We start from the raw sequence: 56,196 nt of genomic DNA on the forward strand, positions 1-56,196 counted from the left end.
GCTGTTCCGTGCTTTTCCTGTAGCTCCGCGATCAGGGACAGAATCTGCTTCTGTGTCGTCACGTCGAGCGCTGTGGTCGGCTCATCTGCAATCAGAACCACGGGCTCCAGGATAAGCGCCATGGCAATCATGATGCGCTGGCGCTGCCCGCCCGACAACTGATGCGGATAGCTTTGATAGATGCGTTCCACGTCCGGCAGATGGACCTGCTCCATGATATTGATGACTTTGGCACGCTTGGCGGCAGCCGTCAGCCCGGTATGGATATCCAGAACTTCCGTGATCTGCTCTCCGACCCGCATCACAGGATTGAGTGCGGTCATCGGCTCCTGAAAGATCATTGAGATGCGCGTGGCGCGCATCTTCTTCATATCGGCTGGCGAAAGTTGCAGCAGGTCCCGCCCGTCAAGGCGGATTGCACCACCCGTCACGCGCAATGCGTTTTGCGGCAAAAGCCCCATGGCTGTGAGGGATGTGACGGATTTTCCCGAACCCGATTCACCTACGAGACAGACGGTTTCGCCTTTTCGAATATCGAAGCTCACGCCGCGAAGTACAGGCGTGCCGGCGGGAAGTGCCACGGCAAGATTATCCACTTCCAACACGACAGGCTCTGCCGAAAAGTCACGATTTCGCAGTTCCATGTCAGCCCTCCCGCTTTTTCAGGCGCGGATCGAGTGTATCGCGAGCCGCATCGCCCAGAAGGTTGATAGAAAGGACGCATAGCGTCAGCAAAAGTCCCGGCCAGAGCACGATCGACGGCTTGATGCGAAAGAACTGGCGCCCTTCCGCCATGATGTTCCCCCAGGTCGGTATCTCGGTGCTGATGCCAGCTCCGAGAAAGGAAAGAATTGCTTCGGTAAGGATCGCCGATGCAACGATATACGTGCCCTGCACGATCAGCGGTGCCATTGTGTTCGGCAGAAGATGACGAAACAGGATTTTCGGTGTGCTGGAACCGAGCGCCAAGGCGGCCTCGACATAAGGCTCCTCTCTGGCACTGAGAATGACTGAACGGACCAGACGCACCACCCGGGGAATTTCCGGAATGGTGATCGCCACGATCACCGAGCCAATGGAGGGCCCATTGAGCGCGACCAGCGCAATGGCGATCAGGATTGAGGGCATCGCCATCAGAGCATCCATCATGCGCATGATGATTGCATCGGCAGTACGGAAGAAGCCGGCGATAAGACCGATGAATACACCAACCATTATCGAGGAAACCGCCGCGAAAAGCCCGATGAGGAGGGAAATGCGTCCCCCGAGGATCATACGTGAGAAAAGGTCCCGACCGTAATTGTCCGTGCCAAGCAGATATTCGTCCGAGGGTGGCTTGAGGCGCATCATCGGGTTCATGGCCAGTGGATCGTGGGGTGCGATCCACGGAGAGACAAGGGTGAGAAGAATGATTGCGGCGAGAAGCAAGGCAGCAATCAGCGGTCCGATGCCAACGCGGGCGACGCGCGGCAGCGAAAACAGGCGAAGCATCCAGTGCATGCCAGCCGATGTCGAATCTGTGCGCATCAATAACGAATCCTCGGGTCGAACAATGTGTATGAAAGATCGATCAGCAGATTAACGAACACATAGAGTGCACTCGTCAGCAGGATCATGGCCTGAATTACCGGATAATCACGGGCAAGCACCGCATCGACCGTCAGGCGGCCGATACCGGGTATGTTGAAGATGCTTTCGGTAACCACGACGCCGGAGATCAGCAGCGCAAACCCCGTCCCCACAATGGTAACGACAGGCACGGCCGCATTTTTCAAAGCGTGCACGAACAGAAGACGGCGATCACTCACACCCTTGGCGCGCGCGGTGCGGATATAATCCTCGCCCAGAACGTCCAGCATCGCTGCCCGGGTCATGCGGGCGATCAGTGCGATATAGATGGAAGCCAGTGTCAGCGCAGGCAGGATTGCCCGTTCCATGAAGGCGCCCAAACCCGCCGAGATCGGCTTGAACCCCTGTACCGGCAGCCAGCCCAGATTGACCGAAAAGACCAGCAACAGCACATAGCCGACAAGAAAAACCGGGACGGAAAAGCCAAGGACGGAAAAGCTCATTACCAGATAGTCGATCCACGAGCGGTGGCGCCATGCGGCAAGTACACCCATAGGGATAGCAACAAGGACAGCGATGATGATGGTCAGGACAGCGATCGAAATCGTCGGTCCGATGCGCTGCGAAACCATATCAAGAACAGGCACGCCCGAAATCAGTGAAACACCAAGATCGCCCTGAAAGATCCTTCCCATCCATGTGAAATATTGCGTCAGGATCGGTTCATTAAGGCCCATGGCCTCACGAATACGCTCTAATTGCTCCGTCGTCGCAGCATCCCCCGCGAGAATTGCAGCCGGATCGCCCGGCGTCAGTCTCAGGAGGAGGAATACGAAAATCGATACCAGCAACAACACCGGCACCAGTGCAAAAATGCGTTTTAGGAGATAGACAGCCATATGCACGCCCCGCGTGATGCGGAACCGGCAGGAAAAACCGGCTCCGCGGTGGACTGGGAGTTATCGCGCCCGGAACAGATGAGCACGATAACCGCGGGCAAAATTACTCTTCGGTCTTCTTCACGTTCCAGAAGACCGGCACTGGCGAACCCAGCATATCGATGACATTGGCACGACGCCCCTGAGGCGGGTTGTATTCGCCGAGGGGGATGTAGAGTACATTCTCAAGCGTGTGCGCCTGGATCTTCTCGATCACAGCTTTCTGATCTTCAGGCGTCTGAGCTGAAATATACTCTTTCTTCAACGCTTCGATCTTGTCATCCTGCGGCCAGCCGAACCAGCCTTGATCGCCACGGCCATTCAACATGACCGAGTTCAGCGGCGTCCAGATTTCCGGTATCTGCCAATTCGTGAAGAAGATATTCCATCCACCCTTGGACGGTTCGTCCTTGGACGCACGGCGGCCAACCAGCGTTTGCCAATCCATCGGCTGCATATCGACATTAAACCCGGCGGCTCGTAACTGTTGTGCGGCAACAACAGGCTGCGGCGACAGGCTGGTAACATCCGTCGGCTGCATCAGCACAACCGGCTTGCCGTCATAGCCCGCCTTCTGCAACAGCGCCTTCGCTTCTTCGATATTGCCCTGCCCTGTGATGCTCTCGGAACCGACATTGGTGGCATTGGGCGTTCCGCAACCAAAGATCGCCCCACAAACCTTGTAATAGTTCGGATCAGCCATCAGAGCGGCAAGCACCGGCTCCTGCGACATGGCGAGAAAAGCTGCGCGGCGGATATCGGGATTGTCGAAAGGCGGTTGCTTGAAGTTGAGACGGCCCATCGTCTGGTATCCCAGAGGATCTCGCTGCTCCAGCACAACACTGTCGTCACCTTCGAGCAATGGAACAAGATCAACGGGAACCTGCTCGATATAGTCGATCTCGCCGCTGGTCAGGGCGTTTACCGCTGTCTGCGCATCGGTCATCGTGACCCAGCGCACCTTGTCGACATTGACGACCTTGCCGCCAGCCATCCAGTTTGCCGGTTCCTTGCGCGGAACATAATCCTCATTCTTGACGTAGCTCACGCCGACGCCGGGCTGGAACTCACCCGGCACGAATTTGAACGGGCCGGAACCTATGTGTTCGGTGATGGCCGTGTCCGCCGGCGTCGCCGCGATACGCGCGGGCATGATGAAAGGAGGCAGAGCCGCCTGCTTGGCCAGTGTATCGAGGAAGGGCGCAAACGGCTCCTTCAGGGTCCAGACAAGGGTTTTGTCATCGGTCGCCTTGAGTGAATCCGTGATGTCCATGATAAGCTGGCCGCCAGCATCGCGCTTGGACCAGCGCTCCAGTGAAGCCACGGCATCAGCCGCCGTGACAGGCGCTCCATCGTGGAATTTCAGACCGTCGCGCAGCGTGAAAGTATAGACCTTCTTGTCGTCTGAAACGGTCCAGTCGGCCATCTGCGGCTGCGGCTTGAAGTTCTCGTCTACGGCGATCAACACGTCATAGATCATATAGGCATGATCGCGCGTGATATGCGCAGTCGTGATTATCGGATCGAGAATGCGCAAATCCGAATGCATCACGGCCGTGAGCGTGGTTTCCGCCCATGCGTTGCCAGCGCCCAGAGCAAACAAGGAAGCGGCAACGCCATATTTCAGCCTGCGAAGAACGGGGCCAGGTTCAGGAGATTTGAAAAACTGCATCTGCTTGGGTTCCTCTGAAGGTTGTTTTTGTTTTTATTTAAATTCCGGTCCGAGCGGCTCCAGCCGTATGCCCGAACGCAAATTTTTCCATGACAGTCTGGCCGGGCTGAGCGGCATCGCGCCCGGTGCGGTGCAGACCAGAAGTTGTTCGGCTATGGGTGCAAAGTCTGCACGAAAATGTACCGAGCTCTTGTTGACGAGAATGGCTTCCTTCTCCGGCTCGATACCCACCATGCGATAAAGCGCACGATCGGCCATCTGGGCGAGATTGGTGGTGACGACGATCCGTGTGCCGCCCAGACGCAGGCAGGCTGACGGCCCCATGTTCAGCCAGGTTCCACCATAATAGGGTCCTGTCGCATGAGCCTTGCCGTCGGAAAGCTTTTCCACGGTAAACAGGGCCTTGAACGGCGCGTCGCCCTCTATCCCCGACTTGCCGCCGAGCGCGATTTCCACCGCCGCTCCCTCTCCGGCCTGATGTGCAATCCTTGCCGCTTCCGGGTCGTGAATGCAGCCGATGGAAGCCCGCTCCGCGCCACAGGCAACGAGTGCGCGAAGCATCCCGGTTGTATCGGAACTACCACCTGCTCCCGGATTATCCTGGGTATCCGCGATGATGATCGGTCGGCGCGCATCCCGCGCCAGCTCAATCGCCTTCGCCACTCCCTCCTCCGGCTGATAGGCCGTACCGGCAAAGGAAGGTTCGGCCGCGGCCAATGCGGCAGTGATCGCGTCTGCATGGGCCTCAACTGCCGCTCGATCCCAACCATAGGCGAAAACCGACGGCCCGCATTCGGCAAAGTCTGCCGCCGGAAAGCCCATGAACAAGGATGCCGTCAGCACATTCTCAGGCAGCTCCGCCGTCATGGCATAAAGGCCTTTGGCTGGCTCCTCATCCGTACATTGCCAGGCAATCGGGATCAGGTAATCCCCCTGCCGCATTGCCTTGTGCAAGCCCTTCGGCTTGTCCATCAAAGCCTGCAACGCCTGTGCCGCTCGATAGCCGGTTTCGGCCATATCAACATGCGGATAGGTGCGAAAACCCACCATCACATCGCAATGTTCGAACATCCTTCGCGTGATATTGCCGTGGAGATCAAGGGCGACAGCTATCGGTTCGGTCGGGCGAACCGCACGGACTCGCTGAAGAAGCTCCCCTTCGCCATCGTCGACATGGGCGGCGACCATAGCACCATGCAAGTCGATGAAGATTCCGTCGAGCCGGCCGCAATCCTTAAGCCCTTCGACAATTTCCGAAACGATGGCTTCATAGGCATCCCGGGTGACCGGGGCGGATGGAATGGCGCCGGCCCACAAGATGGGAACGACTTCCCACCCCGCTTCGCGAGCGAAATCCAGCGCACCGGCAATCCCGAGATTTACATTACGCGCATTTTGAAGAACCGCCTCGCCGCGAGACAGCGGAATATATCCGCCTCCCTGGACAAACGCCGCCATATCTGCTGGCGCCGAGGCGAAGGTGTTCGTTTCATGCAAGAAGCCAGCCACAGCCACGCGCTTGAGCACGAGCATACTCCCATCTACCGATTTATCCCCAGAGCGAAACCGTGTATCTGTCAGCGATACATCTATATTGTTTTTAATGATAGGAATCAATTTTGCTCCTTGTCAATCTATGAATGGCGACTAAAGCTTGTTCCCATGAACCAATTTCGCGACCTGACCGGACTGTCCACTTTCGACCCTGACGAAGCGGATGAATTCAAAAACGACCCCTTGTTTCTACGTTCGGTTGCGCGCACGGTCGCTGTGCTGTCCGCCTTCCAGAGCGCTCGGCACCCGCTATCCCTTACGCAGATAGCGACCGCGTCGGGACTTGATCGCAGCGCGACGCAGCGCATCGTCAATTCGCTTATGAAGCTCGGCATGGTTGCGCGGGACCCGGAGGATCGCGGCTATCTTCCCGGCTTGCGAATTCTCGATATGACACATGATTTTCTGCGGCTGAACCCGATGCTGCAGCGAGCCAATCCGGTTATGCTGGAACTGCGCCGAAGGGTGCGCGAACGCGTGGATCTATCGCTTTTCGATGATATACGGCTGGTCTATGCCCTGCGTATGCCGTCAAAACACGAAGTCTTTAGCGCTACCATCGTTGGCAATGCGGTTCCCACTTACTGCACGGCGGGCGGCATCGCAGTCCTGTCGCGCCTGCCGGACGACCGGATTGCGGATATCGTAAACCGTTCCGACCTCACCCCGTTCACGCCCTATACGATCACCGATCTTGCTGGCGTAATGGAACAGGTCGATGCGACGCGCAGACGGGGACACTCCGTTCTCTGCCGTCAGTTGCTGGCCCACGAAATAGCAATCGGCGCGCCCGTTACTGATGCAAAGGGCGTGCCCATCGGAGCAATCCATATCGCCGGCAATTTACAGGAATGGTCGGTAGAAAGCTTCAGCGACAATTTTGGGCCCTTGATTGAAAATGCCGCCCGCACGGTTTCCGAGCGTCCCAGGCCTTTCGACGCCAGAAACGCACCCGTCGCCTAATCCGGCCCCGACGATCTCCTGGTTTCGGCCAGAGCCCTTCGGCGTAACCGATTGAACGGATTTTCCCCTCGCTTCATCTTCCCTCCTGAAGCGGCCAGGAGACGAAATAGCGAGTACCGAGATTTTCGACCATCAGCGGTGATGGTTGCGGGATATCTCGGCACAGCACCCCAGCCTTTCCGCGCTATTTTGAAAGAAGCAGTCTGACCTCAATGGTTCAAGGCGCGCTTGAACAGAGGGCCGTGAGCTGCAATGGCTATCTCGCTATAAGTGAGTTCGGCCCAGGGCCTATGTGTCCGGCTAGCTCGCCGAAGTCGCCAATCACAGTTTTCCGCAGTATGACGCGATCGAAATCAGCCTCGGTTCGCACCTTTTTCTGTACTTACGAGATGGCCAGGCTGGAACGCCACCCTGGCGGTTGTGATGGGGCCCAGGGCATTCCAGGTCGTGCGATGCATGATCAGCAATGCCTGCCCTGGTTCAGTCTGTAGCAATCTGGCATCGCGGCGATTGGCATTTTCGGCTGAAAATGTCAGGTCAGCTCTCAAATAAGGCGCGTTGCGCACCAGCCATTCATTGGCATTCAGTTGCCAGAAATCCGCCTTTTCAAGTTCAGGTGATGCGCGCAGATTGACCCAGCGGTCCTCCAGTTGGAAGGGCTGGCCGTTGCCGTAATGCACTGCCCGCATATGAACGAGAATCTCCCCTTCCGGAAGGCCGAGCCGCGCCGCAATCTCTGCCGGGATCGGACTTTTTCGCTGTGCTACGACGCGATAACTGTAGACCATGCCGGCCTGTTCGACCTGTTCACGCACAATCGAGATTGAGACTGTCGCCTTGCGCACCGGATCAATCGCTATACGGGTACCGGCTCGGCGGCGGCGATCCAACAATCCTTCGTCGGCCAGAAGCTGCAATGCCTTGTTGACGGTTGCTCGCGCGACGTCAAACTCGATCGCAAGATCGGCCTCGTCCGGAATTCGGTCGCCCTGACGCCATTCAAGTTCAACGATGCGGCGCCGCACTTCGCTGGCAATTTTCTGTGCTTTTGGAGACGTAGAGCCCAGATGGCCGCCAGATCGCTTGTCGATCACATGCACTCCTGCAATCCGCCGATAGAAATCAGGTAATCAGCAATCATACGATAATGGTCAAGTTGCCTGCCATTTCGCATCTTATGACGCCTCGCAGCCCGGACGTCACTGGCTAGCCTATTTGGCATCGAATTTACGTCCTGCAGCCGCGCTCCTGCATTCAACCCTAAGGGCACGCAGCGACAATTCAACACGCTAAGCGCCGAACGATACATGTCCATTCCGACTTTCGCAACAAGAACGCCCACACCGTGCTCGCCAGTTTAGCCCATCGATAAGTTTAAATATATAAAGAAATAAGTTTAGACATATATAAATTTTTATGATTAGCTCAAAGAATAACGAGGCTTTCGGGAGCAAGCCCAGATGCAGATTTTGAAGCATGCCACCGCGCGTAAGGAGGGAAAGCAGAGGAGCTCTCTCCCTGCAGAACGTACTTCCATCATTCTCGAAGACGACCGAGCCGAACGGACCGAAATCCCGGGCCGGGAGTTGAAAATATGAGCGGCCCGCTGACCGGAATCCGAGTGCTCGATCTGTCCCGCGTTCTCGCGGGGCCGTATTGCACGGCACTACTCGCCGATCTGGGCGCGGAAATCATCAAGCTGGAACCACTTTCCGGCGACGACTATCGACATGTCGGGCCGTTCAAGGAGGGTGAAAGTGCCTTGTTCACGCTCAACAATCGCGGCAAAAAAAGCATAGCACTCGATCTTAAAAACCAAGCTGACCTGGAATTGGCGCAGACGCTCGCGGCGCGCGTGGACGTAGTTGTCGAAAATTTCCGTCCGGGCGTTGCCGCCCGGCTGGGACTTGGCGCAGCCGCCTTACGCGAAGCCAATCCCCGGCTCATCTATTGTTCCATTTCCGGTTTCGGACAGGAGGGACCGTTCAGGGACCTTCCAGCCTATGACCTGGTGGTGCAGGCCATGTCCGGCTTGATGACAGCGACCGGCGAGGAAGGCGGCGCGCCACTGAAAACCGGCGAAAGCATCGCCGATCTGATCGCGGGCCTGTTTGCTAGCTGGTCGATTATGGCCGCACTGGTTCAGCGCAATGCAACGGGGCATGGCGCGACGCTCGATGTTGCCATGTATGACGCGCTGTTTTCGATGTTGACCACCAGCCACGCCCAGCATTTCTACAGCGGCGTTCTGCCAAGCCGTGTTGGCAACCGACATCCGATATCCACGCCTTTCGGCTGCTTCAAGACAAGTGACGGCGAGGTGGTAATCGCAGTGCTGAACGGAGGGCAGTTCGGAAAACTGGCAAAACTGATGGGCAAACCCGAGATCGCTGAAGATCCGCGTTTTGCCAGCGACAGCAGCCGTACCGAGCATGAACCGGCACTCAAGGCACTCATCGAGGAATGGTCGGGCAGCCTGACCACTGAAGACGCGGTGTCTGCGCTGGCAGCGGAAGGTCTGCCAGCGGCGCCAATCTGGAACATCGCGCAGGCCGCCGACAATGAACATGCCACCGCACGCAGCCTTGTCACCCAGCTTGCCCATTCGGTTCTGGGTCAGGTGCCAGTGGTTGGACAGCCCGTTCGTTTCAATGGACACAAGCCCGTCGCTGCGACCGCCGCACCACGACTTGGCGGCGACATCGCAACGGTGTTGAAGGAATTCGGACTGAAGGAGCGCGCATGACGCAGTTCAATGATCCTTGGCATATGCTGGCCGAAGAAGAGAGCCTGTTCTGCGATGTGCTGGAGCGGATATGTGCTGACAAAATTGCGCCGCTGGCGGCAGAGACCGACGAGACATCGCGCTTTGTCGACCGGCAGATCGCCACGCTCGGCGAAGCAGGCATGATGGGAGCCAACTTGCCGGAAGCCTATGGCGGCAGCGGCATTTCCGCGCCCGCTCTGTTGCGAGCCGTGTCGATCGTGGCTGCCGCCTGCGGGTCCACCGCCTCGGCACTGACAGCGCATTATCTGGCAACCGATTCCATTCTGATCGGCGGCACCAAGGCTCAGAAACAGGAGTGGTTGCCCAAAGCTGCCAGCGGGGAAGCGCTCGCCGCCTTCGCGCTCACCGAGCCGACAGCAGGCTCCGATCCTGCAGACATGAAGACACGTGCCAAGCGAATAGAAGGCGGCTGGCATCTCAAAGGCACAAAGTGCTTTATTTCGAACGGCGGTTTGGCCGACTTCATTGTGGTGTATGCAGTGACTGATCCTGCAATGGCGCATCGAGGTATTTCTGCTTTTATTCTGCCGAAGGATACCCCCGGTTTCGAGGCGGGTCCGGCCGAGAAGACAATGGGCCTCAAAGGCGGCCATGTCTTCACGCTCAATCTGGACTGCACGCTTCCCGAACATGCTTTGCTCGGTGAAGAGGGCAAGGGCTTTCGCACTGCCATGCAGGTGCTCGACAATGGCCGCATTGAAGTGGCCGCCCAATGTCTCGGCCTTGCTGGCGCGGCGATGAATGCTGCCATCGCCTATGCGAAAGAACGCATCATCGGCGGCATGCCGCTGTCGGAACGGCAGGGCATTCGATGGATGATTGCCGATATGGCCCTTGCATATCATTCTGCACTTTTGCTGTCGCAGGAGGCCTCGCGCCAGCGCGATCTAGCACATCACCATGGTGGACGCTTTTCGCTGGCAGCATCCATGGCCAAGCTCGGCGCTTCTGAAGCAGCCGGGAAAATAGCTGATATAGCGCTGCAAATACATGGCGGTTACGGTTATACGCGTGATTTCCCCATAGAGCGGATCAATCGAGACCTGCGCATTATGCGTATCTATGAAGGGTCCAGCGAAATCCAGCGCATGATCATCTCCGGCAATATGCTGGCCTGACGGGGGTCGGTTATCATCTCGCCCGACTTTTCTGTGAGCGGCCATATCCGGCACCACGTGAAATGTGCTTAATAACGTTCTGTAGGGCGAACATCGCCACGCAGTTTATCTGGGAGAAAATAAAATGACGTTTTCGGGAACATTGAAATCCGCCCTCCTCGGTATCGCCGTGCTGGGCTTGACCATGCCTGCGATGGCCGATCAGCTGTCGGATATCAAGGCGAAGGGCAAGATTGAAACAGCCACCGATATGCACTATGCGCCCTTCGACATGCTGACCAACGGCACGTATGAAGGCATGACGAAGGATCTCTTCGACGGCGTCGCCAAGGAACTCGGCGCGGAGCCGGTTTACCAGGATATTCCGTGGACTGCGGAACTTCCCGGTCTCGAGGTGAAGAAATTCGATATCGTGATCGCGCCCGTCACCATCACCCCCGAGCGTCTCGAACGCTACGCCTTCAGCCTGCCGATCGCCGACGCCACGGTGGCGCTGGTGCATGCCGCCAGCAACACCGAAATGAAGAAGCCAGAGGACATCAAGGGCAAGACCGTCGGCGTCCAGCAGGGCACGGCGCAGTTCAAGCAGTTGCAGGCTTTTGGTGAGAAGCTCGGCGGCGTGACCGTTAAGGAATACGGGACCACCGACGAGGCTTATGCCGACCTGGCGGCCGGGCGTCTGGATGCCGTCGCCGGCTCCTTGCCCAACCTCACCTATCTGGTGAAGACACGGCCGGAAACCTTCGCGATGTTTGACAAGCCGACCTTCGGCAATCCGACCTACTTCGCCTGGGTGGCTCGCAAGGACGCCGACAGTGCAAGCTTCATCAAGGCAGTGAATGACGCGATTCTCAAGATGACGGATGACGGCCGCATCAAGACCATTCAGGAGAAATGGCTGGGCACCTATACCGAACTGCCTCGCGAAGTTCCGACCAAGTGATACGAGATGCGGGCAGGAGCAATCCTGCCCGCCACCAAACGGAGCAGCGATGTTTTCCACCTCGACCTTTCTGGCCAGCTTCGGGCCGCTCTTCTGGGCGGCGCGTTTCACGCTGCTGATATCCTTGCTGGGCATCGGACTGGGACTGGTGATCGGTGCGCTGATCTGCGCGGCGGCACTTTCCCGCAGAGTCTGGCTGCGCAGGTTTGCTGCACTCTGGGTGAGTTTTCTGCGCGGGGTTCCGCTGCTGGTGCAGCTTCTGCTTTGCTATTATCTTCTGCCCGTCATCGGCATCAATGTTCCCGCGCTGGTCGCCGCCGTGGTTACGGTCGGCATCTGTTCCAGCGCCTATGTTTCGGAAATCTGGCGCGGTGCGATCATCGCCTTGCCACCCGGACAGGCCGAAGCCGCAACCGCCATCGGCATGGGTCCGCGCGACATCTGGACCCGGATCATTCTGCCCCAGGCGGCCAGGCTTTCACTGCCTGCCCTTGTCAATGAGATGATCCTGCTGGTCAAGGCTTCATCGCTGGTTTCCGTGGTCGGCATACTGGAAGTCACACGCGCCAGCCAGGCACAGGCGGCCACCACTTTCCGTCCTCTGGAAGTGTATGTTGCAGCCGCGTGCATCTATCTGCTCATCAATCTTTGCCTATCCGCACTGGGGCGCTATCTCGAACACAGGATGAGCGCCACATGAGCCTGACGATCCTGCAACAATATTGGCCTATCCTGTCGAACGGCTTTGCGCTGACGATCCTGTGCTGGGCGCTGGGTACTCTCTTTGGAATGGCGCTGGGTCTTGTCATCGCGCTCGTGCAGCGCTACGGGCCGCGCCCGGTGTCCTGGCTGATCCAGGCCTATATCGAGATCATTCGCGGCACGCCCTTTCTCGTGCAGCTCTTCGTTCTCTATTATGGCGGCCCGCTGATCGGATTGCGGCTCGAGGCGCTGACTGCGGGGCTTGTGGGCCTGACGGTCTACGGCAGCCCCTATTTCGCCGAAATCTTCCGCGCCGGCTTCCTCGCCGTGCCGGTGGGGCAGCTTGAGGCCGCCCGAGCCATCGGCATGTCGGAACCAACCATCGTGCGTCGGATTCTCCTGCCGCTCGGCCTCGTCTCGGCCCTACCTGCACTGGTCAATTTCTCGATCATTCTGACCAAGGAAACAGTGATCCTGTCGATCATCACGGTGCCTGAACTCATGTATTCTGTGCAGCGCATGTCCACGGAAACCTTCCGCTATCTCGAAGCAAATCTCGTGTTGGCGCTGTTTTTCTGGGCACTGGTCGAGACAATCTCACGCGCCGGCCGCTGGCTGGAAGCGCGCATAACGAAACATCTGGTTGAAAGGACGTAAGATGCTTGCCGCGTCATCCGTCGAGATCCGCAAGGTCAACAAATTCTACGGCCCCTTTCATGCGCTGAAAGATGTGAACTTGTCTATCCTGCCCGGCAAGGTCACCTGTCTGATTGGGCCGTCAGGCTCGGGTAAGTCCACGCTGCTGCGCTGCATCAATTTTCTGGAGGAATATGATTCCGGCGAAATCAGCATCGATGGGCAGATGATCGGTTATGTCAGCCCGGGCGGTCGCAAGATGCCGGGCAGCAAGCTGCGGGAGATGCGCCGCTCCATCGGCATGGTGTTCCAGCAGTTCAATCTGTGGCCGCACATGACCGCGCTTCAGAATGTCGCCGAGGGATTGCTGCGAGTACGTGGCCTGCCGAGGGCGGAAGCAGAGGCCCGGGCTGCCGAGGCATTGAGAAAAGTGGGACTGTCTGACAAGACAGCCAGCTTTCCTTCCCGCCTGTCCGGCGGCCAGCAGCAGCGGGTGGCCATCGCCCGCGCCATCGCCATGGAGCCGCGGCTGATGTTATTCGACGAGCCTACATCGGCGCTCGATCCTGAACTGGTTGGTGAAGTGCTGAGCGTAATGAAGACGCTTGCTGCTGAAGGAATGACCATGGTCGTGGTAACCCATGAAATGGGGTTTGCGGCCCATGTCGCCGATCAGGTGGCCTTCATGGAAAAGGGCGAACTGGTGGGCGTGGACGCTCCTGCCCGGATTCTACATCAACCCGAAGACGCCCGTATTCAGAGCTTCCTGCGCACCTATCACGAACGCAACAGTTTCTGATGGTTCTGTTGCATATGTGGAACGGCCCGTTTAGCAAGGTCTTTTCTGTGTGAACCACCATCGGACGGTTCGGTTTGGAGGTCCGATCCGAATTTCTCCCACGGAGAAAATCATGACCGTTCCGATGACTCCCTTCCTGAAGACCATTCTTCGGCTCGATGCCGTGATTTCCGGCGCAGCCGCCCTGTTGATGGTAGCAGGCGCGCAAATGCTTGGGCCATTCCTCGACTTGCCGGTCCCGCGGCTGTTTTGGGCGGGAGTGGTGCTGTTCCCTTTGTGGCGTTGCTTGCTGTGCTGGCAGGACGCGAGAACGCTTCGCGCGTCGTGCTTTTCGATATCGTGTTGTTAAATGTAGCGTGAGTGCTTGCCAGTTTCGCCATTCTCCTCGCCAGCGTGGAGCCGAACATGTTTGGCGTCGCCTTTGTCGTCGCACAGGCCCTGGCTGTCGCACTGTTCGCGGTACTCCAGATTTCGGCTCTACGCCAAGCCAGAGAGGCACCAAGCTGATCGACAGACGTTTCCACGGCCGCGCCTGATCGTGACGAACGCAAAAGCCTATGCAAAACCTACAGTTCCGATTCCTTGAAATGCGCGCCTGCGCAAGATCCGAGCCTCGTTCAGGATTTGATGCATTGACGGCACTAGCGAGATATCGGAACGATTTACGATGCCGGACGCGAAAGCAACTAGTTGTAGCGCGCTGATGAAGAACGCCGCGATGGGAGGGTCTGCGTCGTATTGATACGGTGCTCCCGTTCAGCCCTTGTGGCGTCTCCAGTAAATTTTTCTCACGGTGTTAGCCGAATTGGATTCAAACTCACGTCTAAGTGTTACCGAAAGCTTGCGTGAGGTGTGAGCAGACCGTTGTATAACTCGGGCCGCCGATTGCGCTCGAAGTTAAACTCCTCCATTTTGCCATTAACACAATCGTCCAAGTCGCAATCCGCGAACGCTATCTCATCATCCAGCCCGGTTGTCTCGGCGATAACGCGACCATCCGGATGTATAATGCATGATCCCCCCATTAGGTCGACGCCATCTTCCTTGCCGGCTTTGGCCACACCCACGACGAACGTGGAGTTTTGATACGCACCTGCCTGCATACACAGCCTACTTTGAAACATGCGCAGTTCGGGGGTTTGCTTTGCTCGTGGATTATAAACTGGTGTCGTATATCCCAGCGCGATTAGCTCGACGCCTTGCAAGCCCATCATGCGATAGGTTTCTGGCCACCTTCGGTCATTGCAAATGCACATGCCTATCCGACCGCCGAAGGCGTCTACCACTGGGAAGCCTAGATTGCCGACCTCGAAGTAATATTTTTCGAGATTCTGGAACGGATCCTCGGGTCGATGATCGGTATGCCCCGGCAGATGCACTTTCCGATACTTGGATACAATGCGGCCATCTTTGTCGACAAGGATCTGGGTGTTGTACCGATGCGTATTCTCACCATCATTCGCAATCTCTGCATAACCAAGGCTGAAGCCAATGCGGCGGCGTTTGGCATGATCAAACAAGGGCTGCACATCACAGTTCGGCATAATGTGCTCGTAAAAAGCGTCAGCATCGGAAATATCGAAACGATACAATCTGGGAAAAAAGGTCGACAGTGCCAGTTCTGGAAAGACCGCGACATCGCATCCTTCATCCGCAGCCAGATCAAGGAGAGCCAATAACCGACCAACTGTTTCAGTGCGTGGCTCACCGGAATTGACCGGACCCATTTGTGCTGCTGCAATTCTAAGGACACGAGTCATTCTGTTTGCTCCGTTTTGGGCCAGTGGGCGTAACGTGGGTTATTTGCTATTGGAATGTAATGTGTTCGTGTACAGCCGAAGAAAATCTGCTCTGCAGGTCAACTATTCGCGCTGCAAACCTCGCATTCATTCTTCTGCACAAGAGAAACATAGTCTTTCAAACATGATCGCCCTAGAACGCAACGAAGTGCTGCGGCGATACCTCTCGATATTCACGCAAAGGCACCACGAAATTCGCAGGACGGATTGGGCTCTTGAGCTCTCCCCCTTCGTTTGAAAGCACGGACTTGCGCCGATCAGGATCAGGAACCGGAACTGCCGCCATCAACCTGCGTGTATAGTCATGTTGGGGATTATCGAATACTGCCGACCTCGGACCAATTTCAACAATTTCGCCCAGATACATAACTGCCACACGGTGGCTTACACGTTCTACGACGGCCATATCATGGGAAATGAACAAGAATGCTAGATCAAGGTCCTGCTGCAGATCGAGCATGAGATTGATGACCTGTGCCTTGATTGAAACATCAAGTGCAGAGACACTTTCATCGGCAACGATAACTTTCGGCTTTAAGGCCAGTGCACGCGCAATACAGATACGCTGCCTTTGCCCACCGGAAAATTCATGCGGATACCGCTTTGCCATATCCGGCGTCAGGCCAACCTTTTCCAGCATGTCTGCAACAACTTCCTTCGCTTCCTTTGCGCTACCCAGCCGGTGTTCAACGTAAGGTTCCGCGATAGCGGCTCCCACCGTCATGCGCGGGTTCAATGATGCATAGGGATCCTGAAAGATCATCTGGACTGTTCGACGCATCTCGCGCATGGCCAGCTTGTCGAGGGTCAGAATATTGCGCCCTTCAACGAGGACTTCACCGGAATCCGGTTCAGTCAGTCGCATGACGGCTCGCCCGGTCGTCGATTTTCCGCACCCGCTCTCGCCAACCAGCGAGAGAGTTTCGCCTCTACGAATGTCAAAGGACACATTTTCAACTGCGTGAACACGTCCGCTCAAGCGGGCCATGAAGCCCGAATAAATCTCGAAGCGCTTGGTAAGGCCTTTGACTTCAAGGACCGCTCCATCGGCCTTATCTACCGTATCTGCCACCTCGACTGGCTTTTCCGAAAGGCCGGTCGCATTGTCTACTATCGGAAACCGCAGGGGATGTTGACGACCCCGCATTGTTCCAAGTACGGGAACCGCCGACAAAAGTGCTCGCGTATAGGGGTGCTTGTTCTGCCGGAAAATATCCGCTGTCTTTCCTGTCTCAACCTGCCTGCCACGAAACATGACGACAGTACGATCCGATATTTCAGCCACCACGCCCATATCATGTGTGATGAAAAGAACAGACGTTCCCTCTTCTTCCTGTAGCGTCTTGATAAGATCGAGTATCTGCCCCTGAATAGTCACATCCAGGGCCGTTGTCGGTTCATCCGCGATCAGCAGTTTGGGTTTTGATGCCAGAGCCATTGCGATCATGACGCGCTGACGCATACCACCCGAAAAACGATGCGGATATTCATCCAAGCGGGAGGCTGCGGATGAAATGCGGACCTTTTCAAGCAAGCGGACCGTTTCAGCGCGCGCATCTGCCTTGGACATTTGTGAATGACAGAGCAGTGCTTCCGAAATCTGGTCCCCGATCGTGAAGAGCGGATTGAGGCTCGTCATCGGCTCCTGAAAGATCATAGCGATTTCTTTGCCACGTATCTGGCGCATTTTTTCTTCCGCGAGTGTCAGAAGCTCACGATCTCCCAGCCTGATACTGCCTTCGATGCGGCTCGTATCCTTCTGCAGAAGGCGCATGATCGACAGCGAAGTAACACTCTTGCCAGAGCCGGACTCCCCGACGATTGCCACCGTTTCTCCAGGATGAACATCGAAGGAAACATCGTTGACAACCGGTTTCCAGTTCCCATCGGCCATAAAAGACGTGGTCAGTCCTCGAACGGATAAAACAGGTTCGTTTTTGCCTACCGGTCCAATATTCTCAGCCATCATGATGTTCCTCCGCTTTCCTTTAGACCCTTCCGGCCATCAATCGGGCCAACGCAGCAAACCGTCAAAGCGATGCTTGCTTCGCTCCTCAAAGGGCGTGGCGATAAGCTCGTTCGATGCCCGGGCTTTGTCGAGTTCCTCGCCCAACCGTTGAGCAACGATGGTTTCCTGACTTGGATGGAGATTGCAGGGGTCAAGATAGAAATAGTTGTGCTCTACCTCATGGTCACGGGTGATGATCGGCGGGTTGCCTCGCGCAAGAGCCGTTACCAAATCCCAAGCTGTGGTGCGGGCATCAGCTGGCGATACGACCACCCGCAGGCGGTCGAGCGGGTTGTTTGTGGGATCTGGTTCGATCAGGGCTGTGATACCGGGACGGCCATCCAGCGTCTTCTTCCACAGTTCCAGATAGCCGGTCTCCCTCTCTCGGATTGCGGCATGGTCGCGCATTTCCCATGCTTCCAGTGCTGCCATAACGCCGTAAATGCTCTCTTTGCCAACTTTCATTCCGCGCCCGATACCGAGATTTTGCAGGAAAGCATTGCGGACAAGTTCCTTCTTGCCTGCAACGATGCCGGATGTCGGACCACCCAGAAACTTGTGTCCTGAATAGATTGCGATATCAGCGCCGCTTTCCAGAAACAGCTTCAGGTCGTATTCGGATGCAGCATCCACTATCACGGGCACGCTCTTGGCATGCGCGATCTCGACAAACTCGCTTAGATGCAGAAGGCCATAGTCGACGACGTGGTGTGATACGACATAAACCGCCGCAGCCGTCTTTTCGGTAATCGCATTTTCCATGTGATAGCGATGGGTCGATGTCGCCTGTCCGATCAGGACGACTTTGCCTCCCGCAAGCCGGATGGCCTGATCGACCGGAGCACCATAACTGACCACATGGCCAGTCTGCACAAGGATTTCATTCCTTTCCGGTGTGGCATCCGGCAATTTCTCAATTGCGAGAAGATTATTGCCTGTCATCGCACCGGCCACGGCGAGCGTAATGCCTGAGGAGCAAGACGCCGTGACGAAACCAGCTTCGCCGCCTGTCAGTCGGGCTATCACTTCACTTGCCTTGCGCTGGAGATCATTGATCTCGACGAAGTGAGGCAGGATCGCCGCCATCGCCTCTATTGCCTCCGGCACGACGATGGATGCGCCGAGCGATGTCATCGTCCCGGAAACATTGATGACTGGCCGAAGCCCGATCTTGCGGCGGATATCATCAGTCATTTCAATTCTCCCATTTCTTTCATTGTCTCAGGCATCGACATTTATGCCATAATAATGTAATAAATTCTCGAATTTCACACGGAGCACTTGATTGAAACTATCGTCAGCCGCTATCCCCACCGAAACATCCCCTGCGGATGACACCGAAACCAAGTCGTCACGCCGCTCGCGCGTGAGCGGTATAGATCGTGCGTTGCAGGTAATTGATTATCTTTATGAAACCGGTGCTCCGGCTGGTCCCTATGCGATTGCGAAAGCGATCAAGGCACCTTTGTCGACCGTGTATGTGACCATCGATGATCTCGTTGAAAAGAACATGCTCGCCCGCAACGCGGACGGTGCGATCTGGCTCGGTGCGCGGCTCTATCATTATGGTCTTGCTTACGCGCGGTCGCTTGATTTCATGAGCGTCGCCACGCACGAGATGCACGATCTGTGCCGCGAAACAAACGAAGCGGTACAACTCTGCGGCCGGGATGGGGACCATATGCTTGTTCTCGCCATGGCGGACGGGCCAAGCCCATTTCAGGTTGCCTCGCGTGTCGGCACAAGAGTACCCTTGAACTGGACTGCATCCGGCCGCCTTCTGGTCGGGCATTTGGCGGAAAATGAACGGATCGAGCTTTTCAAGCGCTGCGCCCGGACTTCTCCCACAGGTCGAGCCGAAGTCGACGCCACAAGTCTTTCGGAGGCAGCAGCGAAAGCGTTTGACGAACGGCTCTCGATCCAGATTGCAGAATCCGACTATGCGGTTGCCTGTATTGCGTCCCCGATTTGCGACCGCGATGGACAATGCGTTGCGACGATCTCCATCGTGCTTCCTGAACAGAAAGTGCTTTCCGACGAAAGCCACTACACCAGTCAGGTGCGAGCTTCGGCGGCGAAGATCGAAAAGCTGATGGGCTGGCGGAATCATTGACGCTGTCCTAGTCGTTCAGGGCGACGATCGCTTCGATTTCAACCGTGATATTGCCCGGCAAGGAACCCAAGCCGACGGCTGAACGTGCATGTTGTCCGGCAGTACCAAACACTTCGATGAAAAGATCAGAGCAGCCATTGATGACATTGGGATGCAATTCAAAGTCCGGCACGGCATTGACCATACCCAAGAGCTTCACCACGCGTTTCACGCGGGAAAGGTCGCCAAGCGCCTCATGCATGACAGCCAGCAGATTGATGCCCGTTAGTCGGGCATCCTGATAGGCTTGATCCACGCCGATATCGCCACCAACCTTGCCCGCACGCAAATGCCCACTCTCTTCCCTAGGCCCCTGACCTGAAAGGTAAAGGATATTGCCCTCCTGCACATACGTGACAAAATTCGCGATGGGCGGTGGCGGCGGCGGCAAAGTTATGCCAAGCGAAACCAACCGCTCATAGGGAGAATGCATTACTTCAGTCGTCAGGAGAGAATGAGACACGAATTTTCCTCATCATTTCGTCGCGGGAGTTCCCCGTTGATTCAGGGTTGTGCGGACAGCATCAGCGCCACGAATAGCCATGGCTATGGCGAACAAGTTTGCGGGCGCGCGGTATATAGCGGCTGGCCGTAATAGCCTCAGCACCGATGACTGCGTAACGGGGTTCGAACAGCCTGTTCAGTCGAGACACATCGCCATTGGAATCCGTCGCCTCCAGGTCGGCATCGACCAAATCAAAGATCGTGAAATCGGCACGTTGTCCAACGGACAGCCGGTTTTCCACCGAGAGCTTGATCACCGACGCCGGGTTATGCGTGACGGCTTCGATGACATTTTCAAACGGCATTTTGACCGACAGCAGCTTGGACATGGTTGTCGCCAAATCCCAGACGGGGAAGTTCATCGAATGGCAGTGCAAATCTGTCGAGATCGAAAATGGAAGGAGACCCCGTTCAATCGCTGCTTCGGCGACCTTGAACGAGAAAGATGCTCCACCATGGCCAATGTCCAGCCGGATGCCTTCGCCCGCACAGCGTTCCGCAAGATTGAATAGGTCTTCGTCTTCCATGATGCTGGAGCCGGATTTCCCGTTGAAGCAATGTGTGACCACATCGCCGGGGCCGAGGATTTCCAGAACCTCGTCATAAAGCGCAGGGGGTTCGCCGACATGCACCATCATCGGCACCTTAAGTATCTTGGCGATCTTCTTGCCAAGCTTGACAGGTGTAACGCCCCATGACCCGGTGATGACGTGGCTGGCCCGGACCTTGATGCCGACAATATGCTCGCTATTGGCCGCGTAGCATTCGAGAATACGGTCGAGATCTATGTCTTTGATATCACGTAATTCCGGGACGCGGTTGCAGGCGACAAGGCCGATAGAGCCGAGATTGAGAAAGGCTTTGATCCGTTCTTTGGCCGGTTCGATGATATATTCCCGGAAGCCATGGAAATTCGCCTCCCCCGCCGAACCGGCATCAACGAGCGTCGTCACCCCTCGCTCGGCGCCACACTCCGAAGGACGTATCGAAATATCCGTACCGCCGTGCCAGATGTGGACATGCAGGTCGACCCAACCCGGCGAAATCCAGGCTCCCTTACCATCGACAAGGTGCGCATCAGCAGGTGCATTCAACGACTTGCCGATAGCGATGATGTTGCCGGTCTTTCCTACCAGAATATCCGTCGTCGTATTGGCATGTTCTGCGCCGAAAGCCACCGGCTTGACATTGGTGACAAGAAGCGGCTTCGCCAGTTCACCGGAAATCATATTACAAATCCCTTCGCAGTCTTGGATCGAGCATGTCGCGTAGTCCGTCGCCAACCATCTGGAGCGAGAGGACGGAAAGAATGATGGCGAAGCCGGGGAAATAGGTCATCCAGTCGGCCTGACCGATATATTGGCGCCCTGCGGCTATCATTGTCCCCCAGGTCGGAATTTCGGGGCTGACACCAAGACCGAGGAAGGAAAGTCCGGCTTCTGCGAGCATTGCGCTCGCAAAAAGGAATGTGCACTGAACGATGATGGGCGAAATCAGATTTCTGAGCACGTGCCGTGTCATGATGTGGAATGTAGATATTCCGAGCGACTGGGCCGCTTCCACATAGGGCAGCTCGCGGATCACCAGCGTCGAAGCGCGCACGATGCGCGCAAGCCTCGGTGAATAGACCACAGACAGCGCAATGATGACCGTCGCCAGCGACGGGCCGAGCGCGGCGACCAGCGCAATGGCCAGCAGAATGTCGGGGAAAGCCATCATTGCATCGATCAGGCGGGCGATGGGCGTATCCAAACGCTGAAAGAAGCCTGCCAGCAATCCGAGCGTAACCCCTATCAGCGCCGAAAGGACGACAACCGCCACGCCCACCATGAGTGAAAGCCGCCCCGCATAGATCGTACGGGAAAAGACGTCGCGCCCGAACTCATCAGTGCCGAACCAGAACATCTCGCTTGGCGGCTTGAGACGGTTGACGATGGATAGTTTCGAGGGCGAATAGGGCGCAATCCAGGGTGCCAGCAGCGCGAGAATAGCAAAGACCGCAAGCACAATGATACCAGCCGCCACTGTCTTGCGCTTGAATAGCCGACGGATGAACAAAACGCGGTCTGAAGGGGTTTTTTGCGTAGTCGTAACAAGATCGGCCATCAGTAGCGAACCCTCGGATCAACGCACAGATAGAGCATATCGATGATGAAATTAATCAGGACATAGAGCCCGGCGATAACAAGCAGCGCACCCTGAATGACCGGGTAGTCTCGTCGCAGAACCGCGGACACAACAAGATTGCCAACGCCCGGGAGGCCGAAGACCGTTTCAGTCACCACGGCTCCGGATATCAGAACGGCTGCTGTGAGACCGACAACGGTCAGAATCGGGATCAGAGCGTTTTTGAGGGCATGCTTCATTACAACGCGCCGCTCGATCAAGCCTTTTGCCCGCGCCGTGCGAATGTAATCGTCGCCGAGAACATCCAGCATTGAAGCACGGGTAAAGCGCAGGATTAGGGCTGATGAAACCAGCCCCAGTGCGAAGGCGGGGAGGATCAGATGATACATCCGATCCGCAAAACTCGAACCCGGACCGCCATAGCCGGACACCGGAAACAGGTTCAGCCGGACCGCAAAAAACTGCATGAGAATGAGCCCCAGCCAAAAGCTCGGTATGCTTGCCGCTAGCATAGCGACCGTTGTAGCCGCCTGATCGACAAAGGAACCACGCCGGTAGGCAGCGTATATGCCAACCGGCAGCGCGATAATGCAGGCGATAAGAAGAGAAAGAACCGTCAAAAAGAACGTCGGTTCGGCTCGATCAAGCAACGCCGCACCTACCGGCATATTGAGAAAGATCGACTGACCGAGATCGCCTTTCAGGAGTTGGCCGATATAGTAGAAGTACTGAATGAGCAGCGATTGATCGAGACCGAGCCGGGCGCGCAGATCAGCAATGTCCTGCGCCGATGCGTCCGGTCCAAGCATGACAGCGGCAGGATCACCAGGGGTCACCCGGACGATCACGAATACGATCGTCACGACCAGAAACATGACAACGGCCATGCCAAAAAACCGCTGCAGAATGTAGCGCACCATACGATCAGACTCTCCAGATTAAACCATTCAGTGAATGCCGACCGGACGGACGGCATTTACTTTCCCGGAAATTACTTCTTCAACGACGCATTCCAGAAATAAGGCCATGGCGCAGGCTCAACCCCCTCCAGCTTGGTGGACATCGCCGCGACAGCATTGAAGTCGCCGATCTTGATCAGGGGCAGTTCGTCATAAATAGTTTTTTGAACATCTGCCCACAGCGCAACTCGCTTTTCCAGATTGGATTCGGCCGTGAACGCATCGACAGCGGTTTTACGCGCTGGCGTGTCCCACCAACCCGGTGAGCTGGTTGACAGAGAGCCCATCAAAGCAGGCTCCGGCAGGAAGGGACTGTGCGTTATATATATGTCCCACAGCTTCGGATCAGCGCGGCGCTGGGTCAGCGTCGCCCAATCGACAACCTGCAGATCCACATTGAATCCGGCAAGCTTCAGATATTCGGCAGCTACCTGCGCCATCTTGTAATGGAACTCGTACTGGCGGCTTGTCAGGATGCGCAGCGGTTCGCCATTATAACCGGCGGCCTTCAATTCTTCCGTCGCGGTTTCCGGCTGGGCCACATTATAATTCCCTTCGACGCCAGCCTCGGTATTCCAGACGAAATTGGACGGATAGAAAGCGCCGTCCAACGCGTAGAATTCCGTACTGCCAAACGCAGCCGCGAGCATATCCTCCATGCTCAATGCATGTGTTACGGCCTTCCGTACCAGCAGTTTCGAGGCCAAACCTTCCTTGGTGTTGAAAACAAAGACAGGATAGCCGAAAGGCTTCAGGAGCAATGGCTGGGAAGCCGTCGAAGATTTGACGTTGTCAAATGACTCGACCGGTATGGAATCGACATATTCATACTGCCCTGAAACCGCTGCTTCGACACGGGTGTTGGCGTCCGGGACCGATACGAAGCGGATTTCATCGAGATATTGATGGCGTGCACCGCCGTAACCGTCGCTCTCACCATCACGCGACTTGTAACCGTCGAAACGCACAAGCTGAATATATTGATCTGCCTTGCGTTCCTTGAGCATATAGGGACCGGTACCGATGAATTCGTTCATCGGTTCAGCCTGCTTTTCCGACGGTAGGATAATCGCCGCAGAATTGTTGAAGGCAAGCAAAGAGGTCAATGGCGCATAAAGCTCCTTGAGCTTTATCGTCACTGTAGCCGGATCAGTCGCCGCGATATTTTCGATAAAGGCCGACGCCTGTTTCCCGCGCGAAGCGAGCTTCGTCCAGCGTTGAAGCGACGCAACCACATCTTCCGAGGTCATACCGCTGCCATCATGAAACTTGATGCCGGAACGCAGCTTGATCTTATAGGTTTTTCCATCCGCGCTGATTTCGGGCAGGCTTTCCGCCAGCAATGGCGTCGGCTTCCATTCCTTGTCGAAGGTATAAAGCGTTTCAAAGATGTGTTGCGTGACGATGCCCACAAGATCTGCAGTGGATACCATCGGGTCAAGCGTCGGGGGTTCACCAATGGTCGCGACATTGATGACGCCACCCTTGTCCTCTGCCAGCGAAACACCGGAACTGAAGACCATGGTAGAAGCAAGAAGGAGTGCTAGTTTGATCCGCAAGGCAGAACCCCATTTTTAAATTGTTCCATAATTATGATATATACGCTTTTATAAAAGAATAGCTGAGAACGAGAGGGTGTCAATGCATCAAAAATCATCGACTGTGGAGAGCGACTGGATACCTCATCGGTGCTTGCGTTGAAGGCCTGATTGTTCACTACAAAATGGACGGCGCGCTCTCACGGGCTAAGTAAACTTATCTCGTCGTTTCCCGCCAACTTCAACGCATGCACGTTGATCGACGGAAAAATGCCTTCTGTCTAATACAGCAATCACCTATTACACTCGTTCATCTGCCAGCAATGCCTCGTGATAGACCCAAAACTCATAAAACGTTGAGCCAGAGTGTTGTCAGGGTCGTTACTCCGGCGGATGACCAGAAAGCCATTATCGACAAAGCTCGTAAAAGGCCGGATCTCCATGCCGCGTCCGCGAAAATACGTTGCAGAAGACGGGTCTCAATGGTGGTCGACCGCAGAATGCCCGCGAGCGCAACTTCCACACGCATGGCAAAAAGCGACCCCGGTTCGGGCGTAGTCATGCGTTCATCGGCAAGATCAACCGGTGAAATCTCCGGATAGTCTGCAAGCCTATGTCCCTGCGGAACACCTACGACCGCCGGTATCGGGCGAGTTTCAATATTGAAAGCGGGTCTGTCGAGCGGACCGTCCGCGAAGCCGAGATCGGCTTGTCCGGATGTAAACGCCTCCACCCACCAACGCGGATGGAATGCCGTTGAGAGAGGCATGGATATTGGGGCGCTGTTCGAGAAATCGGGCGAGGAAGCGCGGCATTGATCCCATTTGCAAGCGCCGGCATTGCAGCATTACGCAACATGCCCGCATTCTGATGGCTGATCTCGTCGGCGAAACTCCTGATGCGATTGAGCCCGACGTAGGCCTGCTCGACTTCCTGCAACAGCGTCATGGCCGCCTGCGTTGGGATCAACTGGTTTTCCCGCCGGTTGAAGAGTTTGAGTTTCGTATCGAGGGCTGGATTGGTTCTTTGCTGCTGCCAACTCGTGCAACGGTTAGCGTTGCTGATCTGGGCGGCGACACTATGATTGAGATTGTGTTTCCGCCTACAAGTAATCAATATCTTCTTCCAGATGCCCCCCGCCAAACCCAAGGGGCTGCCTCGCATTCTGTTTAAACTAAGAATAATTAGGCTTTCTTGGATAATATTTCTTTCATCGATTTCGATGTTACTCTCGAATTATCAGTAATACCGTCCAGTTTATTATATAAATTTGCAGTGACGCGCCATCATTACCGCGATATCTTCCTTCCCCTCTTCACGCAGTTTTTTGATCGCAGCGTTCATATCTGCAGACCGCTCGTCCTGCCCGAGCTTAAATTTAATTTCCATCTTCTCAATCGGCATTTCGTAGCCGACGATATTGGGCAGACGCCGCTCCAGACCTCCACGTCCGAGTTCCTTCATCTGCCAGGGCTTATCACGACCCTTTTCCATGTGCTGCACGAGTTCGTGTAGATGTTTGACGGTAGCTGCTTCCGACAGGATTTTGGGCGTGCCATGAATATGAGCAACCATGAAGCTCCAGGTCGGCGCGCTGTCCCTTTCCGGATAGCCCGGATACCATGACGATGACACATAATGACCAGCATCCATCAGGATTGCGATGGATGGCAGGCCGCGTTTCAGAAACTCAACATGATCGTTGGATGCAGCAACATGTGAGACCAGCGTGCCGTTTTCGCCGCGTGTCCGATCCATCATGAAGACAGGGTGCGATATAGCAACGCCACCTTCATGACCGGTGATCAAGGTGCCAAGCACCGTTCTATCAACGAGATCGAAAACCTCGGTCGTATCAGACGGCTGGAAATAGGGCTTTGTATAGAGCATCACTTGTCTCTTGATTTCAGGCGTGAATGGCGGGAAGCCGATCAGACCATGGGCACATGGCTTCCAACTGACCTGCAAGTTCGAATAGCAGATTTTCCGCCCCATAAGGAGCAATGAACTGGCTGCCGATTGGCAAGCCATCAGACGTTTCGTGAAGTGGAACACTCATCGCCGGCAAGCCAGCAGCGTTGACCGGATGGGTGAAGGTTGTCAGCTCCAGAAACTGCCGAGCAAACCCCTTCCAGTCGGGTGAGCGCACGTCGAGCACGCCAAGCGGAAATGATCCAACCGGCATTACTGGACTTAGCACCACATCGCATTCTTCAAACAGACGACCAAAACTGCGCGCCGTACTGTTTGCGGTCAAACGCGCTTGAATAACCTCCGTCGCAGTCAAGCCATCGCCGTAAGCGGCCAACCCCAAATTTGAAGGTTCGAAATAGAGGTCATTGGCAGGCTTTGCCATTGTCGCGGCAACATCCGCCACTTCAATTGCGGTGTAAACGGCGATCAGTTTTTGTACGGCGTCCGCAAGCTGAACGCCGTCAAAATCGGGCTTCACCCGAACAATGTTATGTCCGAGCCGTTCGCACAACGCAATCGTCGCCTCAAGTGCTGCGACTGTTTGCTCGTCCAGATCATGTCGAAGATCAGACTTCTGCCAGACGCCGATGCGAAGCTTGCCCGGCGCTATTCTGACACTGTTGACGAACAGGTCCGTCTTGGCCGGGGCGGCGTAAAGCGAACCCGGTTCAAGCGCATCTGTCAGATCAAGCATCATTGCGGAATCGCGAACCGAACGCGTCAACACATGATGGCTGACCATTCCGCCCCAGTTTTCTGTCGAGACCGGACCACATGGGACACGCCCACGCGATGGACGCAGCCCGAAAAGCCCGCCGCAAGATGCGGGAATACGGATCGAGCCCGCACCATCATTACCATAAGCCACGGGCACCATACGTGAAGCAACCGCTGCTGCTGCACCGCCGGAAGAACCGCCAATGCTGCGTGTCACATTCCAGGGATTGAGTGCCGGACCGTGCAGCGAGGATTCCGTTGCGATATTGCAGGAAAACTCAGGCAAATTGGTTTTGCCTACCACCACCAGACCAGCGGATTTGTACCGTTTGACAAGTTCGTGATCGCGCTGCGAGATATTTCCCTCGGCCGCACGACATCCAAAGGACATTGCTGCACCGGCATAGGAAGGACAATCATCCTTCAACAAAACCGGAACACCGCTGAGCGGACCCTCTGGCAGCGATTTAAGCTGTTCTTCCGCCTGATCGCGCATCTCATGGATCACAGCATTCAGCTCGGGATTGCACCGATCAATCGCTGCAAATGCCTCATGAACGGCCTCACGCGGCGACAGAATTTTTGCGCGAATGGCCTCTCCCAGACCGACGGCGTCGGCCCGGGTGTAGTCAAAGGATGTAGACGTCATGGGGTATCCCAATGCTAAGCTCGTGAAGCGGAGCGTTTTACTGTGCCTTGCTGATCGTCCAGAAACGAAGCGTATCACCAGCCCAGCCCTTGAAATGGTTCACTTTTGGGCCGGCAGCTGTGATCGATGGCAGGTTTACCAGACCAAGGATCGGAACCTGCTCACCCATCAGCGTGTTGAGTTCGTTGAAGAGCTTCTTGCGTTCTTCGACGTCGCTCTTCGCTGAAACCTGCTTGAGAAGGTCTTCCGCCTTGGCATCGTCCCACTGGCGCGCGGCATCGGCCTTCTTGTCACCGATCATCGACTGGAAAGACAACAGCGGATCAAGGCGGGCCGAATAAGCGAAAACGGCAAGTTCATATGCGCCACGACGATACTGATCGAGCTGGGTCGCCCAGTCACGCACTTCGAGTTGCGCATTGATGCCGGAGGCTGCAAGGAATGCCTGAACAATCGTGGCGACCTGCACGCGGTTCTGGCGGTTGGCGACCAGAAGGCTGATCGGTTCGCCCGTATAGCCTGCCTTGGTCAGCAGCTCCTGCGCTTTGGCTGGATCATATGCAGGCCAGGCAGCCGCCTGATTATCCGAATAGAGGGTGTTTGGTGCAATGACCGACGGGTTTGGCGCATACATGCCCTCACCGATCGCCGCTGCCAGTTGGTTAAGATCGATGGCGTGAGCAATCGCCTGACGCATCTGCGGATCTTTTAGCTTATCGGAAGTTGACTGAATTTGAAGTACCATCCATGCAGGCGTCTGCTGCACATTGACCTTCATGCCCTTCGCTTCCAGATCCTTGACGGCAGTTGGCTCTACTTCATCGATGAAGTCGATCTCACCGGAAAGCAGCCCATTTGTGCGCGTGCTTGAATCTGGAACAGTCATGAACTGAATGGTCTTTACATGACCTTTCTTGTTCCCTCCCAGACCGTCGGCATCGCCGGACAGAGCCGAATAATCATCGAAACGGGTTAGGTCCAGATAACGACCGCGCTCCCATTTGGAAAATGCATAGGGACCGGTGCCAATCGGCTTTACAAATTTGCCATCTGCATCAACGGATTCCGGGCTCAATATCCAGGGGGTGCACTGGATGGTAGCCATGGTGATAACGAAGTTTGGCGCAGGTGCTGCAAAGCTGAAGCGCACCGTGCTGTCATCAACAGCCCCGACCGACTTCAACTCGGAATCGACCTTGCCATTATAGCGATTGACGCATTGAAACGCTGTATCCGGCTTGAGATAACGCTCGAAATTCCATGCGACATCCTTGGCGGTCAGGTCTTTGCCATTGTGGAACTTGACGCCTTTACGTAACTTGAATTCATAGACCGTATGATCGGCATTCGCGGTCCAGCTCTCGGCCAGCATCGGCTTGATTGCAAGATCGTCGCCATAAGCGACCAGACCTTCGGCAATGTGGGCAACAACCATATCGGCATTGGCATCGCGATTGACGCCCGGATTTATGCTCGCAACGTCAGAGTGAATGGCGACGCGCAAGGTCTCATCGTCTGCAGCATGTGCTTGAAAGGATGTGGCGCTGAGACCAAAAAGCGCAATGCTGAGTGCAGAGCGGATTGAAATTGGATTGAACATTTTGGTTTCCCCTTTTTGTTTTTGATTTTGCGGTATGGTCAGCTTTGTGACCTCAGCACATCCGCGAAAAATGCTTCGACCGGCTCCAGCACTTTGAAAGGCTCGTGAGCGACGCCCGGCACCCTGTCCCTGCGAACCGCGATGCCATGCGTTTCAAATGACTTTGCCAGTGCCTCAATACGGTCAATCCGACACTCGCCTTGCAGATCAGCTCCGTCCATCCAAAGCGCGCTGCTACGCGGGATGCCGATTTCCCAAGTCGCGGTGTCTTCCTCACCGATCACTGTTTGAACCGTCACGGCCTTCATCGCTTCAAGATCGAGGCGGCAGCCAAAACGTGCTTCAACATCGCGAACGCCGACCCACCAGTCATAATCGGAATTGAGTAGAGTCACGATGCCCGGCGCTCCGATAGAGACCGCCTTGAGCCTGTGAGGATGCAGCATGAAAAAGCGCTGGCAGAACTGCCCGCCGCCCGAAAAGCCGTACATGAGGGCGCGATTGCTTTTGAGGCGATATTTGGCGGCCACTTCGTCGATCATCGACAGCAGAATATGGTCAAAACGAATGCCGTGGAACTCAATGCGCTTGTAATTGGCAAGATCGCCTTTCACGACGATGCCGGCTGGAAACAGCGGTGCGAGTACAATGCAGCGGTTCTCTCGCGCAAAATTTGCAAAGTGATCGCGGTATTGTGCCGCCGTCCGTCCCGTCCCGTGGACGATGACGAGCAGTTCGTGCGTCTCGGTGCCGTCTTCATCATAGTCCTCGGGGACATAAAGGCAGTAGCTGAAACGTTGATCGAACTGACTTGCAAAAAACGTGGTTGCCCCAAAATCGTAGAAGCTGAGTTTTTTGCCATGGCCCTCCCGCCTAGTGACAGGCTTTTCCTCAGTGCTGGACATGCCCTCCCCCCTCTCCGGATTTCCTATTTGCATTATCGCCGCGCCATTTGAGTTTGACGCCGCCCTCGCCCGTCAGTTCGAGCATTGGAATGGCTGACAAAAGACGGCGGGTATAATCGTTTTGTGGCGCGTCGAAAATCTCGTCGCGCGTTCCCTGCTCGATAATGCGACCGTCATTCATCACGACCACACGATCGGCAATTTGTTCAACCACGCCCAGATCGTGGGTAATGAACAGGCACCCGAAGCCATAGCTCTGCTGCAGCTTGGCGAAGAGATCGAGAACCTGCGCACGCACCGTTACGTCAAGGGCCGAAACTGCTTCATCGGCAATGACAAAAGCGGGACGACGCACGAGCGCACGCGCAATCGCCACACGCTGACGCTGCCCCCCCGACATTTCATGCGCATAACGATTGGCATAATCTCCACCGAGGCCAACATCCTCCAGTGTTTCGCGAACACGATATACTTTCTGGCTGGACGAAAGCTCTTTCGAGAAACGCAGCGCCTCACCCACCAACTCGCCCACTTTCATGCGCGGGTCGAGCGATGAATAAGGGTCCTGAAACACCATCTGTGTGTGATAACGATAATCCTGATAATGGGATGAACGTCTCTCGACAGGCTGCCCCTTGAACAGCAGCTTCCCTTCGCTCGGCTTGATTAATCCGGCCATCACACGCGCGGCTGTGGTCTTGCCCGAACCGGAGCCACCAACCACGGCAACAACCTCGTTTGGCAGGACGTCAATCGTAACCCCATGCAGAGCACGCTTGCCGCCAGCTTTCTTGAACCAGCCACCCCGGCCTTCAAAATCGACGACAAGATCGCGCACGCTGATCAGCGGATCAGCCTTTGGAACCACGCGCGCAGGCCCACGAACCGGCAACGTCGAGAGCAGTTTACGGGTGTAATCATGTCGAGGCATTGCCAGAACATCAGCGGTATTGCCCGTTTCAACCACTTCACCATGACGCATCACAACCACACGGTTGGAATAGCGTGCAATCATTGGAAGATCATGGCTGATCAGCAAAACGGTCGTGCCACGCTCCCGCGTGAGATCGACCAGCAACTCCATAACCTCGCGCTGGATAACCGCATCAAGCGCTGTGGTCGGCTCGTCCGCGATCAGCAGATCAGGCTTCATGAGCATCGCGCAGGCGATCATGATGCGCTGGCGCATTCCGCCTGAGAACTCATGTGGGAACGCCTCAATCGCCCGATCAGGATCGGCGATCCCGACACGCAACAACATGGCTCTGATCCAGTCGGCATGTTGCGCTTTGTCAGCTGGAAAGTGCAGTTCAAGCCCTTCTTCAAGCTGCCGCCCGATGGTCAGTGACGGAGTGAGCGAAGTCATCGGCTCCTGAAAGATCATGGCAATGCCATCGCCACGCAGCCCGCGTAAAGCGGTCGGCGACATCGTTGACACGTTCTGCCCCTTGAAGCGGATCGCACCATGACTTGTTTTAATGGACGCCGGAACCAGCCCCATAACCGCCCGCGCGAGCATCGTTTTGCCGGAGCCGGATTCACCAACGATGCCGAGAATTTCGCCAGCTTTTATGGAGAAGGAAGCGCGCTTGACGATCTCCAGTGCACTGTCGCCAACACGCAAGCTGACATCGTCGATTTCAAGCAGGAGTGCTGAAGTCATGAGCGCCTCCTCATGCGTGGGTCGAGGCGGTCGCGCAACGCGTCACCAAGAAGATTGATACCAAGCAGCGACAGCGAAATTGCAAGGCCGGGGAAGATACCAAGCCAAACGGCCTGCTCAATGAAATTGCGGCTTCCCGCGAGCATATTGCCCCAAGTCGGCGCTGGCGGCGGCACACCCAGACCCAGAAAGCTGAGCGAGCTTTCTGCGAGAATTGCCCAGCCGCACATGGACGTTGCCATGACCAAAACAGGTGCCAGGCAGTTGGGCAGAATGTGGCGCACCATGGTATAGATTTCCGAGTTCCCCATGACGCGGGAAGCCTCAACGAACTCCCGTTCACGCAGACTTAAAACCGTGCCACGGACCACGCGGATCACCGAAGACATATAGGCCAGAGCAAGTGCCAAGATGATGCCATTCTTGTTGGCACCAAAGACGGCCAGCAAACCAAGCGCCATCAATATGCCGGGGAATGCCAGCAAAGCATCATTGACCATCATCAACAGCCGGTCGAACCAGCCACGCAAGAAGCCGCTGATCGCCCCGACAAGCACACCGCCGAGGGTGGCGAGAAAGACTGTGAACACGCTGATTGAAACACTGGCCGATGCGCCTCTCATAAGACGGCTCAGCTGGTCGCGCCCAAATTCATCCGTACCCAGCCAATGCGCAGCGCTTGGCGGCGCAAGGCGCGCGGCAAAGTCGAGGGCCAGCGGGTTGTAAGGCGTCCAGAAGGAACCTACCACCGCTATCGTGAGAAGCGTTGCGGTCAGGGTCCCGCCAATAATCGCGTTGAGAGAGAGATTTTTCATTTCGCCGTCACCTTCGGGTCGAAGAACGGATAGAGAAGGTCCACAATCAGATTGACCAGCACATAAACGCAGGCAGTGAACAGCAAACAGCCCTGAATGACGGGATAATCGCGGGCAAAGATCGCATCAACGAGAAGCCTGCCAAGTCCGGGAATCGTGAAAACCGTTTCCACAACAGCAATACCGCCAAGCAAATTGCCAAGGATCAGCCCCAACAACGTCCAAGTCGGGCCAAACGCATTACGGAAAGCATGGCGCGACATCACGGTTGCTTCTGACAGTCCCTTGGCGCGGGCATGGGTAATGTAATCAAGGTTCAGCACCTCAAGTGTCGAGGCGCGCGCCATACGCAGAATGACGCCGATTTCATGCAGAAACAGCGTGGTGATCGGCAGAACCAGATAAAGAAACGCTTTCCATGGGTTCTCACCAAAGCTGACATAGCCGACAACCGGTAACCAGCCGAGCTTGAGGCCAAAGGCCAGCAACAGCAGCAAGCCCATCCAGAATGCCGGAACCGAAAGCAGCAAGGTGGCACAGGTCACAAACGCCAGGTCGGTCAGACTGTTCTGCTTCCAGGCTGCGATCATTCCAAGCGGAACAGCGACAAGCGTGGAAAGCACCACTGCTGACAAGACGATACGCGCACTCACCGAAAAGCGCTCCAGAACCAGCGAAAGAACCGGCTGCTGGTTGGCAATGGAAACACCGAGATCACCATGCAGAACATTGCCTCCCCAGATCAGGAACTGGGTGAAGATGCTGTGATTGAGGCCCAGCTGCTCGCGCAGTGCGGCTAGCGTCGCAGCATCCGCAGAATCGCCCAACATCAGGGCTGCAGGATCGCCCGGTATCAACCGGACAATCACAAACACAGCCACTGCCACGATCAGCAACGTTGGAATGGCCATGCCTATTCTGGAAAGCGCAAAGCGCAGCATTTCTTTAGCCTTGGATAAAGAGGGATTTCGCGCGTGGCGCAGCATCGGACGGTAGCGGCGTATAATCCTGCAGGCAGTAGGTCGCAAACCGGCGGTTCAAGGCGGGCAGCGGCGCGATTTCCATCATGCCAAGCGCTGCTTCCATCACCACCATGGCCACTGTGGCGGTGATGTTGTCGTGATTGCCAGGACGTGGCGGGCGGCAGACAGCATAAGGTGTCAGGAAGTCGTCAAACAGCGCCTCCTTCAGCTCCCTACGGCCAATTCTCCCGTCATGCGATTCAAGAGATTGGCGAACCCGCCAATCCCGGTAGAAGCTTTCAGGTACAAACGGAATGCCGGTGTCGCGCAGCTTCGTCAGCGCAATCGGGCTGACCCAATGATTGGCGTGAACGATCAAATCGTTCTCCGGCAAGATTGAAAAGGATTCGTCCGGCGCACATTCAAAATCGATGCCGAAACCAGCACTTGTTGCAATCATGATGTTGTTCGAGCAGGATTTTGGTGTCGAGGCCACAGCCTTGATTGCTTTCGCAAAATGCTCTTGCTCAAGCACCTTGCGGCGCACGAGACCCAAAGGAACACCCAGCTTCTTATAGTCGCGTTCGCATTCGAGATAATTGGCGGTGATCGAAATTCCAGCTTCATTGAAGCCGCTGCGCGCCAGCCCCCCAGCCTCGACAAACGTCACAAAATCGGGACCGTTATTATTGCGAACACGCAGCACAATACCTGTTTCCACACATTCAGAACGCCAGTCCCAGTTCTGGCCATGAACCAGATTACCAGAAGCACTTTTTGCAGGCATGATGAGAGCACCGGTACAGCCATCATCTTGCTCTTCAGGATCGGGAGAACCCGTTTCAGCGCGCGCCATCGCAACGACTTCCGTGCGTGCATTGATCATGACGATCTGCTCAAACGGCACATCCGCACCTTTGGCGATGCCGCGCATTTCCTCGACATAGGACGCGTCGAATTCCTCGATCCGGCCAGCAAATTCTTCGATGAGGCTTTGCCTGCGTTCAGGCGAAAGACCAAACACGTCAAGCGTGCTGGAATAAAGACCAGCGCTGCGCCGGATGCGTTCCGCTGCCAGCACCCCATATTGGCGCCCGCGCTCTTCCGGTACGCCCGAAACTGTAATGAATGGAAATGGGGCAACTGACATACTCAATCCATATTTTGTATTTTGTATCCGCTTAATACAATTCACATTCAATCATTGCGGAGTCAACAGTTTTTTATTAGAATAAGGAACAATTTGATTTCTACCCTTCCTACAGAAAGTCAGCCTGTCATTCCAATGGGATAGGCTATACGAGAAAGAAATGGCCTGTTGCGAAATATCCCGTATTCTTTGAGCATAAGTTCATGGGAGAACGCACATTCAGGGGGCGCTGCGCGTGAATATGGACGTTAAGAGATCAACAGAAGGCGAATCCGGCCTGAGCAGTCTTCAGGCGGAAGTCGCACATAAAATGGTCTCGCTCATATCCGCCGCACGCTGGAATATCGGTGACCGGCTGTCGGATGCTGCCATTGCAAAAGAGCTCCGTGTATCGCGGTCGCCCGTGCGTCAGGTGCTCAATCTTCTTGTGCAGCAGGGTATTGTCACTCAGACTCCCAATCGCGGATATCAGCTGCATCGCATTCCGGAACCGGACGAACTCAACGACAATCTGTTGCCGCCATCGGAGGCGGAAGAGCTCTACCGGCGCCTGATGAGCGCGCGCGCCTCTGGCGCTGTTGGCGACGAAGTGTCGGAAGCTGAACTCGCCGATCAGTTGGGTGCGACACGCGGCGCGGTGCGTCGGGTTCTGATGCGTTTTGCCACCGAAGGTCTCGCAGAGCGCCTTCCGGGCCATGGATGGCGCTTTGCAGAGTCGCTCGATAATGAGCGCGCGGTCAACGAAAGTTACGCCTTCCGTCTGGTGATCGAATGCGGTGCGCTTTCGCAAGCCGACTACGCGCCTGATCTTAGCCAGCTCGCAGCTCTGCAACGTGAGCAGAATGAAATATCGGTTCTGCCGATCCAGAGTCTCACACGGGATCTGTGGTTCAACGCCAATGCAAACTTTCACGAAACCATTGTTTCGTGGGCGAATAATCGGTTTTTCACGCAATCGGTCCGGTGGCAGAACCATCTTCGCCGCATGACGGAATATTCCGACTTCGATCGTTTGGGCGAAGAGCGTATTCGCAAGGCTTGCAAAGATCACTTAGGCATTCTCGAAGCCATCGAGAACAGGGATTTTGAATTTGCTGCAGCTTTGCTCAAACGCCATATAATTCGTTCAGGCGCTGAAGATGTTTAGATCACAATCTCACTTTTGACATCGGTAGGGTCCACACGACAATATATAGCGCGATACTTGGAAGACAGGGAACCGTTGTCCCGGCAGCTCGCCACCGAAATGATCGAGAAAGTTCTGGATACTTCTCTTTCCGATGCATGATCTGCCTCACGGAAAGCGGCGATGTCACGTTATCGGCCTCAGTACGCGATGCAAAGCCTAGCAAAGCATAGTCGGCGATAGTCTGCCATTTACAGGCAGTAATTTCTGCGCTTGGTCCGAAATGCCGACGGAGCAAGCCCATATCGAGCCAAAAACGCGGCCGAAAAATTTGCGGGAACCGGATAACCACAAGCGACTGCAATTTCGGCTATGGGGAGGTCGGACGTGGCCAGCAGCCTGCACGCGGTGTCCATCCTGATTTCCGTAAGGAAAGCAAAAGGAGTGCAACCCACTTTCTGCCGGAAGAGCCGGGCGAAATGATATTTGCTGATGCAGGCTTCGTTTGCCAAATCCTCAAGTGTCAATTCATCTGCAAATCGCACCGACATGAGCTCAATGACACGCGCGAGGCGGCTGTCAGTGATTGTGCCCGCTGTACGATTTTCATCCATCCCCGCATTGATCCCGTAGCGGGTTACGAGATGAACAGCGAGCCATGCCGCAGCGGTTCCTGCATATAATTCATCGACACCGCTACGCATCGCCTGCATGAGGTTTGCAAACATCTGGGCGACTGCGGGGTCGCGTTCGACAAGAACGTTGAAGGATGGGGTCTGCGCGGATTGCCCGATGCGGCGCAAATGTTCGAACGCTGCCTGCAATTGTCCATGGGGCAGATAGAGCAACGCACTTTCTGCCATTCGGTTTGGCGCGATGGTCAATCGTCCACGCGTTGGCTCACCGCCCCTACCCATCCCGATTGAGCCTGGCTGACGAATGGATCGATGCCATCGTCCGCCGCGATAGATGTCGAGATCGTAACGCCCTGCCACAGCAAGGCCAATGGTCTGGTCGGGCGTGATAATGGAAGAATAGTCGTCCTTTGAGGATGTAAACCAGTGACGATCAAGCAGCAGCGATGTCCAGCCGAGTGCCCGGCTCGACTCCTGTCTTACGCTTGGCAGGGCCTTCAAGCAGGCAAGGCTTTGCGTTGCGATCTTATATCCAGGCTCTGTCACAAGCATTTTCCTTTTTGGTTCATGCAATGACATCTTGCGCAATTCTTATGCGTCGTTGCGCTTCAATTCACGTGAACTTATGCGCGCGCGCAGATCCGTTTATTAGCAGATTCTGATGCAGCTTTGTGATAAAATTCTGATGGGAACACCATGTCCAGAATGAATTCGATGGCACCTGTTTGGATCACAAAAGTCACGGCTAACCGCAGCGCCTATATTGTTGGAGCGGTTATGGCTGATCTGCGTGTCCGGTCTGCTTCAGGCCTCAGGACGGCATCCGCTTTTACTGAATTCGGTGCGCTCTGGTGCGGGCTGGCTACAGGCCCGGTCATGCGCGCAGCCGGATATATGGGCAAGTCGTAATGAAACCAAGTCGGTGTTTGCCCCGCTGACTCCTCGAAAGGAGAATTGCAATGACGAGTGAACCGATCCGCGATCCGGCCAAGGATCGCCTGCTGACGCCGCAGAATTCTGCTTTTATCATTATCGATTACCAGCCGGTACAGGTGAACTCGATCGCCTCCATGGATCGCCAGTTGTTGTTGAACAACATAGCGGGCACGGCAAAGGCTGCTGTCGTCTACGGCTTGCCGATCATCCACTCGACCGTGAACGTGAAAACGGGACTGAACAAACCGCCTGTCCCGCAGGTTCAGAAGGTGCTGGCGGATTATCCCACATATGACCGCACGACGATCAATTCGTGGGAAGACGTCGAGTTCCGCAAAGCTGTGGAAGCAACGGGGCGCAAGAAACTGATCATGACAGCCTTATGGACGGAGGCCTGTCTGACATTTCCCGCAATCGATGCGCTGGCTGAAGGCTACGAGGTTTATGTTGTGGTCGATGCGGTCGGGGGAACCTCGGTCGCAGCGCACGATGCCGCCTTGCGCCGTATCGAGCAGGCTGGTGGAAAGATGATCAGTGTTGCGCAGCTGTTCTGCGAACTTCAGCGCGACTGGTCGCGTAGCAAGACCGTTCCGGCTTTCATGAATCTCTTCATTGAGACCGGCGGTACGGCAGGAATCCAGTTCTCCTATGATCGAGGCGAATAAGCCGGTCTGAACGCGTGGCGGCAACCGTTGTTTCCCGGTTGCCGCTCGTCCGCGCACGAGTCCTGCGAACAGCATTAGCTTGTCTGGTCGAGGAACGATGCTCCCATCGGCAAAGGAGTTGATCATGAACGAGGTTCATGTGGTAGCCGTTCTCTATGCGAAAGAAGGCCATGAGGACGCTTTGCAGGCTGATCTGACCACGGTTGCGCAGAAATCGGCGCAAGAGGACGGCAATATGCGATACGAGCTGTTTGCTGACGCAAACGACAGTCGGAGATTTGTGCTGGTAGAACATTGGCGCGATGCCGAGGCTCAGCAGCGGCATCACAATCGTTCGGCCCATATCGCGCATTTCCACGCCCATGGCGAGAAGAATGTCGAGCGTCGGGAAGCCGTTCATCTGCTCAGACATATCGTCTGATCGGCTATATTGTCTTTGTGACCTCGCGCAGAATGGAGCGCAGCCATGTAACCGCAGGATGCGCACCAAACGTATTATGCGACAGCATATCGATCTGTGCGCCCGGCAGGTGATAGGGCGCCTCGTGAAGAACGAGGCCATAGGTATCCCTGTGGGTTTCCGCGACACTGCGCGGCACGAGCGCAATCATATCCGTCGCGGCCACCAGCGGCGGCACGGCTAGAATAAGGGAGACCGTTGCGCCAATACGGCGTGACAATCCGGCTTCCCGCAGCAGTCCTTCGAGAAAAGGCGGGTTGCTGGTTACGAATGCGCGTTCCAGCCCTTCCTGTTCCAGCATGCCGGCAGTTTCCATAGCGGCACGTCCGGACAGCAGGACATCGACATGGGGATAATGTCCCAGCGTCTCAATCGTCATGGGGCGAGATGCGGCGGGATGGTCCTTACGCATGATCCAGACACTGTCGACCGACAGGAGCGGTTCGCGTCTGAAACGGCTGGGAATCCGTCCGAAAGCACCGACAACCAGATGCAGCGTGCCGCGATCCAGTTCTTCGACCAGATTGAGGTCGTTAAACAGGCGAAGCCATAATCTTATGCCGGGCGCCTCCCGTTCGAGCCGTTGCAGAACCGCTGGAAAGAGAGCGCCAATGTAAAAATCGGACGTGGCGACCACGAAACTCATATCCGCAGTCGCAGGGTCGAACCGATCAGGAGAGAGTGCAGCCGATATATCCGCCAAAGCCGCGCGTAACGGCTGAGCCAGTTCCTCGGCCCGGGGTGTCGGGTGCATGCCCTTGGGGCCGCGCACGAACAACTCGTCCGACAGCATATAGCGCAATTTTCCAAGGGCGTGACTGACCGCCGACTGGGTAAGGTTCAGTCTCTCCCCGGCTTTCGTGACGTTACGCTCTTCCATAAGGGCGTTGAAGACACGGATCAGATTAAGGTCGATATTATGAATTGTGCTCATGATTTGAATTATAACAAATCATTTCAATCATGGAAGGTGCGTCATCATATTAGCTCCAACAATCGCCTGCGAGTTCGAGAGCCGCAGGCGATTCCATAGACAACCAATTCAGGAACCGCGTGTCATGAGCAAGCCGGTTATTCTCTTTCAACAGCCAACTCCAGCCACCGAAAAGCAGGAGAGCCCCAAAACAGCCGGAAAGTCCCGCCGCCGGGCCTATCTCAGCCTTGCCCGCGCGTCGGTGATTGTTGCCGGGATTGGCCTTGCCATTGTCATTCCACTTGGCTGGGGCCAATGGGTTGCGGGCATGACCAACCAGACGACTGATAATGCCTATCTGCGCGCCGACACAACGCCAGTCAGTGCTGAAGTTGGCGGGCGCATCGTGCGCCTGTTGGTGGAAGACTACCAGCACGTCAAGGCCGGTCAGTTGCTGATGGAGATCGATCCGACCGAGTATCAGGCAAGGGTGGATCAGGCCGGAGCAAGTGTGGCCGCCGCACAGGCCGCAATCCGTAATGCGCAAAGCAACATTACCTTGCAGCAACGTGTGATCGAACAGGCGGAAGCCGGACTGGCGGCGCTCAATGCCGATCGCGAACGCGTCGCCAGCGAAGGACAGCGCCAGACATCCTTGACGAAAAACGGCTGGTCGACAGCACAGAAGCTGGAAGCCGCAATCGCCGACGTCAAGCGCATTGAGGCGCAGGTTGCCGAGAAGCAGGCCGAAATAGCAGCCCAGCGCCAGAAACTGGATGTTTTGGCGACCCAGTCCGATCAGGCAAAGGCAGAGTTGAGCAATCAGCAGGCCGCCCTAGCTCTCGCGCAGATTGATCTGGAGCGTACGCATATCACGGCTCCCATCGATGGCGTCGTGGGTGTCAGCGGTGCGCGCGAGGGACAATTTGTGCGGGCTGGTTCGCAGCTCGTTTCCGTGGTGCCGGTCTCGAAGCTTTACGTGGTCGCCAATTTCAAGGAAACGCAATTGGCCAGATTTCGTCCCGGGCAGATCGTCAGCGTCACGGTCGACACATTTCCCGGCAAGGAACTGCGGGGGCATGTAGAGCGTCTTTCGCCGGCAACCGGATCGGAGTTCAGTCTCCTCCCGCCGGATAATGCCACCGGCAACTTCACGAAAGTGGCCCAACGTGTCGGCGTACGCATTGCGCTTGAGAAGGACGGCGAACTCGATGCCCTCCTTCGACCGGGGATGTCGGTCGTAGCAACGGTGCATACCGATCAATATATCGAAACAACAGCCAGGCTCATCCAATAGCTGGGTAAGCGCGTCCCTTCAAAACCATAGTCTTGAAGGGACGGCGGGAGTTGGAAAATCATGTCCGCTACCACAACAGTTCAAGGTTCTACACCGCCAAAGACCGCCAGTCTTCCGAACGCGCGGGCGCTGATCGGCGTTGCCGCCGTTCTTCTTGGCACCGTAACATCGCTGCTAAATTCGCGCCTTACCGATATCGGGCTTGCCGATATTCGCGGGGCGCTGGGCGCTGGCGTGGATGAGGCGAGCTGGCTGACAACAGCCTATGTCGTTGCCGAAGTTGCGGCCATACCGTCCGCCGTCTGGTTGCGTTCCATTCTCTCTCCGGCCCGCGGGGTATTGATCGGCGCGCTCATCTTCACGATAGCTTCCATGGTGGCTCCCTTCAGCCCCAATATCCAGACATTGATCAGCATTCAGGCCATACGCGGGTTGAGCGCAGGCATTCTGATCCCCATGGCTTATGCTGTTATCATGCGGCACCTGCCGCAGCACTTGCGGCTCTACGGCTTGTCGCTCTATGCCTTGGCGTCGTCACTGACGCCCAGTCTCGCTGTCAGCATCGAGGGCTGGGTGATTACCCATCTGTCATGGGAATATCTGTTCTGGATCAATATCGTTCCGGGCAGTCTTACTCTGCTGGCGGGCGCCTATGGCCTTGCGAACGACCCCATCAAGTTTCTGCGTTTTCGTAGACATGACGGGTTCGGGTTGCTGGCATTGTCTCTCGGACTGGCCGCACTGGTAACGGCGCTCGATCAGGGGAACCGTCTCGACTGGCTTGAATCGGGGCTGATCGTCGGACTGTCTGCATCTGCATTGCTCTTGCTGGGGGTCTATATTGTGCACTCATTGCTGCACCGTGATCCCGTTGTCAGTCTGCGCCTGTTCGCCCGGCGAAATATCGGTTTCAGCCTGTTGCTGATGTTCGCCATGCGCATCGGGCTGATGACCTCCGCTTATCTTTTGCCGCAATATCTGATCCGTATTCAAGGATATCGCGCGCTGGAAAGCGGCACGATGTTCTGGGTATCGGCCCTGCCCCAGATGGTTTTAACACCATTGGTGGCCTGGCTGGTCTACAGAATAGATCCGCGCGGTTTGGCTGCTTTCGGACTGATGCTGTTCGGCGCCGGTGTTCTGATGCTGTCCAATCTCACGCATCTTTGGACATCGGACCAGATATTGCCTTCGCTGTTCGTGCAGTCCGTCGCCGCGCCATTCACGGCCATACCGTTGATGGTGCTGATAACGGAAGAAATCAGCATCCGGGAGATACCATGGATTGCGTCTCTGGTTCACATCGTGCGCACTGTCGGCACGGCCATCGGCCTTGCTCTGGTCAGCACATTCACGCGCATGCAGGAGCAATTGCACTCCAATCTGCTTGGCCTTCATCTGGAGCGCGGCGCAGTCGACGTACAGTCTCGCATAGAAAGATCAGCCGCCATGCTGGAAACCCACAACAGCGACTCGGCGGTCGCAACCGCTCAGGCAACGGCTTTGCTGGCCAGAACCGTTCAACGCGAGGCTTTCGTGCTGGCCTACAGCGACATGTTTGTCGTGATCGGCTTTGGCATTGTTCTGGCCGCGCTGGTGACGCTTTTCATGCGCCGTCCCACTCTGCCGGGAAAGTTCCTTTAACACGGGGAATTAGGGCAGCCGTTCTGTTTTATAGGACACCGGGTATCCGAAACAGGCACTACTCGACCCCGCACGCCACAATTATCTACAGGACATCGAAGCGGCGCTGTTCTTCAAGGCTTCGCCGCGTTCTTGCCTTAGGGCTAAATCTCGATAGGAAATGGACATGAGAAAATTTGTACTGCCGATCCTCGCCTCGTTGTTGTCGGTTTCAGCCGCTCAGGCAGCCGACTACAAACTGGATCCACTGCATACCAAAGCCATCTTCTATATGGATCACTTCAACACATCGACAAACAGCGGCGGCTTTTACGAAATCGGCGGCAATATCTCTTTCGACCCCAAAACGATGGATGGAAAAATCGATATTTCAATTCCTGTAAAGACGCTGAACACAGGTATTGCCGGGTTTGATAAGCACGTAAAAAGTGCCGACATACTGGATGCGGAAAAATTTCCGACCATCGAATTCAAATCGACCAAGTGGAACTTCGCCGGAGACAAGCTGGCGTCGGTGGATGGCAATCTGACCATAAAGGGAAAGACCCTGCCAATCCAGCTCACAGCCACCAAATTTGGTTGTTACCAAAACCCGATGTTCAAGGCGGAAGTCTGCGGCGGTGATTTTGAAACAACCATCGATCGTACCCAGTGGGGCGTGGACTTCCTTGTAAAGGAAGGCATGACCAAGATGGTTAAGCTCGAAATTCAGGCCGAAGCAATCAAGCAGTAAGCCGGCCCTCCTTTATACGGGCTTTCCGTGTGATTTGTTTCCCTCATGGTCACCTGCGCCCGGGGTCTGGCAGCGGTGATCATGAGAGACATGTCTGGTGTCAATCGTCCGCGGCGAACGGTGCGTAGCCTCAGTTGAGGATCAATTTGACAAGCAAAGGAACAACAAGCGAAGTTGCGATGGCATTGAGGGCCATGGCAATTCCGGCAAAAAGTCCCGCTGTTTCGTCAACATCGAAAGCGCGGGCGGTTCCAATACCGTGTGACGTTAATCCGACTGCAAACCCACGTGCGGCATAGTTTTTTATCCGCATGGCGTTCATCAAAGGGGTTACGACCAGCGCTCCAACAATACCGGTAAGTACGACGAGTACAGCCGTTAGCGACGGTGTGCCGCCAAGTGTGGAAGAGATTGCCATTGCAACCCCGGCAGTTGCCGATTTCGGCAGAAACGAAATCAGCACTTCGTTGGAAAGATGGGCCCATTCGCCCATGACAAGGATGGATAGAACAGCGAAGAAGGACCCCACGATCAGCGCTGCTCCCATTGGAATGAGCGTTTTTCGTACTCGCTGCCATTGGCGAAATAACGGGACCGCAATGGCAACAGTGGCCGGGCCAAGCAGGAAGTGGATGAACTGAGCTCCCTCAAAAAACCTTTGGTAGGGAACCTCGAAAATGAGAAGCAGACTGGAAAGCAGTGCGATGGAAATCATAACAGGATTGGCCAGCGGATGCCGTTTCAGTCGGACGGAAATATTCGATGCCAGGATCCACACGCATAATGTGAGAGTGAGCCATAGCAACGGTGATGCTGAAAGATAAACCCAGAGTTCGAGCGGATGTTTCATATCACGACCTCCGCTCCATGAAATGCTGCACGAGAACGAACGTCCAAACCGTTACCGCCAATGTGAGAACTGCTGAGACGACGACGATTACCAGAATTTCCGTGGCTTGCCCCTGAATCTGCTTCCACATCGCCACCACCCCGACGCCCGCTGGCACAAAAAGCAGACCGAGGTTGGCAAGAAAGCTATTGGCCGTGGTTTCGGCTTCGGCAAAGACATTCCAGTTGAACAGCTTGCATAGTTGCATGGCGACAAACAGAAGTACGAGCCCCACAACGGGGCCGGGAATGGGAAACCCAGTGATGAAGATGAGGCTCTCACCTAACAGCTGGAACAGTAATAGCAGCGCTATACCCTTGATCATTAAGGAGATTTCTCCATTGATAAACCTAGAACCAACACAACGACCGGCAACCCTTCCGTCTACAGATCAACGGCGATAGTTGCCAATTTGGCGGAGCGTGTATTCGCGAACCGCTCATAAGACTTAGGCACCAATAGATACCGTCAGGCGTCATATATCAATGAGCGCCTCAAGGAGAAACGATATGGAACTGGGCGTATATAGTTTCGGGGATGTGCAAAAGAATACTGCCACCGGCGAGCTTGGCTCGACAGCGGATGCAACGCGCAACTTGCTTGAGGCTATTCAGCTTGCCGATGAGGTTGGCCTCGATTACTTCGGCATTGGCGAGCATCATACGCGTGAGATGCCCGCTTCTGCTGCGACCGTTATTCTGGGTGCGGCGGCGTCGACTACGAAGAACATCAAGCTTGGCAGCGCGGTAACCGTGCTGAGCACCGATGATCCGGTGCGTGTTTACCAGCAGTTTGCTACCGTGGACGCGCTGTCCAATGGCCGCGCTGAAATCACCGCTGGCAGAGGGTCTTCAACCGAATCCTTCCCGCTTTTCGGACATGATCTCAACGACTATGACGAGCTTTATGCCGAAAAGCTCGATCTGCTTTTGAAGATCAATGAAAGCGAAAAAGTTACCTGGCAGGGTAAATTTCGCCCGGCGTTGAACGATGCGCTTGTTGTGCCGCGTCCCGAGAGCGGTTCGCTGCCGGTCTGGCTCGCCACCGGAGGCAATCCGCAGTCGTCGGTTCGCGCTGGCCTGCTCGGTCTGCCGATCTCTTATGCGATCATCGGTGGGCAGGCCTCGCGTTTCGCGCCGTTGGCCGATCTTTATCGGCGTGCCGCCAAGCAGGCGGAAATCGCACCGGAAAGGGTGAAGGTCTCGGTCGCAACGCCGGGCTTCATCGGTGAGAATGCTGCGGAAGCGAAGGAATTCTTCTGGACCCATTGGCATGCTGTCATGGAGCAACTTGGCAAAATCCGTGGTTTCGCACCGCCGCCTCGTTCACATTATGACCGCGAGGCAAGTGGTTCAGGCGCGCTTTTTGCCGGTAGCCCGGAGGAAATCGCCGAACGCATTATCGAGTTGCACAAGCACCTCGGCCATATGCGGCAGTTTTTGCAGATGGATGTCGGACAAATGCCCCACAAGGCATTCCTGCGTTCAATAGAACTGCTGGGCACCAAGGTAAAGCCGCTTGTCGATGCGGAACTGGGCTCTGGAAAATAAACAGGAGCAAACGGAATATGCTCATATCTCAGGTCAAAACTATCGGCATACTGGGTGCTGGCCGTGTCGGCACCGCCATAGCTCGTCGCGCACTTGCGGCGGGTTATGCGGTGCGAATGGCAACCTCCAAAGCGCCGGAAGAAATCGCGCTCGTACTGGAAATCATGGTGCCGGGCGCTCAGGCCGATACAGCGGAAAATGTGATTGCAGCTGCCGATATTGTCGTGCTTGCACTGCCACTTTCCAGATATCGCAGTCTTGTGCCGGAACAGTTGACCGGTAAGATCGTTATCGATGCCATGAACTACTGGGCACCGACGGACGGAACGATAGCCGAGTTTGAAGGTGAGCGTTCAAGCAGTGAGATCGTGCAGGATTTCCTGCCGGGTGCCCGGCTGGTGCGGAGCTTCAACCATATGGGCTATCATGAAATAGATGAGGAGGCCCGTTCGGAAGGTGATCCGGAGCGACGCGCGCTGGCCGTTGCCGGAAACGATGCCGATGCACGTCAGGCGGTGGCTTCTTTTATCGACCGTATCGGCTTCGATCCTGTCGATGCCGGACCACTGGCCTTCAGTCGTGCGTTCGATACCGGCACGCCGCTGTTCGGCGCGATTATCAATCGAGCAGATATGGAACGTGCTTTACAACTGCCGCAAGCTGGTTAGCCAACCGTAAATTGGGAGAAGACTGAAATGGCCGACATGATAATGGGCAAGGAAGATACGGGCGTTCGCAACGGACGTTATGTGGCCCGTATAGACGGCGTTGAAGGTGAAACTGAAATCACTTTCACCAAGCGCGGCCCCAACCAGATCAGCGCCGATCACACCGGGGCACCGGACAGCATGAAAGGTACGGGATCGGCTGCGGCGCTCGTAACTTTCATGATTGAGGATGCGCGCCGGGAGGGAATAAAAATCATACCGCTTTGCCCCTATGTCCGGGCGCAATATCGCAGGCATCCTGAGTGGGCCGATGTGATGACCGTGCCGCCGGGAGAAGACCCGGCGGTCTGATTTCTTTTTTGCAATATCTTGATGAAGGGCACAAAACCCCTGCCCTGCCGTGGGCGAGATTTACATCTCGCCCTGCTTCCGCCGATATAAAAAGTACCAGCCAAGCAAAGCTGACAGGAAGACCAGTCCACCCGCCAGACCCGGCAGGATAAAGGGCTGAAGCTTTGCAAGCAAAGGCGTCGGGCCGCCATTGCGCGCTGTCTCGACATCCTCAACAGAAACCTTGACGTCAGAATTGCCGAAACGGTTCAGGACATAATTTGCGATCTCCGCGATCTGGGTATCGGAGAGCGCGTTGACATAGGACTGTGGTCCAAACCCTGGCATCAAGATTTCGTGGCCACCGGTTTCCCGCTCAACACCGTAAAGGATGGTGGAGATGAGATTGGCGGGATTACGCGATCCGATGGTCGTGTTGTTGAACAGGGATGGGTATGCCTGTCCCTCACTGCCAGCCGCTTCGGGTTGATGGCAGCTCGCGCAATAGCCGCTATAAAGCTCTGCGCCGGTTTTCAGACTGTTATGGGAGTTTTCCGGAAAAAGACCGCGAATGGCGGCTTCGTCCGACCCCTTGCCCGTAAACGCGTGACGGGCTGTCTTGTCCTGCGGATCGCGCACAGGACGGGTTGATTTCAGGTAGACAGCAAGCGCCTTCAAATCGCTGTCTGGAAGGTGTTGCAAGCTGTTTTGAACGGCCTCCGCCATGCCACCGGCGGCTTGTGCCTTGCCCTCGACATGTCCTGTACGGAAATATTGCATCAGTTCCGTTTCAGTCCAGCCGCCAATGCCACTTATTGGATCTGAGGTGATGTTTGGCGCGTACCACGAACCAACCATCCCACCTGTCAGTTCCGCGTTTGCCGTCTGCCCCATCAGGATATTGCGTGGAGCATGGCACGACGCACAATGGCCCAGCGCGCCAGCCAGATAAGCGCCCCGGTTCAGCTCATCGCTTTTCGCCGGATCGGGCGCAAATGGCTCACGGTTGGCGAAAGCAAGATTCCAAGCCATCATTGAGATGCGGATATTGAACGGGAAGGGAAGCTGTGTCTGCGCTTTCGCTGGTTCGTCCACTGGCTCGACGCCATTCATGAAATAAGCGTAGAGAGCGTGAATATCCGCGTCTGTGATCTCGCCATAGGCATCGTAGGGCATGGCCGGATAGAGGTGACCGCCATCCTTGCGAAGGCCCTTGCGCACAGCGTTGGCAAAATCTTCTTCGGAATAGGTGCCGATGCCGAATTCTTTCGACGGCGTGATATTGGTCGAATAGATCGTTCCCAGAGGCGATACGATGCCATAGCCACCAGCGAACGGCTTTCCACCGCGCGGAACTGTGTGGCAGGCCATGCAATCGGCTGCCGTCGCAACGGCCTTGCCTTGCTCAACCAGCGCGTTCGTATCCGGGGACTGGGCATTTGCCGATCCGGACAGAGCCAACAAGGAGACGGCGCTGATCAGGAGGGTGCGAAGGTGGAACACATTTCTGTTTGTTGCCTTGCCCATTTTCACGCTCCCAAACGCCTGGAAATGTCGTCTGCTGCCTTGATGCCAAGTGCCGCCATGGTTAGCGTGCTGTTGACCACGCTCGCCGATGGCATGGCCGAACCGCCTGCAATCCAGAGGTTCTCGTGATCGTGAGCCCGGCAATTGCCGTCGACAACGGAGTCCTTGGGATCGCTGCCCATGATGCAGCCGCCCATGATGTGATTGTTGGCATTGAGCGAGGTGGTGATGTGGAGATCTGTAGCGTCAAACAGTCCGGCAATATGATTGAGCTGCTGGACGGCTGCGTCATAGCCTTTGCGGACATAATCGCCGACATCATAATAGACATCCGGGCAAGGAATCCCATGGGGGTCCATGCGCGTCTTGCTGAGCGTGACACGATTATCCGGGTGCGGAAGCGGCTCCAGGCTGATTGAGAGATCCACCCCGTGAATAGTGCGCTTGCGGATTTCCGCGTCGAGTTCCGGCCCCACGAGCCCCTTCTTCAAGGCCGCGCTGGCGGCTGATGTCACTTGGGTGATGTTGTTGAGAATCATCTTGTTGGACGAATATTCAGACCGGAATGCTCCGTCTCGCGGCCCGACAAGGCAGCTGGACTGCGCGGGCCCACGGCCAATCCAGAGCGGCTCATTTGCCTGGAAGAAGCAATGGAAGCCGGAATGATCCATCATGTTGCGCCCGACCTGATCCGACGAATTGGCGATACCGGCTGGGTTGCGTTCGTTGGCGGCGGCGAGCAGCAGGCGAGGCGATTCCAGCGAGTTACAGGCAATAACGAAAGCTTGCCCGGTTGCCTTGTGCGAGCGGTGCTGACTATCGTACCAGTGAACTGCCGTGATGCGGTTGTTTTCATCGGTGTCGATCCGATAGACGACGGATTCCGCCAGAACCACAGCGCCTTTGGCCTCGGCGGACACCACTGAGTGGATGCCGTTATACATGGCGCCTATCGGACATATAGGCTGGCAATTATTGTTGCCGCAGCAGGTGGGACGGCCATTCCAGGGTCTGGTGCTGCGCGCCTGCGGGATCGGCACGGAACGATAACCATGCTGGTTGACGACCTCGGCAAAGCGCTTGTCGCCAAAGCTCCACGGCACCATGTCCATCGGATAGGGACGGCTGCGTTCGGGTGGCGATTGCAGCGCCGGATCGTTCGGCCCGGCGACGCCCATGGCTTCTTCCGCCCGGCAGTAATAGGGTTCCAGCTCGTCATAGGAGATCGGCCAGTCGCGCCCCACGCCATAGGTGGAATACATCTTCAGATCGACCGGAAGGTGACGCCAGCTTGACGCCGCCCAGTGCCATGTCGTTCCGCCGACCGTTTTCAGATAGCCCTGCTTGAAGCCTTTTCCGTCCGGCCCCGACAGTCCGACATAGTTGTTCTCCGGCCAGTAGAGCGGGGCCGGAGCCCATTGCGACTGCGGGTAGAGCCCCTGAAAGTCCGAACCGGCACGGTTTGCGAAGGGCATATTGCGCCAGTTCTCGACAGCCTGCGCGCGGTCAATGCGCAAACCCGCATCAAGCACGAGAACGGATTTGCCCTCCCCTGCAAGCTGATCGGCGATCAAAGCGCCGACAACGCCCGAACCGACGATCACGACATCTGCGGTAGCGTCACCATTATCAAAGACGGGGGATTTCATCTTACAGCACCTTCGGGACGTTGACAGGCATACGGGTGATTTCTGGCGGCAGGTCCGTCCACCAGATCGGTCCCTTGTTGCAATAGGTCGGGACTACCAGTCCGTCGGCCACGGGCCGGTACATGAGCGCATCGTGATAGGCCACAACGACGGGGCCATTGCGGGTCGTGACGGTGCCCGTATACCAGGCGGTCACGATAGCCATGACGGCATCGCCAAGCCCCTCTTGCACGGCGGCAGCCTTCAGCATGTTGGGTTGAGGATTTTGCGTGGCGAGGCGACCAAGTTCCTGAACTGTTGTGGAAAATGTAGGATCATCGCCAAGGAACGCTTCGTAAATTCGCCCGGCGGTATGTGGGGAAAGGTCTCTCTGCCCGGTCACAGCGTGAGAGAGGGCAAGAAAGGACGCTTGCTCCCCGTCAGCAGCCGAAGATGGCTGGGCGGCCAGACCCGCACCGTAGCTTGTGATGCCTGTCAGTACGAATGCCGCACCGGCCAGCAAAGTGCGACGGGTCATGTACATGGAGTTGGACCGCAATGGAAAAACGGGTTTGTTCGTCATGAGAGATATCCCCACGCGTTCAGGATTTCAGATACTCGAATAGATATTATTCCAAGTAATTCCCTGGTCGGTAATTATGTCTTCTGAATAGGTAAAAGCCGATAAAAATCTTCGGGCCGCCCTTGAAACAGGGCGACCCGAATAATGTTACTTGGCGCTCTTCGCGTTCACGGTCGTGTAGCTCGTGATCAGGTTGCGGTAGTCGGGGATGTGGTTGGAGAACAACGTTCCCAGACCTTCCACATCGTTGCGCCAGTCGCGATGCAGTTCGCAGGCAGTACCAAACCAGGTCATGAGCTGAACGCCAGCCGCGCTCATGCGGTCCCAGGCCGAGTGGCGTGTCACGTCGTTAAAGGTGCCGGAAGCGTCGGTGACGACGAAAACTTCAAAACCGGCTTCGATAGCCGAAAGCGCCGGGAAGGCCACGCAGACTTCGGTAACGACGCCAGCGATGATGAGCTGCTTCTTGCCGGTCGCCTTGACGGCCTTGACGAAGTCCTCATTGTCCCAGGCATTGATCTGGCCGGGGCGCGGAATGAAAGGCGCGTCGGGGAAGATTTCCTTCAGTTCAGGCACGAGCGGACCGTTCGGGCCGTCTTCGAAGCTGGTGGTCAGGACCGTAGGCAGGTTGAAATATTTGGCCAGATCGGCAAGCGCCAGAACGTTGTTCTTGAACTTGTCCGGATCGATGTCGCGAACCAGCGACAGGAGGCCGGTCTGGTGGTCGACCAGAAGTACAGCTGCATCGTTCTTGTCCAGTCGAACATAAGGTTTCGTCATGGTCGTCTCCTTTGAATTACCCGCAAGTGGGGATGCTACGTGAACCATCGAACGGCCCTTTGCGGGTTTCAGAGCCATTTGGCATGGTTGGTATGCGTTACCGGCCGAACCGGTTCCGGGCCGCTGCGCCGGGGGCAGAAGCAGCGGCCCGCCTGCCTCAACCGAGCGGTTTCAGATGTGCCTCGATAGCGGTACGTCTTCCTTCCAGAAACGGTGGCAGGGAAAGGTTTTCGCCTAGGCTTTCCAGCGGTTCATCGACCGTGAAACCCGGACCGTCCGTTGCGATCTCGAACAGGTTTCCCGCCGGTTCGCGGAAATAGAGCGAGCGGAAATAATAGCGTTCCACCTCACCGGAATTCGGGATGCGGAACTGTGACAGCCGGGCGGCCCAGTCACGGCTTGACTGGACGTCAGGCGTGCGGAAGGCGACATGGTGTGCAGCACCGGCACCCTGGCGCGCTCGGCCAAGCTCCGGTTGCACGGCGACATGCAGTTCGGATGCCGCGCCGCCCTCGCCCATGCTGTAGACATGGACCTCGCCCTTGCCATCCGGCGAGGCATATTGCCGATCGCGGCTCATTTCGAGCACATGGGTGAGCAATGTATCGGTGGCCTCAAGCTGGGGCACGGAAATGGTGATGGGCCCAAGCCCGCAGAGCTGATGCTCGGTAGGCACCGGGCTCCGCTCCCATGGCTGCGCCAATCCGGCGCCGCCGTCTGCGACCAGCCTGAGACGGTGACCGTCCCCGTCTTCGAAATCGAGCGAAGCCCTTCCATCGATAATCTGTACCGGACCAGCGGCCACGCCCGCATCTGACAAACGGGCAGCCCAATATTCGAGATTGTTCTCGTTGCGCACCCGAAGTCCTGTGCGGCTGATGGACGAGGTTCCGCGCCTTTCGCGCTCCACCGGCCAGTCGAAGAAGGTCAGTTCGGTTCCAGGCGTCGCCGCACCGTCGGAATAGAAAAGGTGATAGGCGCTGGTATCGTCCTGATTGACGGTCTTCTTGACCAGGCGCAGGCCGAGCAGCTCGGTGTAGAAGCGCTTGTTGGCCGCGACGTCAGCGGTGATCGCAGTCAGATGATGAATGCCCGTCAACTGCATTTGAAAAACTCTCGCATTTGATACATTCACAGCCTGATCGATTTCGGCAGGCAAAGTAAGCAATCTATCCGGAAACGCAGCGTTCGCGATTTGCGAACGCATGCATGGTTGCTTCTCGTCGGGTTTCGGCAATAATCGCCATATGAGGTGGACAATCGACGAAATCAGGACTTTTCTGGATGTGATGGAGACCGGCACGGTCTCGGGCGCAGCCGCGCGCTCCAATCTTTCCAAATCGGTCGTCAGCAAGCGTATCGCCGAATTTGAAATGGCGGTGGGAGCGGCTCTTTTCCAGCGCCATGCGGGGCGCATAACCCCGACCGACAGCGCGCAGGAGCTGGCGCTCCGGCTCCGCCCGTCGCTGGCTGAAATGACCAATGCAGTGGAAAGTGCCGGCTGGGGCATGGCCGGCTTGCGCGGCTCGCTGGCGATTTCAGCGCCGATGAGTTTCGGGATCCGGCATCTCAGTCCGATCATTGCCGATTTTGCCCGCCAGCATCCCGATCTGGAAATAATGCTCGATTATGACGACCGCCTCATTGATCTGGTGCGCGGCCGTTTCGATCTTGCAGTCAGAATCGGACAATTGCAGAATTCCGGGCTGATGGCGCGCAAACTTTGCGAAGACCCCCGCGTGATGGTCGCAAGCGCCGACTATCTTCGCCGCCGCGGCGCACCCACCACTCTGGCCGAATTGCAGGACCATGACTGCATTGGTTATCTCAATCTGCAATCGGCGAGCCTTTGGCAATTTATGGAGCCGGGCGAAACGCCGGTGGGTTTTGCACCGAAAACCAGAATATCCGCCAATAATGGCGAAGCCATGTGCGATATGGCGATAGCGGGGCTTGGCATTGCGCTGCTGCCACTGTTTATCGCTTATAAGGCTCTGGAAACCGGGCAGCTTGTGAAGGTTGCAGAAAATCTCCGGCCCATGCCGCTGCCCATCTCCGCCGTCTGGCATCCGGTGAAACCAATGCCCATGAAATTACGCGCGATTCTCGACCATCTGGCCAAGGGATTTTCGCAACTCCCGATCTGAATGAAATAATCATGCCAAGGACCATCGGCAGCTGAAAACGGCGCCACAAATCCCTTCGTGTTCCGAGGTCGATGACGTGTTGCCGGACAAGCTGGCAGGTTACGCGCCTATAATGTGCGGAGCTCTGTATCCCAGCTTGCCAAGCACGTTTCTGGTATCCACGATCAGCGCTGCTTCTTTCACGATGCACTCGTAATCGACGGCGTCGTGGTCAGTGGCTATCAGCACGGCGTCATACTGATTTAACTGTTCTGCCGAAAGAGCGACCGACTTCTTGCCCATCAGGTGGAGGAACTCGCGAGTGCGTGGTATCTCCTCGACGAACGGGTCATGATAATCGGTCCGGCCACCGCGTTCTTCAATAAGTTCGATCAGGCGCAGCGACGGGCTTTCCCGGATGTCAGGCACGTTTTTCTTGTAAGCCAGACCGATGATGAGAACGGTCGAGCGGCTGAGAGCCTTGCCGGCGCGCATGTCGAGCGCTTCCGCCAGCCGCCCGATCACATAACGCGGCATCGCCGAGTTGATTTCGCCTGCGAGCTCGATGAACCGTGTCGGCAGCTCGAATTCGCGCGATTTCCAGGTCAGGTAGAAGGGATCGATCGGGATGCAATGACCGCCAAGCCCAGGGCCGGGATAAAACGGCATATAGCCAAAGGGCTTCGTCTTCGCGGCTTCGATGACCTCCCATATATCGATACCCATCGCCGTATAAAGGGTCTTGAGTTCGTTCACGAGAGCGATGTTCACGGCGCGGAAGACATTCTCCGTCAGCTTTACGGCTTCCGCGGTTGCGTTGGACGAGACGGGCACCACGGTCTTGACGACTGCGCCATAGAAGGCGGCCATCAGTTGCTGCGCTTGCGGGCCGTCGCCGGAAACGACCTTCGGTATTGTCGAGGTTTCGAAATGGCGGTTGCCCGGATCTTCACGCTCGGGCGAAAAGCCGAGGAAGAAATCCTGGCCGGACTTCAGGCCGGTTTCTTCCAGAATTGGACGCACCACGTCATCGGTCGTGCCCGGATAGGTGGTGGATTCCAGCACGACGAGCTGTCCGGGACGCAACGTGGATGCGATGGACCGGCTCGTCGCCATCACAAAGGAAAGGTCCGGGTCGCGATGCTTGGTCAGCGGCGTGGGTACGCAGATGATAACGACATCGCAGGCAGCCAGCGCGTTGAAATCGGTGGTCGAAGCGAAGCGGTCGGCCTTGCTGACCCTCGCCAGCACGTCATCCGACACCGCTTCGATATAGGATCGATGTGCATCAAGCGAAACGATCTTTTCCACATCGATGTCAAAACCAGTGACACGGAAACCGCTGGCGGCAACGGTGACGGCAAGCGGTAGCCCCACATAACCGAGGCCGATAACGCCGACACGCGCGCTCCGGTCCTGGATGCGATGGGCTAAATCATGAAAACTGGCCCGGGAAACGGTCAAAGGAGCGTCTTTCTTTAAATGGAAAGCAAGGATCGATGACGGACCGCGCGCAGTCCTTTTCCCCACATCATTTTCATCAAATTAGCAGGTCCTGACCCTAGATGGCTTGATTGCCGAAACCTGTCAAGAATGCCTGACCCTGTTTCCCAATTGCGTCACTGGCACATCATCGCCTTATCCCACGCAAAACTGTTTCGCACCTTTGCCGGAATGCACTAAGCTCAGAATCTCGTGATTTGAATTCTGTTCGCAGCTTCCTAACCATCGTTTTTCGCATCTCCCATGCAAGGTTTTTTTCACGCTTTGCCGGAAGTGCATTTTATAGGTCACAACCATGCGCAAGACCCAAACCGGCGTATCGACCGTCCTTCTCGACAAGGCCGCCGAATGGCTGACGCGATCATCGATGGCGGGAGAGACCTTGCAAACCATCCTTCTGGGGTTTTGTGAGCGCCTCGCCGCCGCTGGCCTGCCGGTCGCGCGGGCGCATATGACATTCTCGATGTTGCATCCCCTTTATGATGCCGTCGGTTTTACATGGCATCGTACACAGGGCCTGACCATTGAGGGATACAGGCACAGGCAGGGCGAAAATTCCGAACGTTTTCGCGCAAGTCCGTACTACTATCTGCTTTCCAACAAGCTCGACCATCTGCGTCGTCGCTTCACACCGGATTCCGTCGATGAATTTCCGGTCTTTACAGAGCTGAAACAGCAGGGAATGACCGATTATCTGGCATTCATCCAGCCATTCGGCGCTCATTCCATGCAGGGCATGATGGGATCGTGGGCAACGGACAGCCGCTCCGGCTTCGATGACGACATGATTGGCGCTCTTCTGAAACTGCAAAGTCATCTGGCGGTTGCGGCGAAAATCGCTGTGCTCAGCAAACTGACGGACAGCATGCTGACTACCTATCTGGGCGGCGATGCCGGCCGGCGCGTTCTCAACGGCCAGATCAAGCGCGGCGATGGCGAAACCATACGAGCAGCACTTGTCATGGGCGATATGCGCCAATCCACCGCGCTTGCGGAGAA

At 56.1% G+C, this 56,196-nt stretch carries 56 protein-coding genes (2 of these 56 running past the window's edge); 23 read left to right on the forward strand and 33 right to left on the reverse strand.

The window, feature by feature from the left end:
* From AC0TNJ_RS10555 to AC0TNJ_RS10575, 5 genes are all read right to left on the reverse strand, one after another.
* A protein-coding gene (locus tag AC0TNJ_RS10555) for an ABC transporter ATP-binding protein (protein ID WP_473771066.1) crosses the window boundary here: on the reverse strand, positions 1-644 show its 5' end (the start). Its footprint begins 1,003 nt before the window's first position; the window shows 644 of its 1,647 coding nt (coding positions 1-644); its start codon is at positions 642-644; its stop codon lies off the left edge, out of view.
* A gap of 1 nt (position 645) precedes the next feature.
* On the reverse strand, positions 646-1,491 hold the full coding sequence (locus AC0TNJ_RS10560) for an ABC transporter permease (protein ID WP_473767876.1): 846 nt from the start codon (positions 1,489-1,491) through the stop codon (positions 646-648).
* Between the two features lie 35 nt (positions 1,492-1,526).
* Positions 1,527-2,468, reverse strand: a complete 942-nt coding sequence (locus AC0TNJ_RS10565; protein ID WP_122000830.1) for an ABC transporter permease — start codon at positions 2,466-2,468, stop codon at positions 1,527-1,529.
* A 103-nt stretch (positions 2,469-2,571) separates the two neighbouring features.
* Positions 2,572-4,179 carry an ABC transporter substrate-binding protein gene (locus AC0TNJ_RS10570; protein WP_473767713.1) on the reverse strand — a complete coding sequence of 536 codons (1,608 nt, stop codon included), beginning with the start codon at positions 4,177-4,179 and terminating at the stop codon, positions 2,572-2,574.
* Positions 4,180-4,212: 33 nt separating this feature from the next.
* Complete coding sequence (locus tag AC0TNJ_RS10575) at positions 4,213-5,712, reverse strand: M81 family metallopeptidase (RefSeq protein ID WP_473771067.1); 1,500 nt, start codon at positions 5,710-5,712, stop codon at positions 4,213-4,215.
* 129 nt (positions 5,713-5,841) lie between these two features.
* On the opposite strand from AC0TNJ_RS10575, the gene AC0TNJ_RS10580 reads away from it, so the two are divergent.
* Positions 5,842-6,696, forward strand: a complete 855-nt coding sequence (locus AC0TNJ_RS10580) for an IclR family transcriptional regulator (protein WP_473771068.1) — start codon at positions 5,842-5,844, stop codon at positions 6,694-6,696.
* A 353-nt stretch (positions 6,697-7,049) separates the two neighbouring features.
* Here AC0TNJ_RS10580 and AC0TNJ_RS10585 read toward each other — a convergent pair whose 3' ends face one another.
* Positions 7,050-7,790, reverse strand: a complete 741-nt coding sequence (locus AC0TNJ_RS10585; protein WP_473771069.1) for a GntR family transcriptional regulator — start codon at positions 7,788-7,790, stop codon at positions 7,050-7,052.
* Positions 7,791-8,290: 500 nt separating this feature from the next.
* Between AC0TNJ_RS10585 and AC0TNJ_RS10590 the strand changes: the two genes are divergently transcribed.
* The 8 genes from AC0TNJ_RS10590 (at position 8,291) to AC0TNJ_RS10625 (ending at position 14,189) form a co-directional block, all read left to right on the forward strand.
* Positions 8,291-9,442 carry a CaiB/BaiF CoA transferase family protein gene (locus AC0TNJ_RS10590; RefSeq protein WP_473771070.1) on the forward strand — a complete coding sequence of 384 codons (1,152 nt, stop codon included), beginning with the start codon at positions 8,291-8,293 and terminating at the stop codon, positions 9,440-9,442.
* The gene (locus tag AC0TNJ_RS10595) at positions 9,439-10,602 is read left to right on the forward strand and encodes an acyl-CoA dehydrogenase family protein (protein WP_473771071.1); all 1,164 of its coding nucleotides are present in this window, start codon (positions 9,439-9,441) and stop codon (positions 10,600-10,602) included. The genes AC0TNJ_RS10590 and AC0TNJ_RS10595 overlap by 4 nt, the downstream gene beginning before the upstream one ends.
* A 124-nt stretch (positions 10,603-10,726) precedes the next feature.
* A complete protein-coding gene (locus tag AC0TNJ_RS10600) occupies positions 10,727-11,545 on the forward strand; it encodes a transporter substrate-binding domain-containing protein (protein ID WP_122000837.1) in 819 nt (272 codons plus the stop codon).
* A gap of 49 nt (positions 11,546-11,594) precedes the next feature.
* On the forward strand, positions 11,595-12,245 hold the full coding sequence (locus AC0TNJ_RS10605; protein WP_473771072.1) for an amino acid ABC transporter permease: 651 nt from the start codon (positions 11,595-11,597) through the stop codon (positions 12,243-12,245).
* Entirely contained in the window at positions 12,242-12,904 is a 663-nt protein-coding gene (locus AC0TNJ_RS10610) for an amino acid ABC transporter permease (protein WP_473767718.1), read from the forward strand. The genes AC0TNJ_RS10605 and AC0TNJ_RS10610 overlap by 4 nt, the downstream gene beginning before the upstream one ends.
* Before the next feature lies 1 nt (position 12,905).
* Entirely contained in the window at positions 12,906-13,682 is a 777-nt protein-coding gene (locus tag AC0TNJ_RS10615) for an amino acid ABC transporter ATP-binding protein (RefSeq protein ID WP_473771228.1), read from the forward strand.
* A gap of 112 nt (positions 13,683-13,794) precedes the next feature.
* Complete coding sequence (locus tag AC0TNJ_RS10620) at positions 13,795-14,031, forward strand: hypothetical protein (RefSeq protein ID WP_473771073.1); 237 nt, start codon at positions 13,795-13,797, stop codon at positions 14,029-14,031.
* 11 nt (positions 14,032-14,042) lie between these two features.
* Positions 14,043-14,189 (forward strand): hypothetical protein, encoded by a 147-nt coding sequence (locus AC0TNJ_RS10625; RefSeq protein ID WP_473771074.1) that lies wholly within the window; start codon positions 14,043-14,045, stop codon positions 14,187-14,189.
* 323 nt (positions 14,190-14,512) lie between these two features.
* Here the strand turns inward: AC0TNJ_RS10625 and AC0TNJ_RS10630 are convergent, their stop codons facing one another.
* The 3 genes from AC0TNJ_RS10630 to AC0TNJ_RS10640 all read right to left on the reverse strand — a co-directional run bounded on the left by AC0TNJ_RS10630 (position 14,513) and on the right by AC0TNJ_RS10640 (position 18,683).
* The gene (locus AC0TNJ_RS10630) at positions 14,513-15,442 is read right to left on the reverse strand and encodes an N-carbamoyl-D-amino-acid hydrolase (protein ID WP_473771075.1); all 930 of its coding nucleotides are present in this window, start codon (positions 15,440-15,442) and stop codon (positions 14,513-14,515) included.
* A 172-nt stretch (positions 15,443-15,614) separates the two neighbouring features.
* On the reverse strand, positions 15,615-17,447 hold the full coding sequence (locus tag AC0TNJ_RS10635; protein WP_473771076.1) for an ABC transporter ATP-binding protein: 1,833 nt from the start codon (positions 17,445-17,447) through the stop codon (positions 15,615-15,617).
* 39 nt (positions 17,448-17,486) lie between these two features.
* On the reverse strand, positions 17,487-18,683 hold the full coding sequence (locus AC0TNJ_RS10640; protein ID WP_473771077.1) for an aminotransferase class V-fold PLP-dependent enzyme: 1,197 nt from the start codon (positions 18,681-18,683) through the stop codon (positions 17,487-17,489).
* 91 nt (positions 18,684-18,774) lie between these two features.
* Between AC0TNJ_RS10640 and AC0TNJ_RS10645 the strand changes: the two genes are divergently transcribed.
* Positions 18,775-19,602, forward strand: coding sequence for an IclR family transcriptional regulator (locus AC0TNJ_RS10645; protein WP_473771078.1), 828 nt, complete (start codon positions 18,775-18,777; stop codon positions 19,600-19,602).
* Positions 19,603-19,609: 7 nt separating this feature from the next.
* Here the strand turns inward: AC0TNJ_RS10645 and AC0TNJ_RS10650 are convergent, their stop codons facing one another.
* The 6 genes from AC0TNJ_RS10650 to AC0TNJ_RS10675 all read right to left on the reverse strand — a co-directional run bounded on the left by AC0TNJ_RS10650 (position 19,610) and on the right by AC0TNJ_RS10675 (position 25,538).
* Positions 19,610-20,074, reverse strand: a complete 465-nt coding sequence (locus AC0TNJ_RS10650; RefSeq protein WP_473767878.1) for a RidA family protein — start codon at positions 20,072-20,074, stop codon at positions 19,610-19,612.
* A 91-nt stretch (positions 20,075-20,165) separates the two neighbouring features.
* A complete protein-coding gene (locus tag AC0TNJ_RS10655; protein WP_473771079.1) occupies positions 20,166-21,374 on the reverse strand; it encodes an amidohydrolase/deacetylase family metallohydrolase in 1,209 nt (402 codons plus the stop codon).
* Between the two features lies 1 nt (position 21,375).
* Positions 21,376-22,251 carry an ABC transporter permease gene (locus AC0TNJ_RS10660; RefSeq protein ID WP_473767725.1) on the reverse strand — a complete coding sequence of 292 codons (876 nt, stop codon included), beginning with the start codon at positions 22,249-22,251 and terminating at the stop codon, positions 21,376-21,378.
* Complete coding sequence (locus AC0TNJ_RS10665; protein WP_473771080.1) at positions 22,251-23,192, reverse strand: ABC transporter permease; 942 nt, start codon at positions 23,190-23,192, stop codon at positions 22,251-22,253. The genes AC0TNJ_RS10660 and AC0TNJ_RS10665 overlap by 1 nt, the downstream gene beginning before the upstream one ends.
* A 71-nt stretch (positions 23,193-23,263) precedes the next feature.
* Positions 23,264-24,754 carry an ABC transporter substrate-binding protein gene (locus AC0TNJ_RS10670; protein WP_473771229.1) on the reverse strand — a complete coding sequence of 497 codons (1,491 nt, stop codon included), beginning with the start codon at positions 24,752-24,754 and terminating at the stop codon, positions 23,264-23,266.
* A gap of 361 nt (positions 24,755-25,115) precedes the next feature.
* Positions 25,116-25,538, reverse strand: coding sequence for a LysR substrate-binding domain-containing protein (locus AC0TNJ_RS10675; protein ID WP_473771081.1), 423 nt, complete (start codon positions 25,536-25,538; stop codon positions 25,116-25,118).
* Between the two features lie 101 nt (positions 25,539-25,639).
* On the opposite strand from AC0TNJ_RS10675, the gene AC0TNJ_RS10680 reads away from it, so the two are divergent.
* Positions 25,640-25,942: a hypothetical protein gene (locus AC0TNJ_RS10680; RefSeq protein ID WP_473771082.1), complete on the forward strand. Its 303-nt coding sequence runs from the start codon at positions 25,640-25,642 to the stop codon at positions 25,940-25,942.
* A gap of 87 nt (positions 25,943-26,029) precedes the next feature.
* On the opposite strand, the gene AC0TNJ_RS10685 is transcribed toward AC0TNJ_RS10680, so the two are convergent.
* From AC0TNJ_RS10685 to AC0TNJ_RS10720, 8 genes are read right to left on the reverse strand one after another with little or no spacing between them, the layout of a single operon-like run.
* Positions 26,030-26,764 carry an FMN-binding negative transcriptional regulator gene (locus tag AC0TNJ_RS10685; protein ID WP_473771083.1) on the reverse strand — a complete coding sequence of 245 codons (735 nt, stop codon included), beginning with the start codon at positions 26,762-26,764 and terminating at the stop codon, positions 26,030-26,032.
* A complete protein-coding gene (locus AC0TNJ_RS10690; RefSeq protein ID WP_473771084.1) occupies positions 26,676-28,109 on the reverse strand; it encodes an amidase in 1,434 nt (477 codons plus the stop codon). The genes AC0TNJ_RS10685 and AC0TNJ_RS10690 overlap by 89 nt, the downstream gene beginning before the upstream one ends.
* 37 nt (positions 28,110-28,146) lie before the next feature.
* On the reverse strand, positions 28,147-29,709 hold the full coding sequence (locus tag AC0TNJ_RS10695; RefSeq protein WP_473771085.1) for an ABC transporter substrate-binding protein: 1,563 nt from the start codon (positions 29,707-29,709) through the stop codon (positions 28,147-28,149).
* 38 nt (positions 29,710-29,747) lie between these two features.
* Complete coding sequence (locus AC0TNJ_RS10700; RefSeq protein ID WP_473771086.1) at positions 29,748-30,614, reverse strand: alpha/beta hydrolase; 867 nt, start codon at positions 30,612-30,614, stop codon at positions 29,748-29,750.
* Positions 30,601-32,277, reverse strand: a complete 1,677-nt coding sequence (locus AC0TNJ_RS10705) for a dipeptide ABC transporter ATP-binding protein (RefSeq protein ID WP_473771087.1) — start codon at positions 32,275-32,277, stop codon at positions 30,601-30,603. Before AC0TNJ_RS10705 ends, AC0TNJ_RS10700 begins: the two co-directional genes overlap by 14 nt.
* Positions 32,274-33,092, reverse strand: coding sequence for an ABC transporter permease (locus AC0TNJ_RS10710; RefSeq protein WP_473767734.1), 819 nt, complete (start codon positions 33,090-33,092; stop codon positions 32,274-32,276). Before AC0TNJ_RS10710 ends, AC0TNJ_RS10705 begins: the two co-directional genes overlap by 4 nt.
* Positions 33,089-34,033, reverse strand: coding sequence for an ABC transporter permease (locus tag AC0TNJ_RS10715; RefSeq protein WP_473771088.1), 945 nt, complete (start codon positions 34,031-34,033; stop codon positions 33,089-33,091). Before AC0TNJ_RS10715 ends, AC0TNJ_RS10710 begins: the two co-directional genes overlap by 4 nt.
* 4 nt (positions 34,034-34,037) lie before the next feature.
* A complete protein-coding gene (locus tag AC0TNJ_RS10720) occupies positions 34,038-35,204 on the reverse strand; it encodes a C45 family autoproteolytic acyltransferase/hydolase (protein ID WP_473771089.1) in 1,167 nt (388 codons plus the stop codon).
* 241 nt (positions 35,205-35,445) lie between these two features.
* Between AC0TNJ_RS10720 and AC0TNJ_RS10725 the strand changes: the two genes are divergently transcribed.
* A complete protein-coding gene (locus AC0TNJ_RS10725) occupies positions 35,446-36,351 on the forward strand; it encodes a GntR family transcriptional regulator (protein ID WP_473771230.1) in 906 nt (301 codons plus the stop codon).
* 230 nt (positions 36,352-36,581) lie between these two features.
* On the opposite strand, the gene AC0TNJ_RS10730 is transcribed toward AC0TNJ_RS10725, so the two are convergent.
* Positions 36,582-37,544 (reverse strand): helix-turn-helix domain-containing protein, encoded by a 963-nt coding sequence (locus AC0TNJ_RS10730; protein ID WP_473771231.1) that lies wholly within the window; start codon positions 37,542-37,544, stop codon positions 36,582-36,584.
* A 198-nt stretch (positions 37,545-37,742) separates the two neighbouring features.
* Here AC0TNJ_RS10730 and AC0TNJ_RS10735 point away from each other — a divergent pair, with 198 nt between their 5' ends.
* The 3 genes from AC0TNJ_RS10735 (at position 37,743) to AC0TNJ_RS10745 (ending at position 38,987) form a co-directional block, all read left to right on the forward strand.
* Positions 37,743-37,874: a hypothetical protein gene (locus AC0TNJ_RS10735; protein ID WP_473767737.1), complete on the forward strand. Its 132-nt coding sequence runs from the start codon at positions 37,743-37,745 to the stop codon at positions 37,872-37,874.
* Positions 37,875-37,924: 50 nt separating this feature from the next.
* Entirely contained in the window at positions 37,925-38,566 is a 642-nt protein-coding gene (locus AC0TNJ_RS10740) for a hydrolase (protein ID WP_122000824.1), read from the forward strand.
* Positions 38,567-38,690: 124 nt separating this feature from the next.
* On the forward strand, positions 38,691-38,987 hold the full coding sequence (locus tag AC0TNJ_RS10745; protein ID WP_473771090.1) for a putative quinol monooxygenase: 297 nt from the start codon (positions 38,691-38,693) through the stop codon (positions 38,985-38,987).
* A gap of 4 nt (positions 38,988-38,991) precedes the next feature.
* On the opposite strand, the gene AC0TNJ_RS10750 is transcribed toward AC0TNJ_RS10745, so the two are convergent.
* Positions 38,992-39,960: a LysR family transcriptional regulator gene (locus AC0TNJ_RS10750; RefSeq protein WP_473771091.1), complete on the reverse strand. Its 969-nt coding sequence runs from the start codon at positions 39,958-39,960 to the stop codon at positions 38,992-38,994.
* Positions 39,961-40,084: 124 nt separating this feature from the next.
* Here AC0TNJ_RS10750 and AC0TNJ_RS10755 point away from each other — a divergent pair, with 124 nt between their 5' ends.
* The 3 genes from AC0TNJ_RS10755 to AC0TNJ_RS10765 all read left to right on the forward strand — a co-directional run bounded on the left by AC0TNJ_RS10755 (position 40,085) and on the right by AC0TNJ_RS10765 (position 43,613).
* Positions 40,085-41,236 (forward strand): HlyD family secretion protein, encoded by a 1,152-nt coding sequence (locus AC0TNJ_RS10755; RefSeq protein ID WP_473771092.1) that lies wholly within the window; start codon positions 40,085-40,087, stop codon positions 41,234-41,236.
* 60 nt (positions 41,237-41,296) lie between these two features.
* A complete protein-coding gene (locus tag AC0TNJ_RS10760) occupies positions 41,297-42,880 on the forward strand; it encodes a DHA2 family efflux MFS transporter permease subunit (RefSeq protein WP_473771093.1) in 1,584 nt (527 codons plus the stop codon).
* Positions 42,881-43,046: 166 nt separating this feature from the next.
* Positions 43,047-43,613: a YceI family protein gene (locus AC0TNJ_RS10765; protein WP_473771094.1), complete on the forward strand. Its 567-nt coding sequence runs from the start codon at positions 43,047-43,049 to the stop codon at positions 43,611-43,613.
* Positions 43,614-43,743: 130 nt separating this feature from the next.
* On the opposite strand, the gene AC0TNJ_RS10770 is transcribed toward AC0TNJ_RS10765, so the two are convergent.
* Together AC0TNJ_RS10770 and AC0TNJ_RS10775 are read right to left on the reverse strand one after the other, a co-directional pair.
* Entirely contained in the window at positions 43,744-44,463 is a 720-nt protein-coding gene (locus tag AC0TNJ_RS10770) for an LrgB family protein (protein ID WP_473771095.1), read from the reverse strand.
* Between the two features lies 1 nt (position 44,464).
* Positions 44,465-44,827 carry a CidA/LrgA family protein gene (locus tag AC0TNJ_RS10775; protein ID WP_473771096.1) on the reverse strand — a complete coding sequence of 121 codons (363 nt, stop codon included), beginning with the start codon at positions 44,825-44,827 and terminating at the stop codon, positions 44,465-44,467.
* A gap of 184 nt (positions 44,828-45,011) precedes the next feature.
* Between AC0TNJ_RS10775 and AC0TNJ_RS10780 the strand changes: the two genes are divergently transcribed.
* Genes AC0TNJ_RS10780 through AC0TNJ_RS10790 form a run of 3 tightly spaced genes read left to right on the forward strand, consistent with a single transcriptional unit; the run spans position 45,012 to position 47,071 of the window.
* Positions 45,012-46,052, forward strand: a complete 1,041-nt coding sequence (locus tag AC0TNJ_RS10780) for an LLM class flavin-dependent oxidoreductase (RefSeq protein WP_473771097.1) — start codon at positions 45,012-45,014, stop codon at positions 46,050-46,052.
* Between the two features lie 17 nt (positions 46,053-46,069).
* Positions 46,070-46,720, forward strand: coding sequence for an NADPH-dependent F420 reductase (locus AC0TNJ_RS10785; protein ID WP_473771098.1), 651 nt, complete (start codon positions 46,070-46,072; stop codon positions 46,718-46,720).
* A 27-nt stretch (positions 46,721-46,747) separates the two neighbouring features.
* Entirely contained in the window at positions 46,748-47,071 is a 324-nt protein-coding gene (locus AC0TNJ_RS10790; RefSeq protein WP_473767745.1) for a GNAT family N-acetyltransferase, read from the forward strand.
* 60 nt (positions 47,072-47,131) lie between these two features.
* Here AC0TNJ_RS10790 and AC0TNJ_RS10795 read toward each other — a convergent pair whose 3' ends face one another.
* From AC0TNJ_RS10795 to AC0TNJ_RS10815, 5 genes are all read right to left on the reverse strand, one after another.
* Positions 47,132-48,577, reverse strand: a complete 1,446-nt coding sequence (locus AC0TNJ_RS10795) for a c-type cytochrome (protein ID WP_473771099.1) — start codon at positions 48,575-48,577, stop codon at positions 47,132-47,134.
* Positions 48,578-48,579: 2 nt separating this feature from the next.
* Positions 48,580-50,226 (reverse strand): GMC family oxidoreductase, encoded by a 1,647-nt coding sequence (locus tag AC0TNJ_RS10800; RefSeq protein ID WP_473771100.1) that lies wholly within the window; start codon positions 50,224-50,226, stop codon positions 48,580-48,582.
* A gap of 1 nt (position 50,227) precedes the next feature.
* Positions 50,228-50,788, reverse strand: a complete 561-nt coding sequence (locus tag AC0TNJ_RS10805; protein WP_473771101.1) for a sugar dehydrogenase complex small subunit — start codon at positions 50,786-50,788, stop codon at positions 50,228-50,230.
* Between the two features lie 147 nt (positions 50,789-50,935).
* The gene (ycaC, locus tag AC0TNJ_RS10810) at positions 50,936-51,568 is read right to left on the reverse strand and encodes an isochorismate family cysteine hydrolase YcaC (protein ID WP_122000853.1); all 633 of its coding nucleotides are present in this window, start codon (positions 51,566-51,568) and stop codon (positions 50,936-50,938) included.
* A gap of 157 nt (positions 51,569-51,725) precedes the next feature.
* Positions 51,726-52,673: a ring-cleaving dioxygenase gene (locus tag AC0TNJ_RS10815; protein ID WP_122000988.1), complete on the reverse strand. Its 948-nt coding sequence runs from the start codon at positions 52,671-52,673 to the stop codon at positions 51,726-51,728.
* A 142-nt stretch (positions 52,674-52,815) separates the two neighbouring features.
* Between AC0TNJ_RS10815 and AC0TNJ_RS10820 the strand changes: the two genes are divergently transcribed.
* On the forward strand, positions 52,816-53,715 hold the full coding sequence (locus tag AC0TNJ_RS10820) for a LysR family transcriptional regulator (RefSeq protein ID WP_473771102.1): 900 nt from the start codon (positions 52,816-52,818) through the stop codon (positions 53,713-53,715).
* Positions 53,716-53,814: 99 nt separating this feature from the next.
* Here the strand turns inward: AC0TNJ_RS10820 and AC0TNJ_RS10825 are convergent, their stop codons facing one another.
* A complete protein-coding gene (locus AC0TNJ_RS10825; RefSeq protein WP_473771103.1) occupies positions 53,815-55,158 on the reverse strand; it encodes a nucleotide sugar dehydrogenase in 1,344 nt (447 codons plus the stop codon).
* 334 nt (positions 55,159-55,492) lie between these two features.
* On the opposite strand from AC0TNJ_RS10825, the gene AC0TNJ_RS10830 reads away from it, so the two are divergent.
* On the forward strand, positions 55,493-56,196 hold the 5' portion of the coding sequence (locus tag AC0TNJ_RS10830) for an adenylate/guanylate cyclase domain-containing protein (protein ID WP_473771104.1). Its footprint extends 634 nt past the window's final position; only the first 704 of its 1,338 coding nucleotides appear in the window; its start codon is at positions 55,493-55,495; its stop codon lies off the right edge, out of view.

Source organism: Ochrobactrum sp. PL_is483 (assembly GCF_055816855.1).

Bases quoted from the DNA above. Each gene is read 5' to 3' on its own strand.
- AC0TNJ_RS10560 (WP_473767876.1), bottom strand. From the start codon at position 1,491: ATGCTTCGCCTGTTTTCGCTGCCGCGCGTCGCCCGCGTTGGCATCGGA.
- AC0TNJ_RS10565 (WP_122000830.1), bottom strand. From the start codon at position 2,468: ATGGCTGTCTATCTCCTAAAACGCATTTTTGCACTGGTGCCGGTGTTG.
- AC0TNJ_RS10570 (WP_473767713.1), bottom strand. From the start codon at position 4,179: ATGCAGTTTTTCAAATCTCCTGAACCTGGCCCCGTTCTTCGCAGGCTG.
- AC0TNJ_RS10575 (WP_473771067.1), bottom strand. From the start codon at position 5,712: ATGCTCGTGCTCAAGCGCGTGGCTGTGGCTGGCTTCTTGCATGAAACG.
- AC0TNJ_RS10580 (WP_473771068.1), top strand. From the start codon at position 5,842: ATGAACCAATTTCGCGACCTGACCGGACTGTCCACTTTCGACCCTGAC.
- AC0TNJ_RS10590 (WP_473771070.1), top strand. From the start codon at position 8,291: ATGAGCGGCCCGCTGACCGGAATCCGAGTGCTCGATCTGTCCCGCGTT.
- AC0TNJ_RS10595 (WP_473771071.1), top strand. From the start codon at position 9,439: ATGACGCAGTTCAATGATCCTTGGCATATGCTGGCCGAAGAAGAGAGC.
- AC0TNJ_RS10600 (WP_122000837.1), top strand. From the start codon at position 10,727: ATGACGTTTTCGGGAACATTGAAATCCGCCCTCCTCGGTATCGCCGTG.
- AC0TNJ_RS10605 (WP_473771072.1), top strand. From the start codon at position 11,595: ATGTTTTCCACCTCGACCTTTCTGGCCAGCTTCGGGCCGCTCTTCTGG.
- AC0TNJ_RS10610 (WP_473767718.1), top strand. From the start codon at position 12,242: ATGAGCCTGACGATCCTGCAACAATATTGGCCTATCCTGTCGAACGGC.
- AC0TNJ_RS10615 (WP_473771228.1), top strand. From the start codon at position 12,906: ATGCTTGCCGCGTCATCCGTCGAGATCCGCAAGGTCAACAAATTCTAC.
- AC0TNJ_RS10620 (WP_473771073.1), top strand. From the start codon at position 13,795: ATGACCGTTCCGATGACTCCCTTCCTGAAGACCATTCTTCGGCTCGAT.
- AC0TNJ_RS10630 (WP_473771075.1), bottom strand. From the start codon at position 15,442: ATGACTCGTGTCCTTAGAATTGCAGCAGCACAAATGGGTCCGGTCAAT.
- AC0TNJ_RS10635 (WP_473771076.1), bottom strand. From the start codon at position 17,447: ATGGCTGAGAATATTGGACCGGTAGGCAAAAACGAACCTGTTTTATCC.
- AC0TNJ_RS10640 (WP_473771077.1), bottom strand. From the start codon at position 18,683: ATGACTGATGATATCCGCCGCAAGATCGGGCTTCGGCCAGTCATCAAT.
- AC0TNJ_RS10650 (WP_473767878.1), bottom strand. From the start codon at position 20,074: ATGCATTCTCCCTATGAGCGGTTGGTTTCGCTTGGCATAACTTTGCCG.
- AC0TNJ_RS10655 (WP_473771079.1), bottom strand. From the start codon at position 21,374: ATGATTTCCGGTGAACTGGCGAAGCCGCTTCTTGTCACCAATGTCAAG.
- AC0TNJ_RS10660 (WP_473767725.1), bottom strand. From the start codon at position 22,251: ATGGCCGATCTTGTTACGACTACGCAAAAAACCCCTTCAGACCGCGTT.
- AC0TNJ_RS10665 (WP_473771080.1), bottom strand. From the start codon at position 23,192: ATGGTGCGCTACATTCTGCAGCGGTTTTTTGGCATGGCCGTTGTCATG.
- AC0TNJ_RS10670 (WP_473771229.1), bottom strand. From the start codon at position 24,754: ATGGTCTTCAGTTCCGGTGTTTCGCTGGCAGAGGACAAGGGTGGCGTC.
- AC0TNJ_RS10675 (WP_473771081.1), bottom strand. From the start codon at position 25,538: ATGCCTCTCTCAACGGCATTCCATCCGCGTTGGTGGGTGGAGGCGTTT.
- AC0TNJ_RS10680 (WP_473771082.1), top strand. From the start codon at position 25,640: ATGGCTGATCTCGTCGGCGAAACTCCTGATGCGATTGAGCCCGACGTA.
- AC0TNJ_RS10685 (WP_473771083.1), bottom strand. From the start codon at position 26,764: ATGGGGCGGAAAATCTGCTATTCGAACTTGCAGGTCAGTTGGAAGCCA.
- AC0TNJ_RS10690 (WP_473771084.1), bottom strand. From the start codon at position 28,109: ATGACGTCTACATCCTTTGACTACACCCGGGCCGACGCCGTCGGTCTG.
- AC0TNJ_RS10695 (WP_473771085.1), bottom strand. From the start codon at position 29,709: ATGTTCAATCCAATTTCAATCCGCTCTGCACTCAGCATTGCGCTTTTT.
- AC0TNJ_RS10700 (WP_473771086.1), bottom strand. From the start codon at position 30,614: ATGTCCAGCACTGAGGAAAAGCCTGTCACTAGGCGGGAGGGCCATGGC.
- AC0TNJ_RS10705 (WP_473771087.1), bottom strand. From the start codon at position 32,277: ATGACTTCAGCACTCCTGCTTGAAATCGACGATGTCAGCTTGCGTGTT.
- AC0TNJ_RS10710 (WP_473767734.1), bottom strand. From the start codon at position 33,092: ATGAAAAATCTCTCTCTCAACGCGATTATTGGCGGGACCCTGACCGCA.
- AC0TNJ_RS10715 (WP_473771088.1), bottom strand. From the start codon at position 34,033: ATGCTGCGCTTTGCGCTTTCCAGAATAGGCATGGCCATTCCAACGTTG.
- AC0TNJ_RS10720 (WP_473771089.1), bottom strand. From the start codon at position 35,204: ATGTCAGTTGCCCCATTTCCATTCATTACAGTTTCGGGCGTACCGGAA.
- AC0TNJ_RS10725 (WP_473771230.1), top strand. From the start codon at position 35,446: ATGGACGTTAAGAGATCAACAGAAGGCGAATCCGGCCTGAGCAGTCTT.
- AC0TNJ_RS10730 (WP_473771231.1), bottom strand. From the start codon at position 37,544: ATGTCATTGCATGAACCAAAAAGGAAAATGCTTGTGACAGAGCCTGGA.
- AC0TNJ_RS10735 (WP_473767737.1), top strand. From the start codon at position 37,743: ATGGCTGATCTGCGTGTCCGGTCTGCTTCAGGCCTCAGGACGGCATCC.
- AC0TNJ_RS10740 (WP_122000824.1), top strand. From the start codon at position 37,925: ATGACGAGTGAACCGATCCGCGATCCGGCCAAGGATCGCCTGCTGACG.
- AC0TNJ_RS10745 (WP_473771090.1), top strand. From the start codon at position 38,691: ATGAACGAGGTTCATGTGGTAGCCGTTCTCTATGCGAAAGAAGGCCAT.
- AC0TNJ_RS10750 (WP_473771091.1), bottom strand. From the start codon at position 39,960: ATGAGCACAATTCATAATATCGACCTTAATCTGATCCGTGTCTTCAAC.
- AC0TNJ_RS10755 (WP_473771092.1), top strand. From the start codon at position 40,085: ATGAGCAAGCCGGTTATTCTCTTTCAACAGCCAACTCCAGCCACCGAA.
- AC0TNJ_RS10760 (WP_473771093.1), top strand. From the start codon at position 41,297: ATGTCCGCTACCACAACAGTTCAAGGTTCTACACCGCCAAAGACCGCC.
- AC0TNJ_RS10765 (WP_473771094.1), top strand. From the start codon at position 43,047: ATGAGAAAATTTGTACTGCCGATCCTCGCCTCGTTGTTGTCGGTTTCA.
- AC0TNJ_RS10770 (WP_473771095.1), bottom strand. From the start codon at position 44,463: ATGAAACATCCGCTCGAACTCTGGGTTTATCTTTCAGCATCACCGTTG.
- AC0TNJ_RS10775 (WP_473771096.1), bottom strand. From the start codon at position 44,827: ATGATCAAGGGTATAGCGCTGCTATTACTGTTCCAGCTGTTAGGTGAG.
- AC0TNJ_RS10780 (WP_473771097.1), top strand. From the start codon at position 45,012: ATGGAACTGGGCGTATATAGTTTCGGGGATGTGCAAAAGAATACTGCC.
- AC0TNJ_RS10785 (WP_473771098.1), top strand. From the start codon at position 46,070: ATGCTCATATCTCAGGTCAAAACTATCGGCATACTGGGTGCTGGCCGT.
- AC0TNJ_RS10790 (WP_473767745.1), top strand. From the start codon at position 46,748: ATGGCCGACATGATAATGGGCAAGGAAGATACGGGCGTTCGCAACGGA.
- AC0TNJ_RS10795 (WP_473771099.1), bottom strand. From the start codon at position 48,577: ATGGGCAAGGCAACAAACAGAAATGTGTTCCACCTTCGCACCCTCCTG.
- AC0TNJ_RS10800 (WP_473771100.1), bottom strand. From the start codon at position 50,226: ATGAAATCCCCCGTCTTTGATAATGGTGACGCTACCGCAGATGTCGTG.
- AC0TNJ_RS10805 (WP_473771101.1), bottom strand. From the start codon at position 50,788: ATGACGAACAAACCCGTTTTTCCATTGCGGTCCAACTCCATGTACATG.
- ycaC (WP_122000853.1), bottom strand. From the start codon at position 51,568: ATGACGAAACCTTATGTTCGACTGGACAAGAACGATGCAGCTGTACTT.
- AC0TNJ_RS10815 (WP_122000988.1), bottom strand. From the start codon at position 52,673: ATGCAGTTGACGGGCATTCATCATCTGACTGCGATCACCGCTGACGTC.
- AC0TNJ_RS10820 (WP_473771102.1), top strand. From the start codon at position 52,816: ATGAGGTGGACAATCGACGAAATCAGGACTTTTCTGGATGTGATGGAG.